The following is a 47,326-nucleotide window of genomic DNA, read 5'->3' on the forward strand; positions in this document are numbered from 1 at the left end:
CCTATTCATTCTCCTCTCTTTTGCCCGACAAAATATTCCTCACTTGACTGGTAAAGCAGTTAATTTATCAGGCTTATTTCGCAATCTTATAAACTATCCTTCATTAATCACCCCCACCCCCCCCCGAAAATTGTCAGTTATCTTTTGCTAAAAAATTTCTTTCGCATTTTCCCTGACAAATTAACGAAATAAGCTCTTGCCAATAAATCACATAGGAACCGTGAGTGCTAGAACACACACCCCGCAACTCCTAGCGAGATTATAACACATAGTTTTCACATTTTCTCGACAAAGCAGACTGACTTTTTTATCTTTAATTCAAATTAATTCATTAATATCATGTGTTTTTTGTAACCTTCAAACATCAGTACAGAATTGAAGATACCAAAGAGAAATCAAACCATTTGATCTCATATAAGACTGTTGTTATGTTAAAAAGGGCGAATCTATTGCGATAGACGAGATATTCCCTTGTAAAAGCAGAATATTCCCAGTTAAATAGCAGGAAATTTGACGACAGAAAGAAGAGAGGATGTTCACTTATAGAGAACATCCTCTCCCAGCCCGCGGGCCGTCTCTTCTCCCCTGATATAGGCCACAATGGCCAGTCCAAAGGCAAAGGCGGTTCCCATAGCCCGGCTGGTGATGATATTTCCGTCACGAACCACCTTGTCGGTCAAATAGTCGCAGTCGCCCATCTTGTCCGCGAAGCCGGGGTTAGAGGTCGCCTTTTTGCCGGACAGAATCCCAGCCTTGGCCAGGACAGAAGGGGCGGCGCAGATGGCCGCAACCAGCTTGCCTGCGGCAGCGAAGTCCTGCACCAGCTTGATCACCCGTTCATCCGCTCCCAGATTGGTCGTGCCGGGCAGACCGCCGGGCAGGATGATCCCATCGTAGTCTTCCCAGGCAGCCCGGCTCATGCAGGTGTCTGCCTGAAAGACAATCCCATGGGAGCCCCTGATTTCAGTCTCCTCTTTGATGGAAATGCTATCGATCCCGATGCCGGCCCTGCGGGCCAGGTCAACTACGGTCAAGCCCTCGATTTCTTCACAGCCATCTGCAAATAAAATTGACAGTTTTTTCATATTCCTATCTCCTCAAGAGGCTTGTTTCAGAGAGGCCAAATACCTAAAAGCAACACAAGCGCTGATATATAAACAAGGAAAAGCCAAGCATAAAACCAATAGAAAGTAAAATTATAAACCGCCTCTGTGAGACAACGCGATCCTTAAATGCTATTATACAGGGGAGATTTCCAAACATCCATATCGTAACATACCCTAGTATAAACAAAAGCCCCTCGCTGGCATTTGCCAGATGCTCTTCTGGCGGATCACAATACTCTATTCCATCTGGGCGATTAATAAGCAGCAGTCCTCCTAAACATATACGTATGAAGAATGCATATCCCAAAGCAAAATTTATCAAAAAGATCAAAATTGATGCCAACAAGCTTTTTATCCTTTTCACCATCAGCCCCGCTTTCATCGTTCCAATGCATTATATTTTTCGAAGATCTGGTACAGGCCATAATTTCGCTCGCCATATTTTCTTGCCTTCTCATTTGTGCCATTATACCTGGCTAAAACCGCTTTGGTTTCAGCAGCTCCGTAATTGTAATAATCCGCACTTAACCCTACCAGGTAAGCGCTGTGCATCAAAACCAATGCGCATTTACTGAGATTATACTCCCCGTCATTATGCAGTTTTTTCCATACCTCATATAGGTCATGCCAATTGTTCTGATCATAGCTTCGTTCATGAATAAGGCCTATGCTTATTGCGTAATTACATGCCTTGATCGCAGTTGCCGCAAAGATCTGACACAGACCTGTGGAAGAATCCGTGCGAACGAATGCCGGCGCCACTGGCCTTGGTATTAGAGCCTTCTGTTCTGCTGACAAATTCTCCCATTGTTCCAGCTGTTCTTTGTAAGCATAATAATTTGTCACCATACTATCGCTTGTAAGATCGTCAAGTCCCTCAAGAGTATGCTCCCACGCAAAAGCGGTTTGAATAAGCGCCTTGCGGATTCTGTATCGATTGCTCAATGCTGTTATCAGCCTATCATAACGGAATACGTCATCCATTGCGTTCTCCCGACTTCCGTTTCATTTTGACGACTGCCGCGCTTGTTTGCTCTCCAAAGGTTCCTGTAATTCCACCGGCAGAATACCCCTTACAATACAAGCCACCCTGTATAATTTTGACAATATTCTGATTGGAATCATTCTGCCCAGTCCCGATATTACCGTATCTACTGAGCGCAGATAGCGTTCCCGTGCCAAAGTTATCCGAGGGAACACTGATCCCTAATTCAATTTGCAGAGCTCGCGTCAGAGCATACATTGTTGTCCAACCGGTGTGGCCCTGAATTTTTTCATTTGACAGATCAATCGAATTATAACCACTCCTTCCGCCATAAGTCTCATTCAACCAGTTTGTGTCTTCAACACCATCTCATCCATATTAGGCTCATAAACTATATATGCATGTTTCTGAATACTCTTATTATATCACCGTTCATTCCATGCAAAGTAATTCTAATTCCTTTAAGAAACAATTTTACCCTTCCAGTGACACGAACTCGTAGTCCCTGTCCTCGATGGCCGCCTTGATGGCCGCCTCGTCAACCGGCTTGGACTCCTCCAGAATTGCCGTCCCCGCCTCGTGGCTGACCTCGGCGCTCTCAACGCCGTCAAGGGCCTCCAGGGCCTTCTTGACTGTGGCCTCGCAGTGCCCGCACATCATTCCCTTGATTCTTACTGTCTGCGTCATCATTCCTTCCTTTCCTTTTTCCTCACTCTTCCTGTCCATCCGGTCCTCTGAGAATCCCTCTCTTACTCGGCTCTCATTTGCCTCCTCAATGACCCTGCGCAGGTCCCTCCCGTCGACGGGTTTTCTCCCCGGCCGGTCAGCCCTCGGCTCGTAGAGCTTAAAGAAGTTGAGGCGAAGGGCATTCCCCACGACAAAGACGCTGGAGAAGGCCATGGCTGCCGCGCCGAACATGGGGTTTAGGGTCCAGCCGAAGGCCGTCACATAACAGCCTGCTGCCAGAGGAATTCCGATTACATTATAAAAGAAAGCCCAGAAGAGGTTCTCATGAATGTTGCGAAGAGTCGCTCTGGACAGGCGAATAGCCGCGGGCACATCAGTCAGCCTGGAGTTCATCAAAACCAGGTCGGCCGCGTCGATAGCCACGTCCGTACCGGCGCCGATGGCAATACCGGAGTCGGCCCTGGTTAAGGCGGGCGCGTCGTTGATCCCGTCACCGACCATGGCCACCTTTCCCAAAGTCTGCAGAGACCGGATCACCTTCTCCTTGCCATCCGGCAGGACACCGGCCACTAGGTCATCCAGGCCGGCCTGCTCTGCAATGGCCCCGGCGGTCACGGCATTATCCCCGGTCAGCATGACGACGCGAACCCCCATAGCCTTTAGCTGTCGAATGGCCTCCGGGGCCTCTTCCTTAATAACGTCCGCCACGGCGATCATCCCGAGATAGGTCTTGTTCCCGGCAAATAGGAGAGGGGTCTTTCCCATGGCCGCCAGGTCTCTGGCCTCTTTTTGGACCCTTTCGGGCAGGTCGACCCGGTCCCTGATATACTTAAGAGAACCTCCGATCACTGTCTCTCCCCCGATCTGCGCCGTCAGGCCATTTCCGGGGAGGACCCGGAACCGGTCCGCCGGCCTGGCGGTCACTCCTCTCTCCTTCCCGTATTCTACAATCGCCCTGGCCAGTGGATGCTCGGACAGGATCTCCAGCGAGAAGGCCATCTCTAAGACTTCCTCCTCCCTATGCCCCTCTGCGGCGATCAGGTCCGTCACCCTTGGCTCTCCCCGGGTGATTGTTCCCGTCTTATCAAGCGCCAGGATCTGCGTCCTGCCGGTCATCTCCAGAGAAGTAGCTGTCTTAAAGAGGATTCCCTCCCTGGCTCCCTTGCCGTTTCCCACCATGATCGCCACGGGGGTCGCCAGTCCCAGGGCGCAGGGGCAGGAGATCACGAGCACGGAAATCGCCCTGGACAGAGCATAGCCAAAGTCTGCTCCCGCTAAGAGCCAGACGATCAGAGTGACAAGGGCGATTCCTGTCACGAGCGGAACGAAGACTCCGGAGACCCTGTCTGCGACCTTGGCAATGGGAGCCTTTGACGCGGAGGCGTCAGAGACCATCCGGATGATCTGGCTCAAGGTCGTGTCCCTTCCCACCCGGGTGGCCCGGGCCTTTAAAACGCCGGATTTATTACTGCTGGCCGCTGAGATCCGGTCCCCTGCCGCCTTATCCACCGGAATCGACTCCCCGGTCAGTGCGGACTCGTCTACAGCAGAAGACCCCTCCAGCACAAGACCGTCCACCGGAATATTCTCGCCGGGGCGAACCAGGAAGATATCCCCAACGGCTACCTGCTCTATGGGAACAAGAATCCGGCTCTCCCGTCCCTCGGCATCCGCTCTGATCAGGGTAGCCTCCCTGGGGGCCAGCTTCATGAGTCCCTTTAGGGCGTCCGTTGTTCTCCCCTTCGAGTAGGACTCCAGGGTCTTACCCACGGTGATCAGGGCCAGGATCATGGCCGCCCCCTCGAAATAGAGATTGTTCATCCAGTCCATGATGGCGGCCCCGTCACCTCTTCTTGTGGCATCCGTCATCATAAAGCAGGCGAAGAGGGACCAGCCGAAGGAAGCCGCGGACCCCAGAGCCACCAGGGTGTCCATATTGCTCCCCCCGTGCAGCACAGCGCCGAAGCCGTTGATGAAGAACTTCCGGTTGATGATCATGACACAGATGGCCAGGAGCATCTGCACCAGGGCCACAGCCAGCTGGTTGCACTCGAAGAAGGGGGGCAGGGGCCAATGCCAGAGCATATGGCCCATAGAGAAATACATAAGAGCCAAAAGAAAACCGATCGAGCTGACCAGGCGACGGATCATGCCCGAGGTCTCATGATCCTCGAGAAGGTCCTCGTCTTCCCTCGCACCGAGCCTTCTGGCCCCATAGCCCGCTCTCTCGACCGCCCCGATGATCTCCGCCTCAGGGGCATCACCCTCAACCGTCATGGAATTGGTCAGGAGATTGACCGCCGCGCTGTCGACCCCTTTCAACTGCTTGACCGCCTTCTCGACACGGGCCTGGCAGGCGGCACAGGACATTCCCGTGACGATATACTTCTCGCTTTTCACACTGGCCTCCTCTCTATGATCTCGATCTTCTGCTTCTCTTGCTCTTTCCCTTGCTCTTGCTTTGCCTTCTTTGCAGTTTGCTGTTCCAACCGCCAGGAAGATTCCGCCGTCTTTCAGGTCCTGATATCAGCGCATGAGTCTTCGGAGCAGGTCTGTCAGGTCCTCGACCGCCCCCTCCTTGTCCGCCTTAATATCGTCCACGACACAAGTCTTCAGGTGGTTCTCCAGAAGAACGCGCTTGAAAGCATTCAGCGCACTGGAGGCCGCCTGGGCCTGAGTCAGAATATCCGGGCAGTAGGCATCGGTCTCCACCATGCGCTTTAAACCCCTGATCTGTCCTTCAATGCGGTTTAAACGGCAGATCAGATCCTTGTATTCTCCCGGATCCCGCTCCTTGCTGCGGCAGCAGTCGCACAGGCCTTCCTCCCTTGCCCTCTCTCTTCTCATAGGTCTCTCCCCTCCGCCAGATCCCGCAGATATCTCCTAAATCCAGCCTGTCCTATCGGCTCTTGCGCGGTGCATAGCACAGGATGCAGGCTCACATACCCCTGTCGGGTATCTCTGTACCCACTATATACCCCCGTCAGGTATCATGCAAGTACTGTCCTCCTGTCCTCCGGAAGCGGCGATTTTTTCCCCGCCAATCAGCCTGCCCTGTGCTAGAATAATTCATGATGCATGTGGGCATCCGACGCCAGATAGCATGTCATCATAGGAGACCTTATGTTCAGACTGATGCGATTCTTCACTCACTACAAGAGGGAAGCCCTTCTGGCCCCCTTATTTAAGTTGCTCGAGGCCCTGATGAACCTCCTGGTTCCCCTGGTGGTCGCCGCCATCATTGACCGGGGCATTGCCGGCTCTGATATGCCTGTCATCATCCGATCCTTCATCTTCCTGGTCGTCCTGGCAATCGCCGGCATGCTCTTCTCCTTCGTGGCTCAGTGGTTCGCCGCCAGGGCCAGCGTGGGCTTTACCGCTGAAATGCGCCAGGACCTCTTCGACCACATCCAGTCCCTCTCCTATACGGAGCTGGACCATCTGGGAGCCGACACCCTCATCACCCGCATGACATCCGATGCCAACCAGGTCCAGTCAGGCATCAATATGGCCCTTCGCCTCCTCCTTAGAAGCCCCTTGATTGTCCTTGGTTCCATCCTCATGGCCTTTACCATTGATGCGAAATCAGCTCTCATTTTCCTTCTGGCCACCATCATCCTCTTTGCGGTCGTCTTCGCCATTATGCTGACCTGCATCCCCCTCTTCACCCGGTCTCAGAGGGCCTTGGACCGCCTGCTTGGAATTACCAGAGAGAACCTGTCCGGCGTGCGTGTCATCCGCGCCTTCTCCAAGGAAGAGGCCGAGGTCCAGGCCTTTGATGAGAAGAATGCTTTCCTGACCAAGACCAACGAGCTGGTCGGCCGCCTGTCCGCCCTCATGAACCCTGTCAGCTTCCTGATCGTCAATATCTCCATCATTCTCCTGATTCAGCTGGGCGCCGTCCGGGTCAATTCCGGCGCCATGGAGCAGGGACAACTGGTTGCTCTCTACAATTATATGGCGGCCATCATTATCGAGTTGATCAAATTTGCCTCCCTGATCGTCTCCATCAACAAGTCCCTGGCCTGTGCCAACCGCATAGCGAATGTCTTCGACATCCGCTCTTCCATGACCTATCCCGTGGCAGGTCCCGAAACAGGGCACCGGGACCTCCCAGAGGCTTCTTCAGATGCAGACACATCCGGCGGACCGGAGACGGCCGGGGAGAGCTTCCCCCCACCGGATGTCGTCCGCTTCCGGAACGTGAGCCTTCGCTACGCTGACAGTGATGAGACTGCTCTGGAAGACATCTCCTTCTCTGCCAAGCGGGGACAAACCATCGGCATCATCGGGTCGACCGGCTGCGGCAAATCCTCTCTGGTCAACCTGATCCCCCGCTTCTACGATGCCGACAGCGGAGAGGTCTATGTCTTCGGCCGGGATGTCAGAGACTATCCAAGAGGCCAATTGATCCGCCGAATCGGTGTCGTCCCCCAGAGAGCCTGCCTCTTTGCGGGCAGCATCCGAGACAATCTCCTCCTTGGCCGGGCGGACGCCTCTGACGAGGACCTATATCAGGCTCTCGCCGCCGCCCAGGCGACCGAGCTTGTGGCTGCCAGAGAAGGGGGGCTTGATTCCCATGTCGACCAGGCCGGCCGCAACTTCTCCGGCGGGCAGAAGCAGCGCCTGACTATTGCAAGAGCCCTGGTCAAGAAGCCGGAGATCCTCATTATGGATGACTCCTCCTCTGCCTTGGATTTCGCCACGGATGCCGCCCTTCGCCGGGCCATCCGAGCGCTTGCCGGCAGTCTTACAATCTTCATCGTCTCCCAGAGAGCTTCCTCCATCCGCTATGCCGACAAGATTCTGGTCCTGGATGACGGCAAGCTGGTCGGTTCGGGCAAGCATGAAGATCTCCTGGCCCAAAACCGGGTCTATCGGGAGATCTACTATTCCCAGTTCCCGGACGAGAGACCGGATGACTCTGACCCCGCAGATGGACCGGCCCCTGCAGCAGCCAAGACCCCGATCGGAAAGGAGGCTCGGAATGCATGACAATCAAAATGCTCAAAAAAAGGCCTCCTTCGGCTCTACCTTCGGCAAAGTCATGAGGGTCATCGGCCACCAGCGCCTGCTCCTTGCCGCAAGCATTTTCTTCGCGGCCACCAGCGTAATCCTCCAGCTCTATATTCCCATCCTCTTCGGCGATGCCATCGACCGCATCCTGGCTGAGAACCGGGTTGATTTCGCCGGAGTCCGCGCCCTCATGGGACAGGTTCTCCTCCTGATTATCATTGCCTGCGCCGCAAGCTTTGTCATGAACATCATCAACAACCGGCTGGCCTATCGAGCGGTCCAGGAAATCCGCGGACGGGCCATTCGAAAGATCCAGAGGCTCCCTCTCTCCTTCCTGGACGCCAACCCCGAGGGCGACCTGGTACAGCGTGTCATCGCCGATGTGGATCAGATCTCGGACGGGCTCATCCTGGGCTTCACCCAGTTCTTCTCCGGCCTCATCATGATCATCATCACCATTGGCTTCATGTTCTCCAAGAGCATCCCCATCTCCCTCATGGTGATCCTCCTGACCCCTCTCTCCTTCTTCCTGGCCCGTTTCATCTCCACGCACACCTATGCTATGTTCAACCGGATGACCCGGGTCCGCGGACAGCAGACGGCCCTGGTCGGAGAGATGATCAGCGAGCAGAAACTGGTGTCCGCCTTCTCCTATGAAGATCGCGCCTCCGACCGCTTCCGTGCGATCAACCGGGACCTGGAGCAGGCGACCGTCCGGGCCATTTTCTACTCCTCTCTGACCAATCCCGGCACCCGCGCAGTCAACGCCTTTATCTATGCCCTGGTCGCCCTGGCCGGTGCTCTGACCATCCTCGGCGGCGGACTCACGGTCGGCGGACTTGCGGTTCTGTTGACCTATGCCAACCAGTACACCAAGCCCTTCAACGACATATCCATGGTCTACACGGAGCTCCAGAATGCCATGGCCTGTGCCGCCCGCGTCTTCTATCTGATCGAGGCCGAGCCGGAGACGGAAGATGCTGCAGCAGAGCTTCCCCCCGCACGCGGCCGGGTGGATATCGAACACGTCTCCTTCTCCTACCTGCCCGACAAGCCTCTGATTGAGGACTTTAACCTGCATGTAGAGCCCGGACAGACCATCGCCATTGTCGGGCCCACCGGCTGCGGCAAGACGACCCTGATCAACCTGCTCATGCGCTTCTATGAAGTCAATTCCGGTTCCATCCGGGTGGACGGGACGGATATCCGCGAGGTCAGCCGGCACTCTCTCAGATCCTCCTACGGCATGGTCCTGCAGGAGTCCTGGCTGAGGCATGCCTCCCTCCGTGAGAACATCGCCATGGGGAAGCCGGATGCGACCGATGAAGAGATTATCGCAGCCTGCAAGAAGGCCCGCTCCTGGGACTTCATCCGTCGTTTTCCCGGGAAACTGGACACCGTCATTGATGATGACGACCTGAGTCAGGGGCAGAGGCAGCTGGTCTGCATCAGCCGTGTCATGCTCTGCATGCCTCCCATGCTGATCCTTGACGAGGCCACATCTTCCATCGATACCCGGACGGAAATCCTGATCCAATCCGCCTTTGACCGGCTCATGGCCGGCAGGACGGCCTTCATTGTGGCCCACCGCCTGTCCACCATACGAAATGCAGACCGGATCCTGGTGATGAAGGATGGTCACATCATAGAAGAGGGCAGGCACGAGGACCTGATCGCCGCGGGAGGCTTCTACACCGAGCTCTATCAGGCCCAGTTTGCCGGACAAGCCATCTAGCTCAGAGATTTATTACAGATATGTCAAATATATTGCCCCTGCCACTCTCTGCGGCTCCCGGCAGGGTAGATCGGAGGACATATGATTCAGCGCAAGGATCTTCTGGATTTGGATTTCTATGAGACCGCCGCCTTCACCGGCAGCTGCGGCAGTATGTACTACCGGATTATCAAAGTCGAAGAAGAGGGCCAAAAGCTGCTGGATGTTTCCAGCTGGCTTGGCCCCTATGCCTATCCCCGGACCGACCCGGATCAAATCACGCACCACAGAAGTCCCTTCTCCGACCGAGGACTGGAGGAGATCGCCGACTGGCTGTCCGAGCAGCGCTCCTCCTATCCCGATCAAATGCCCGGTATTCTCGATGTGGCGCCCTATCAGAACCCGCAATAAACCCCGGATCAGCTCCTTACTTCCGAATCAGGAAGCATAAGGTGATCCGGGGTTTTCCCCATCTATTTAATTATACGAATCATTGGAACGATTTTAAAGTCTATACTTTCCACAAAAAAGATGCTATTGATTAGTTGAGAATATCTGTGTTCAAATGGAGTCATGCTTCTGTGGGGGCATGTTCCCGGAATCATGATTCCACTCTGCCATCGCAAAAGGGGGGCTTGTCCTATGGACCACTGGAAAGAAGTCTTCAAATCCTACAATTACCAGGAATTCAGCCGGATGGAGGATGCGCTCACGGAGCGCAGGATTCCCTATTCCTGCAAGTACGAGGACTGCTCTGCGGTCAGCAGGAAGATCTCCCTTGGCTCCAGGACTTCCTTCGTCCTGCGAGGGCTGCCTGACAAGACACTCTATAAGATCCTGGTGAAAGAATCTGACGTCAACTGCGTCGCATCCATCGATCCCTCCCTGTATTTAATCAGCTAATCCCTCTTTGGATGCGGCAAGAGAGGAGGTCTCTATGACATATTTACAAAAGCACTGCCAGATCATCTCCCTGCTTGTCCTAACCCTTGTTCTCTTCATTATCTTTGCCACAGGTCTGGTCCCCGAGGAGCACCGCATCCTGGTCGCCGCCATCGGCATTGCGGTAACCCTCTTGCTCAATCAGCTGGCCAAGGACCTCTCCTACCGAATCGAGAGCTGATGTTCCCGCATAAGCTTCTCTCCTTTCCAGCGCACCGGTAATACAGCAGGCAGGTTTGACCTTTCTTATCAATGATGTATTCAAAAAAGCTCTGCCGGGCACAGCGCTCACATTGCGCATGCCTGACAGAGCTTTCCTTCTTATCTTCCATTGGCTTATGATTTCACATACGGCCGGCCGCCGAGCTTCCTATCCATGCAGGCCTCTGGTCTGTCGATCCATGTCCTCGACGACAATGTCATAGATCTCTCCCTGACTCCTGCAGTACTCAAGCACCTTCCAGGGCTCGTTGGTGTGAAAATGCAGCTTGACCGGGTCCCCGTCGCCGCCCACGCAGAGGAGCTCATCTCCCACAAAGTGATCGGCAATATAATCCCTCACATCGTCTGCGTCCAGGTCCTCGTCAAAGCCGTCCAGGAGAAGCTGGGTGTCATAGCGAAATTCAATGGATTGTTCTGGCAACATCTGTATCCCTCCTACTTTTATATCGACTCATTTCGTTGCGGCAGACCCGCTCACCGGTCTTCCGATCCGGATTTTACACCCGCCTGTGCCGGGGGCTCGACCCCGGTGATCTGCTCAATCACGCGCAGGGTAACCAGCATGAGAAGCACCGCGAGGGGCAGACAAATGAATACATTCCTCACAAAGCCGCTGATTACATAGGAGACGAAGGAGACCGCCGCCACAGTAATCGCATAGGGCAACTGGGTTGAGACATGGTTGACATGGTGACACTGGGCTCCCGCGGAGGACATGATGGTCGTATCCGAGATCGGGGAACAGTGATCCCCGGCCACAGCTCCTGCCAGGCAGGAGGCAATGGAGATCACCATCATCTGCCCGCTGGGGAAGACGCCGACGACAATGGGGATCAGGATCGAGAAGGTTCCCCAGGAGGTTCCGGTCGCGAAGGCCAGAGCCGCCGCCACCAGGAAGATCACCGCCGGGAGCAGGGACTGGAGAGAAGCCGCATTGCCCGCCACCATGGTGGATACGAACTGGTCTGCGCCCAGAAGATTCGTCATGCCGGAGAGGGTCCAGGCGAAGGTCAGAATCAGGATGGGGGAGATCATCGCCTTGAAGCCCTCGACGAAGCAGTTCATAAACTCCGTAAATCCGATCACATCCCGGTACATATAGAAGAAGAAGGTGAATACCAGGGCGGCAAAACCGCCCATGACAAGACCCTTGGACGCGGACGCATTGGCGAAGGCATCTATGAAATTCTCTCCCGAGAAGAAACCGCCGGTGTAGATCATTCCCACGATACAGGTCGCAATCAGGACCATAACCGGCAGGACCAGGTCAACCACCCTCCCTCTGGGGCTGACGAAATTCCCGTTGTCATCCTTATAATCCCTCTCCGGTGTCGTATAGAGGTCTCCCCGCAGCAGGGCATTCATCTCATGCTCCCGCATGGGGCCGAAGTCAAGCCGGCGGATCGAGAGATAGAGCATGGTGATGATGGTCAAGAGGGCATAGTAGTTAAAGGGGATTGTATTTAGGAAGGTCACAAAGCCGTTGATCCCGCTGCTGTCGGGCACGGAGGAAGTCACAGCCGCCGCCCAGGATGAAATCGGAGCGATGATGCAGATGGGTGCCGCCGTGGCGTCGATCAGGTAGGCCAGCTTTGCCCTTGATACCCTGTGAGAATCCGTGACCGGCCGCATCACAGAGCCGACGGTCAGGCAGTTGAAATAGTCATCGACGAAGATGAGGACCCCCAGGGCCGTGGTGGCCAGCTGGGCGCCGACCCGGGTCTTGATCCGGCCTGCGGCCCACTTGCCAAAGGCGGCAGACCCACCGGCCCGGTTCATCATAGCCACCAGAGATCCCAGCATGACCAGGAAGACCAGGATTCCCATGTTGCTGCTGTCGGACAGCTTGCTGATCATTCCTCCCTTCTCGTTGAAGAAGAGGGTATTCACCATAAACTCCATGTTGAAGTTGGAGTAGAGCAGGGCACCTGTGAGAATGCCGAGCATCAGGGAGGAATAGACCTCCTTGGTGATCAGGGCCAGAGCAATCGCAATGACCGGGGGCAGGAGGGACAGGGGGCTGGCATAGACCGGGCTGACATATCCCTCCAGCGCCGCCATATCCACCGGGTGCATGAAGCTGGCTGCAATGAGCACCACAAGCAGCACGAGAAAGACGGTTACTGGAATTTTCTTATTCATACGACTCCTTTTCATCTCCATCGGTCCGATTCACCAAGATCCGACACTCTAAAATCAGACACTCCAAGTTCCGACACTCCAAGGTCCGACACTCCAAGTTCCGACACTCCAAGGTCCGACACTCCAAGGTCCGGGTCTTGGTCCCTCCCTCAAGCAGACTTAGAGGGGCATCAATTCTCTCCCCGTGTAGGCTGCGATGGCCGCGTCTGTCCCGCCATCAAAGGCATATAGGTCGATGCCTGCCTTTCGCAACAGGGCCATAGACCGGGGGGTGAAGCTCCGGGCGATCACCCGCTTGATCCGCATGGTGATCAGCTGGTCAACCAGCCGGTCTGCGGGTATGTCAAGCGTAGAGAGCATCTGCCCGTGTGAGTACTCAGCCCTCTTCACATAGTAGATATTGAAGTACGACGCCTGCTCGAAACGGGGAATGGGCTTTCCTGCATCATAGGCGACAGCGACATAATTCAGTCCCATGGAAAATCCTCCTAATCCTGCATGCCCGATAAACTCAAAGAGCATTTTAGCACATTTTCGCCGGATGCGCCCCGTCATCTGTCAATCCCTTCTCGATCAAAGCCCATCGGTCCATCAAAGCCCATCAAAGCCCATCGGATTCGAATCTGGCCCGGCAGAGAGACAGAGGGATTTGCTGTGGCATCTGTCCTCCGCTTCGAGTAAGATGGTCTTAATCGAAAGGAGGAGACATGAAGATCATCCTTATCCGGCATGCGGAGCCCTGCTACGAGACGGACTCCCTGACCGACAAGGGGAAGAAAGAGGCTGCCCTGCTGGCTCAGCGCACGAGGCACTGGCACATCAGCCAGGCCTACTGCTCTCCCCTCGGCAGAGCCCAGGACACAGCCCTTCCCAGCTTAGAGGCACAGGGTATTCGATTGGAATGCCGCTACCCGAGCCCGGCTGAAGACATCTTAAAGGAGCCTGATCCCAAGACCTGCCTCGTCTATCCCTGGCTGAGAGAGTTTTCCGTCCCCATAGACCCTGACCGGCATCCGGCAGGCCAGCGAATTCCCTGGGATTATACTCCACGCTACCTGAGTGACCATCCCGAGCTCTATAGTCCCAGGGCTTGGTTCTCCTCTCCGATCTATTGCGGCGATGATGACCATGCGTCTAACTTGGACTGTATTCCCACGGAGCACACGTCCCAGGTCCGGGCCATTTACGGGCAGTACTTCAAGCGTGACCCGGGGAAGACCTATATCCAGCAAGAATACGAGTGGGTTACCGGCCGCTTTGACCGGGTCCTGTCCCAGTGGGGCTATCAGCGGGACGGCCTCTGCTATCGGACCTCCGGCCACTCCCTTCCCTCAAACGCATACATCCGGTACGATGCCCACACCATCGACCACATGAAGCAGGAAGAGGCCGCCCTGGCTTCCTCCGGGGAAGAAGAGCCGGTCCTGGTCTTCTTCTGCCATTTCGGGGTATCCTGCATTCTCATCTCCCACCTGATCAACAGCACTCCCGCAGCCATACAGCACGGCTTCTTTCTCCCGCCCTCATCCGTGACCGTCTTCTCCTCCGAGGAGCGCGTTCCCGGCCAGGCCCTCTTCCGCTGCCAGACGGCCGGTGACACCTCCCACCTAAGAATCGCCGGTGAGCCATGCTCCTTCTATGGAAGCTTTGCCATCCCCTTTCAGGGCTGATTGATCAGATCTCCTTGACGGATTCCCCCTCATGCAGAAGGGCCCGATAGACGTGGTGTTCCGCCTTGCGATCAGTCGGATCCGTATGCTTCATATGCTCTAAGATCATCCGGGATGCGGCATTTCCCATCTCCTCCATGGGCTGTTCGAAAACCGTCAACCTGGGTGTTAAAATGCTCGGAATGATCATGTTGTCAAATCCGATGATCGACAAGTCATTGGGATAACGGAAACCGGCGTCATTCATTGCCATAACAGCCCCGATATTCATGTCGTGATTGCAGGTAAAGACCGCCGTCGGCCGATCGGGAAGCGAGAGGAGCTGATTCATCGCTTCATAGGCCGCATCTACTGTCCCATCCGTTCCTATCTCAAGGACTTCATCTCTCGGGATATTCTTCTCTGCCAGGGCCTTGTGATAGCCCTTCAGGCGCTGCCTTCCGGTACACTGTTTTCCGATATAGATAATGCCGATCCTCCGATGCCCGCGCCCGGTCAGGTGGGAAGTCGCCTCGTAGCCCGCCCTGACATTGTCGATGGTGACACTGGAAATTCCCGTCCACCGGACGTCCAGTGTGATGATAGGAACCTTGCTTGAGACCAGGTCTCTGATATCGGGGATCTTCTTTCCGGTCGGAATCAGGACCAGCCCGTCGACATTCTTGCGATTTAAGAACTCAATATTGTCCCTCTCCAGCTCCCTGTCATCCATAGAGTCACAGACCATCAGCGAATAGCCGGCCTGCTTGAGCTCTGACTCTATATAGCGAATCAAAGTTCCGTGGAAGGGACTGACCGTGCTCGGAACAACCATGCCGACGGACCTGGTCTGCGAGGTGACCAGACTCCGGGCCATGTCATTGACATGATAGTGGAGTTCCTTGATCGCCCTGCTGATCTTCTCCCGGTTCTCCGGGAGCACATTGCCCCCGTTGATATACTTGGAAATCGTAGCCAGGGAAAGACCGGTTTTCTCTCGGATATCCTTGATTGTCGCTGACATAGGTCAATCACTTTCTGCTGCTGCATGGAAAACGCGCGTCTTAGCTCTTTCTCCTGAGATCTTTGCTCGCGTGCGAAGCGGCGTATTCTGCAAGACGCTCAGCAGCTGCCGCGTCATAGCAGGCGTACTCATCTCTTACGGCATCGGTAAAGAGGGCCATCTCTTTGTCTAAGCCCAGGCGCCGCATCAGCCCAATCGACATATCATAGGCGTCTGCGCAGCTGCGCAGCTTTCGGTCGTTCTCATTGGCAGAGATAATCCCAAAGACTTTTCTCCCGTATCCCTTGCTGGATGTCGTCGCAAAATAGCGTCTGGCCGCGTTGCGGTACTCCCAGTAGATGGCCCCTTCTCCCACATCCGGATAGGTCTCCCTCGTCTTCCCCTCCATGGCATCAAGCGCTTCTATGGTCTCCCGGCGGCTTCTCTTGGCGAAGAAACGGGCGCTCTTTGAGATGATCACAAGATTGATCATATTCCAGAGGAAGCGGTCCGGCTTCTGCCCCTTGGCCTTTTGGTCTTCGTGCCTCCTCTGATAGAGTTCTCCGGCCGCCCTGGCCCAATCCTCTTCCCGCTTTGTCTGCACCTGCAGGCCATCCAGGATATGCTCTCTTTGATCCGGATCTGTCTTCGAATAATAGGTCTCAAAGATCTGTGGACACTCGTAGTTCATCAATTTATCCTCATATTCTACAGGATCTGCTTCTTTCCTGCTCTGATATAAGCGCCATCACTGACGCCTATATCAGAGCAGGAGACTCCTGGGAGTCTCCTGCAATCATGTTATCAGAAACAATCATCAGTCGTAAAGGTTGGGAGCAATACTTGAATCTTCCATATTCTTGGAATCATACCAGTAACCGGCCGTTGCGACATCCTTCAGATCGGTCTTGCCATTGGCAGCTGCGGTCAGAGCATATACTGCATAGTAGCCCATCATCAGAGGAGACTGGGTAACTGCGCCGAGCATGGTTCCGCTCTTGACTGCGGCCTTGATGGTAGAACCTGCATCGAAACCGATACCGATGATATCGCCCTTCTCAGCGTTTGAGCCAAGAACGTTCAGGTTGGTGTTGGCTGCCAGAAGACCCTCAGCAGAAACCTGGTTGGAACCGAATACGCCGATGGTATCCTTCTTAGACAGGATTGCCTGTGCCTCATTGGAGCAGAGCTCAACCGTGGTCTGCGCGGGAACGCGAACCTCGATGACAACATTGGTGTCACCCTTGTCAGCGCCCTTGGCATTGTTTACATAGAACTCGTTACCGGTAACGGATACGGTCTTGCCATCCTTGTGAATCAGTTCGATCATGCGATCAACAAATCCGAGTCCGCGCTCCTGGATATTGGCTGCCGTTGCGTCCTGGTTGATCTCACCGATTCTGACGGGCTTATCAGCCTTGGCGATCTGGCTCTTCAATACCTCATACATGTGGTCTGCTGCAACAGAGCCTGCCTGCCGGTTGTCGGTCGCAATGGTGCAGGCAACAGATCCCTTGGGAGCATCTGCAACACCGGTATCAAAGCAAACCAAGGGGATCTTGGCTGCAGCCGCCTTCTTGAAGGAATCAAGAACAGACTTGGAGTCGCAGGCTGCGATACCGATTCCGGCCGGCTTTGCGGCGATCTTAGACTCAAGCATGTTGACCTGGTCTGCGATGTCGGACTCGGAGTTGGGGCCCTGGGCCTCAATCTTAACGCCAAGCTCTGCCGCAGCCTTCTTCATGCCTGTCTGCGCTGCCCCCCAGTATGTGGACTGGAAGGACTTAACAATCAGGGGGAATTCATAGGCCTTGTCCGCCTTGAGACCCTTGAACTGCTCGGGAAGCTCATTGGATCCACCCGCGCTGTTAGAGGCAGAAGACTCGTTCTTCTGGTCTGACGTCTTGGCGTCGTCCTTCTTGGCTCCGCCTGCGCCGCAGCCATAGAGCGATGTTACGCAGAGCGCCATTGCTAACATTGTTGCAACTAGTTTCCTTTTCATTCTTTAACCCTCCTTTGTATTTTGAAAGAATGAATATCACATACCCGTGACAGGAACTTTCCTGTTCGGGCTTGTAACCTTACTCATCAGCCTCAACTCTTGCCTTCTTGTTGCGCTTGATGTCAATTAAAACCGCGATGATTAAGACCGCGCCGGTAATAATCTGCTGCCAGTTGGACTGGAGTCCGATATAGGGAAGTCCGGTCTTAAGGAGCATGATCACCATGACGCCGATGAAGGTGCCGATGATGGATCCGTAGCCTCCGGTTGCGCAGACGCCTCCGACGAAGACACCTCCGATTGCGTCCATCTCAAGTCCGGCCCCCGTTCCGGGCTGCACCGTCGGGGTCACCGCCGCATAGGCAATCGCGGCCAGGCCGGTGAAGAGACCGCAGATCACATAAGACATCACGTGATAGAACTTCACATTGACGCCGGACAGGGCTGTCGCCTCCTTATTGGACCCGATGGCAATGGTATAGCGTCCCATCCTGGTGTGATTTAAGATAAACTCCATGAGGAGAACCAATACGATCATAAGCACGATACCGATGGGAATGCGAAGGGCGCTTCGTCCGGTCCCGAAGGTCAGCTTGAAAATCGAGTGGAACCAGCCTCCCGGCTGATTGACCGTCGGCCAGGGAGTCGCCTTGCACATGGACCCGATGCCTCGGGTAATCATACAAGTCGACAGGGTGGCGATGAAGGGGGCTAAGTTCATCACCCCGACCAGGACGCCGTTGAGTAAGCCCATCAGGATTCCCATGACAATGCAGAGGAGCATGGCCAGAGAAACCGGCAGATTATAATTGCGAATCAAGGATCCTGCCACCAGAGCATAGCAGACCATACCGGTTCCGATGGAGAGGTCAACCCCCGCCGTGATCAGGGGGAAGGTGACGCCGATGGCCATCAGGATATCGTAGTAGGAGAAATCCATCATACTCACGAAGGAGGAGTACTGACGAAATCCGGGGCTGAAAATCATGTAGATCAGAACCAGGGCCATGGCGACGAGAAATGCCAGGAACCTCTGATCACTTAAGAGTTTTTTCTTCTGTAAATCTTTCATGCCGCCCCCCTCAATCGATGATATCTCTGGTTGCAAGGTTCATGATCTTCTCCTGCGTCGCTTCCTCAATCGGAACTTCTCCGGTAATCTTACCCTCGCACATAACTACAATTCGATCGCTCATGCGGAGAATCTCCGTCATCTCCGAGGAGATCATGATGATTGATTTGCCGGATTCCGCCAAAAGGGACATCAGCTTATAGATCTCATTTTTGGCGCCGACGTCAATGCCTCGCGTCGGCTCGTCAAAGATCAGGATCTCACTGTCCTTGTCAAGCCACTTCTGAATAACGACCTTCTGCTGATTTCCGCCGGACAGGTTGCAGACCAGCTGGTCCGGTCCCGGCGTCTTGGTCGCCAGCTGCTTGATGTACTTCGTGGTGTCCTTGATCTCCAGGGACTTATTCAGCAGGAGATGGCGAACATACTTCTCCAGGCAGGCCAGGGTTGTATTCTCAGCCACCGTCTTCTGTGTCACCACACCATAGCGTTTTCTGTCCTCGGACAGGTAGCCCATGCCGACCTTGACCGCATCCTGCGGAGAGTTGATGGTCACTTCATGCAGCTGATCGGAGGCATCCGCCACTGAGATCTTGCCGCTCGTCTTGGGATCAGCGCCGAAGATCGCGCGCGCGGTCTCGGTCCTGCCCGCTCCCATCAGACCGGAGAAACCGAGGATCTCTCCCTTCTTAAGCTCGAAGCTGATATTCTGGACCATCTTGCCCGCATTAAGGCCCTCGACTTTGAGAACCACGGGGGCATCCGCCGCAACAGCGCTCTTGCTCTTGGGCTCCTCATAGATCACACGGCCGACCATCATGTTGATGATGTCTTCCTTGGTGGAGTCCTTGGTGATCAACGTCCCGATATACTTTCCGTCCCGCATGACAGAGACCCGGTCCGTGATTACCTTGATCTCATCCATGCGGTGAGAGATATAGACAATTCCCAGGTCCTGTTCCCGCAGGTCCCGGATGATCGCGAAGAGGTCATCGATCTCCTTCTCTGTGAGGGCGGCCGATGGCTCATCGAAGACAATCAGCTTGGCCTCATGGGAAATCGCCTTGGCGATCTCGCACATCTGCTGTTTCCCGACGGTCAGACTGCTCATCTTGGCCCTGGGGTCAATGTCAATGTGCATCCGGTCAAAGATCTTCCTGGACTCCTCAATCATCTTCTTGTCGTCAATTCGGATTCCCTTCCTGGGTTCCCTCCCGATGAAGATATTCTGGGCGACCGTCAGGTCTCCGACCATATTCAGCTCCTGATGAACGATGATGACACCGGCATCCTGCGCCTCGCGGGCATTCTTGAATTCTACTTCCTTACCCTCGAAGTGGATGCTCCCGGAATCCATCTTGTATATCCCGGTCAAGACCTTCATCAGAGTGGATTTTCCGGCTCCGTTTTCTCCCATGAGGGCGTGGACTTCACCGCGTTTTACTTCGAAATCGACATGATCCAGGCAGTGAACGCCGGGAAAACTCTTGTCGATTCCCTTCATTGTCAGAATTACTTCTCCCATATTCCCCCCAGTCAATTCTTCTTGCGTCTGGCTGTAACATCAAGGTAAACAGCGACAATAACAATGATACCGGTGATGATCAGCTGAACATCCTTGCCCAATCCCAGGGCCAAAAGCCCCTCCTGCAGCATGGAGATGATGGAGACGCCGATGACAGTTCCAAGGATGGATGCGAGTCCGCCGACCATGGAAGTTCCTCCCATGACGCAGCCTGCAATGGCTTCATTGTTGTACTGGTCTCCGTAGCCGGGCTGTACTGTCGTATAGCAGGCAACGAAATAGATAGAAGCAATCCCGACCAGGAGTCCGCAGATCGCGTAGGCCAGCATCTCCCAGCGCTTGATATCAACACCCGAGAGCCGAACCGCCTCCCGGTTGCTTCCCAGGCACAGGATATACCTGCCCGGTCTGGTGTTATACAGGAGCACGCCGCAGAGGGCGGCTACCAGGAGAAAGACTGCCATGCCGACCGGGAATCCATGATAGGAAACCAGGTTCCGAAACCAGCCATTGACCGGATCCGTACCAAGCGGCCAGCTCTGTGACTGGGTCTTGGTGAATACCGCCGCGATTCCCTTGGCGATATTCATGGACGCCATGGATACGATGAAGGGCGGAACGGACTGATAAGCAACCAGCCAGCCGTTGAAACAGCCGAAGAGCAGGCCGATCAGAATCGCCAGAATGATGCAGATGACAAGAGGCAGCCCGTATGAGTTCAGGCAGTAGCCGGCCATCAGTGCGCAGCAGAACATAACAGGCCCGATCGAGAAATCGATTCCCCCGGTCGCAATAACGAATGTAACTCCCAGAGAAAGAAAGCCAAGGAAATACACGTAGTTCAGAGTATTTAACAGGTGTTCCTTGCCCGCTGCGGCGAAACCGCTGATTCCCAGACAGCAGGCCAGGTACATCAATACCAGAACGCAAATGAGAATAATCCTGTTTAATCCGATTTTTTTGACAACCGGATTCCCCTTAATTTTTTCCAAAACAAATACCTCCCGTACTCCCGAATCAGACGATTCCCTTCTGTAACATGACGTTGGCGTATACCGCAGACTCGCTCGTCGCAATCAGACAATAGGCGCGCTTCTTGGTCTCCTCATAGAAGGCAAAGCGCTCGATCTGTCCGATGGCATCCGCTCCCCGCTCGTCATGTCTTGCGACGATCTCCCTGTACTCATCCCAGATGGGCGTCTCAATTCGTCCCTGATCCCGGGGCATCAGTTCCATGAGATTGACGGGATGCTCGACATAGGGATCCAGGGGGAAGACCTCAAGGATCGCATCTAAGATCTCGCTGACCCCATGTCCGTCCATTCGGATTACAACGGCCTTATCTCCTTTGACACTGGGAATGGGAAAATTCCCATCCCCAATTACAAGGACATCGCTGTGTCCCATCTCACAGAGGGTTTTCAAGAGCTCCGGCGGAAGAATTTTGGGAATTCCTTTCAGCATGTCGTCCCCCTTACCTGTACTTCTTGTAGAGCGGTCCGAAGGCGCTGCAGGCCCTGAAGTCCGCTCCCTCCTTATCCTCTGTGCCAAATGCATTCCAGACCGCGGGGCGATAGATCTTCTCGGAGGGAATGTTGTGCATAGCAACCGGAATGCGAAGCATGGATGCCATGGTGATCAGATCTGCGCCCACGTGGCCATATACCGTTGAACCATGGTTGGCTCCCCAGTTTCTCATCACATCATAGGCCGTGCAGAAGGCAGAGCCGGGAATGTGATCCACACGGGGGGCGAACCAGGTGCAGGGCCAAGTGTAATCCGTCCTCTTCCAGAGGATCTCGTTGACTTCATCGGGAAGGCCTACCGTCCAGCCCTCTGCGATCTGCAGGAAGGGACCAAGTCCCTTGACCAGATTCAGGCGAAGCATGGTGACAGGCATCTCTGTCTTTGTCAAGAAGCGGGAAGAGTATCCGCCGCCTCTGAAATAGCCGTTGTCGGCCGGGTTCCAGGTCGTCGCCTCCAGGATCTTCTTCTGATCCTCGTCGGTGAGTTCCCACCACTTCTTGATCTCGGGCTTGCCGTCCTCGCCGGTGCATACGCCTGAGAAATCCAGGGCGGAGGCGCCGGAGTTGATCAGATGCAAGAAGCCGTCAGCGTCCTTGGCGTGTCCCTCAATGTCATAACCGGTCACTCTCTTGACGGAATCGCCGCTCCAGTAAGTCCGGACATCGGAGAACATGGCAGCCCGTCCGGTCAACTGTTTCTGAAAGAGCATGCAGAGCCCGTTTAAGATGTCATTCTCGGTTGCCAGAATATAGGGTTCTCTCTTCCCGTCGTAATCAAAAGAGGTTGAGAGAAAAGCCTCGGGGTAGTCGCAGTTGGGCCAGTGGTCCGTCCACTGCCTCTGTCCCTGGAAGCCGCCGCAGATGGCGTTGTGTCCCAGAGCCTCCTCGGGGAACTTGTCCTCAAGCTTCTCATTGCCCCGCATCAGATCCTTGATGATCAGGTACATCTTAACTGTAAATTCCCACTGCTCATCCTTGGTCTTGCGGTCCTTCTGAATCCAGTCCGGATTCTTATCAAAGCCCTCCTTGCAGTTGGCCTTGGTCCAGGCCAGAGCCCGCTCAAATTCCTCGTGATCGTAGATTCCCTCTTCCATCCGACGGATAACCTCGACCTCGTCAACAGACTCAACTCGCATTCCCAGATAACTCTCAAGGAAGTCCTGATCCATGATAGAGCCGCCGATTCCCATGGTGACAGACCCGATCTGCAGGTAGGAGAGACCTCTCAGGGATGCGGCTGCGACAGAGGCCCTGCCGAAGCGGAGGAGCATCTCCTCGACATCAGCGGGAATATTCTCATCATCCGCGTCCTGCACGTCTCTTCCGTAAATACCGAAGGCCGGGATTCCCTTCTGGGCATGGGTCGCCAGAACGGAAGCCAGATAGACTGCTCCGGGGCGCTCTGTTGCGTTCAGGCCCCAGACGCCCTTGATCGTGTTGGGATCCATATCCATGGTCTCAGACCCATAGCACCAGCAGGGGGTCACAGTCAGGGTGATGTCCACCCCTTCTCTCTTGAACTGCTCTGCACAGAGGGCACTCTCTCTCACGCGGCCGATCGTACAGTTGGAAATCACCACCTTGACCTTGCTGCCATCTGCATAGAAGAGCTTGTCCTCAAAAAGCTTCTTGGCCCTTTGCGCCATGGACATGGTCTGCTCTTCCAGTGCTCCTCTGACGTCAAGCGGTCCCTTGCGGCCGTCAATTACCGGTCTGATTCCGATTACCGGATGTCCGCCGACAAGCTTTCTCTGATCTGCCATTGTTCTTTCCTCCTTCTCTTTCTCTGAAATGATTTATACGAATATAAGTCCCTTCCCCTTCTCTCAGGACAGGGTACGCGCTATTTCCCTGTGTCTTACTCGCAGGGAAAAGTCTTGACCGAAAAAGACTCTCTCACACAAGTTCTCGCCTGTGCCAAGTCCGCAAACTCTCCCGCCCCGATCATCTGGGCCAGAGCGTTGCCGACGGAAGTGGCCTCAGAGGGCCCCGCATTCACCGTAAGACCGGATTCCTCCACGGTGAGCCGGTTTAAGAAGACGTTCTGTCCTCCGCCGCCCAAGATATTGATGCTGTCGAACTTCTGTCCCGTCAATTCCATCAGTTCCCTGGCCGTGTCCGCATAACATCTGGCCAGAGACCGGCAGATCACAGCAGACAGCTGACCGGGGCTCTTCGGAACCGGCATTCCCTTCTTGGCGCAGGCCTCCTGAATGGCAGCGATCATAGAATCCGGCGCAAGGAAGCAGGCATCATTGACATCGACCAGAGAGGGGAACTCACTCTCCTCCTGTCCCAGTTCAGCCAGCTCCGCGAAGGAATACTTATCATCCAGTTCATGCCGCAGGGACTGGATCATCCAGAGTCCCATGATATTCTTGACCAGGGTGATCTTGCCTCCGTAACCTCCCTCATTGGTAAATCCGCTGGCATGGGCCTCTTCTGTTGTCACAGGCCTGTCGCTCTCAATCCCCATGAGGGACCATGTCCCACTGCTGATATAGAGGCCCTTGCCGCTGGGATCCGGCATCGACATCACGGCAGAGGCCGTGTCGTGCGAGGCACAGGCGACGAAGGAACATTTATAGCCGACTTCCGCGGCAATTTCCGGTCGAAGCTGTCCCAATACGCTTCCGGCCGGCAGCAGGTCCAGGAAGATCTCCCGGGGCAGTCCAAGCCGCGAAATTAGATCCCTGTCCCAATCCCTCTTATCGGCATTCACCAATCCACTTGTTGTACACTCTGTATATTCGTTTGCTTTCTTGCCGGTCAGATAAAAGCCAAAGTAGTCCGGCATCATCAGAAAAGTCTTCGCCCTGGCCAGAAGTTCCGGCCGCTGGACACGGTCTGCCAAGAGCTGATAGACCGTATTATAAGCTTGCTCCTTGATTCCCGTGATCTGATAGAGTTCACGGTCGCTCAGCTTCTCATTCAGGAGGACGTCCATCCCCTCGGTCCTCTTGTCGCGATAACCGTAGACGTCTCCCAATATCCGATCCTCTTCATCTAAGAGGACGTAATCAACCCCCCAGGTATCGACAGCGACAGAGACAGGGGCCTTGCCCAGGTCTCCCGCCTTTTTCATGCCGGAGACAATCTCTCTCTCCAGATGCGCGACATCCCAGACCCGGTGTCCGTCCTTCTTCTTCATTCCGTTCTCGAAACGATAGATCTCAGACATCCGGATGGTCCCATTCTCCTTGGAAAAGAGAATATGTCGGCCGCTGGAAGCGCCGATATCCACTGCCAAATAGTATTTTTTTGTCATTTCCCCTCCTCTTCGACACCCCTATCGAAAAGTGAATGATCCAATCTGCGTAAAACGTTTCGCCATCTTCCGCAAAGCGTTTCACCCATAAACCGATTATACTCTTATTTCCTCCATGCGCAAGCTATTTTTGAAAATATTTTTTGCCTGCGCTCTGAAATGGACTGAATTTCCCAAGGACTGCCCGGTCCGGATCAAAGAAGTTCCTATCCTGGAGCAATCAGAGAAGATAGGTTGGAATCTGGCAGATCAGATGGGATTCCACCCCGGATCCTCCGACCACCATTCCCTTTCTCGGACTCAAAGCCTTCTTTCCCGCCTTCTTCTCCGCTGCCTTCGCCTTAGTTCCGGCGCTCTTCTCTCCCACCTTTGCCTTAGTTCCGGCGCTCTTCTCCGCTGCCTTTGCCTTAGCTCCGGCGCTCTTCTCTCCCGCCTTCGCCTTAGCTCCGGCGCTCTTCTCCGCCGGCTTCCCGCTCTTCTTCTCCTCTGTCAGAAGTTTGGCTGCCGTCTTCGCGGTCAGGGCATCAACTTCTTTGCTGTGTTTTGCACTCTCCATGGACCTCTCCTTCTCCTCTTCGGGACTCATCCTGCTTTACTCCCCCTCATTCCTCTTTGGGACTTATCCTGCTGTATCCCCCGGCCCTCTTTGGGACTCATCCTGCTTTTCTCCCCCTCATTCCTCTTTGGGACTTATCCTGCTGTATCCCCCGGCCCTCTTTGGGGCTTATCCTGCTGTATCCCCGGCCCTCTTCGAGATTCATCCTGTCATGTCTTCTCTCAATCCTCCCGGGGATAGACACACTCAACATGATTTCTCCTGAAGAATGAGAGCCAGGACTCTGACGGCTTCCGGTCGGTGACAATCATGTCAATGTCTCCGCTGTCACATATCTTGGCGAAGGCCACCCGCTCTAACTTAGAGGCGTCGACCGTCAGGATCTTCTTCTGGGCAGACTTCATCAGGACCTGCTTGGTCTGCGTCAGCTGATCGTCGCTGTCCGTCAGTCCCCGTTCCATATCGACCCCCTTGCAGGAGAAGAAGGCCTTCTCCACATTGAAGGAGGACAGGCCGGCGATTGCCCTTGATCCGACCAGGGCCAGATCGCCCGGCTTTAACCTGCCGCCGGAGGAGATGACATCCCAGCCGGAGACATTGGACAGCTCGATCATAATCTCAATGGAGTTGGTGATCACCGTCAGATGATTCTTCTCCTTGATTTCTTTCGCGATAAAGACGGCTGTGGAGCTGGCATCCAGGATGATGTGATCTCCCTCTTCGATCATCCCTGCGACCAGGGCCGCAATTTTCTGCTTGGCCTGAACATTCTTCCTCGTTCGAACATTGAAGGGCATGTCGATAGTCGTGTTCTCATTAAAGACCGCCCCGCCGTAACTCTTCGTGCAGACTCCATCCTGCTCCAGCTTGTCCAGGTCTCTTCGAATCGTCTCCTCCGAGACGTCAAATTGCCTGGCGAGCGCACTGACCACAACCTTTTTTCTCTCCTGCAATTCCTCCAGGATGAGGTTTCTTCTCTCAAGCGCAAGCATAGGCACACTCCTTATCTGCTGTATGATCCGCCCGGCAATCCGTCAGAGGATCAACTCTCCAGGTTTAGCCGTCAGAGGATCGACTTGCAGATCTGCCGGTCCGGATTCGCGATTACGGACGCATCCAGGAACATGCCGCTCTCAGAAACCGACTCCCTGGCCCTGGCGATGGCCGCCTCAACGGCTGCGACTTCTCCGGTCAGAACGAAGAAGGACTTGCCGCACATGCCCTTGGCGATGCGAACTTCGATCAGATCTACAATGGCCGTCTTGGCCGCCAGGTCTGCCGCGACAATAATCGATGCGACATCATAGGTCTCCAGAATTCCGATCGCGCGGACATCTGCGATCTCGGAGGTTCCGTAGAGGGCAGGAAAAATGCTATCGTGCGGGTTCCCGAGGACGAAGCTATCGATATAGTGCTCGCTTCCCGAGGCAATCGCCGCCTTCACAGCGGCGTCAACGGCGCTCAGGTCGCCCGCAATCAGGGCAATGTATTTGCCCGGGCAGACCGTCTGAGCCTCGAGCAGATCCACCTTTGCCGTCTTGACCATGATATCCGCCGCCCGAATCCCGCTCGGCGTCGTCTTAAATTCCACTAAACCAATTGCCCTGGACATAGCACCTGTCTCCTAATTTTCTCACTGTCAATGGCAGAACCTGCGGATCAGACCGCTGTGACCTCAATGAATTTGTCCGCGACAAGAGAGACCCTCCCGTCAATGGAAGCATGGACGGGAAGAGAGAGTCCCTCTGCGGGCCGGCCGATGACCTGGCCTTCTCGAACCGGGTCTCCCTCCTTGACGCAGGCAATTGCCGGCGCTCCGATGTGCTGACTCAGAGGCTCTCTGACCTTTCCCGGCACATAGTTCTCTTCGCTGTAGGGCGCCGGAACATGATAGGCGTTCAAGTTGAGCCGCGCTTCAAGCCGGGCCTCCGGAACTTTTCGGTAGTCTCTGGCCTCATCGACCGGGGAGACGGCCGGGTTGGCCGGCGGCTTGACGCCCGCCTGACGGAGACCGCTCTTATAGGCTCCGATCAGGGTGCGCGGCGACAGGCTCTGAGGGCAGGCGTACAGCTCACAGACTCCGCAGGAGGAGCAGAAGAAGGTGTCTAAAAAGACCTCCGGATCACTGAAATCCCGGTTGGCCGCACTGCGCATGAACTTATGCGGTTCAATCGGATGGCCCAGCGCGTGCCTGGGACACAAGTCCGTACAGGCCCTGCACTGGCAGCAGATGGAGGCCGCCCGCTTCAAGTCGATGCTGATCTTGGTCCGCATTCGCTCGACCAGACCGTGGTCCCGGGGCAGAAGCAAAATGGCATTGGTCGTCCGGGTGATGGGATCCGTCCCTCTCCCCTCTCTTCCCATCATGGGGCCACCCACAATGATGGCGTACTCCTCAATCATGGCGCCGCCTGCGGCGGCGATTGCATCTGAGAGGGAGGTGCCCAGGGGAAGAAAGATGGTCTTCGGCTCTCTTACTTCTCCCGCAAGCGTGACCAGCTTCCTCGTCACAGGCGCCTTCTTGCCAAGTGCGCGGCTGACATTGTACATGGTCTCAACATTGAATACGATGACGCCCTGCTCGATGGGCAGACCCCCGGGGCGAATAACCCGGCCGATCGCCTCATAGACTAAGACCACTTCATCTCCCATGGGATAGGCCCCCGGAAGGAGGTGCATCTTAAGATGTGGGAAGCGGTCTGATCCAAGGCAATCCTCCACCGCCCCTGCGGCGGCTTCATACTCCCTCTTGACGCAGACAATCGCCTGATCGGCTCCGACTGCGCAGGCCAGCGCCTCAAAGGCAGATAAAATCTCCTCTGTATGCTCTGTCAGGAGCTGTCGGTGCAGGGATAGAATGGGCTCACACTCCGCACAGTTGAGCAGGATCGTGTCCGCCCTGTCATCCAGCTTGGCATAGGTTGGGAAACCGGCGCCGCCGGCGCCCGCAATCCCTGCCTCCCGCAATTGTTCCTTCAGTATCTTAAGATCCATGCTCTCTTACCGCTCTTTGGCGCCCGCTTGTCCCGGGCCGGTCTCCTGTCCCTTTCGTAACCGCTGACTCTCCTGCTAGAGTCCCAGATCCGACGGATCGTCAATAATGCCGACAACCGCGGCGTCAATCGGGGCCATATCCATGCCGCTTCCGATCCGGGCTGCGCTCCCCGTAGCAACCAGGACATACTCCCCGATCCCTGCTCCGATCGGGTCAATCGCCACCAGCCGCTCTCCCACGCCCCGCATATTCTCACAGGGTTCAATGATCATGAACTTGTTTCCCACCAGCTTGCCGCTCTTTCTCGTGGAAATGACGCTTCCGACTACTTTTCCGGCGATCATTGACATCCCCCTTTCAAGAGACGGACGCAGTCCCCCTGGTGGAGTCCTGCTCCATTGGCCTCGTCCGTATCAATATGCATTTCCAGGGTGAAGCTCTTGTCCACGCGGACCTTGACATGGTCGAAAATCGTACCCCTGTCATTGTCGGCGCGAACCTGCACATAGTCTCCGTCTTTCACCCCGGCATTCCGGGCGTCTTCGGGCGACATGTGAATGTGCCTGGCCGCCACAATGCAGCCCTCTCTCAGAAAGAGGGCTCCGGCGGGACCGACCAGGGCAATCGGCGCACTGCCCGCGATATCCCCGGACTCCCGGAGGGGGGCAGAGACCCCCAGGCGAATCGCATCGGTCGCCGAGATCTCCACCTGAGACTGCTTGCGAACCGGCCCCAGGATCCGGACATTTTCAATTGCCCTGAGCTTAAGCCCCACCAGGGTCACCATCTCGTTGGAGGCAAATTGCCCTCCCATGAGTTCCTTCTTCTTCGTGAGTTGATAGCCCGGTCCGAAGAGGATCTCAACATCCTTCTGCGTCAAGTGCACATGACGGGCGGAGACCCCCACCGGAATCAGATAGCCCGCCGGATCGCTCTTGCATCCGCGCTCGACCGCTTCCTGCGCCCGGCCGCTTCCTGCGCCCGCCCCAAGAAGCTGCGGGAAATCCCTGCATATGGTATCAAGGACCATCTCTGTCACTCTCGCAACACTTGCTTCTTCCATAAACTGATCTTCTCCAAATCACAGCGAGGCGGCCAAAAGCCGCCCCGAGCCCATCTGCCGCTTTATGCCTTGATTCTGGGAAGAATCTGCTCCACATCGCTATGAGGACGGGGAATGACATGGGTCGCGATCAGCTCGCCCAGTCTCCCGGCCGCCGTAGAGCCCGCCTCAACGGCTGACTTGACAGCGCCGACATCGCCTCTGACCATCACGGTCACAAGGCCTGACCCGATCTTCTCCGTTCCGACCAATACTACATTGGCCGCCTTGCACATGGCATCCGCTGCCTCAATGGAGGCCACCAGGCCTCTGGTCTCTACCATTCCCAATGCTTCCTGTGTCATTTTTCTTCTCCCGGCATCTGCGCCATTTTACAGGTCCCGCAGGGGACCCGATTCTCTGAAATGTTCCTGCTGTTTTTGGTCAAGCCTTGACCTTGGGAAGGATCCCCTCCACATCATTGTGAGGACGGGGAATGACATGGGTCGCGATCAGCTCACCCAGTCTTCCGGCTGCCGTAGAGCCAGCCTCAACCGCTGACTTGACAGCACCTACATCGCCTCTGACCATTACGGTTACAAGGCCTGATCCGATCTTCTCGGTTCCGACCAGGCTGACATTGGCCGCCTTACACATGGCGTCCGCAGCCTCAATGGAGGCCACCAGGCCTCTGGTCTCTACCATTCCCAATGCTTCCTGTGTCATATTCTCTCCTCCTCTGAATGAGATTCTCTCTGCAGGGATCAGCCGTCTACACCTCCTGTAGATAACGGTCCTGACCCGCATCTGCTCCGGCCTCTGCGGTGTTCTTTTCTGCCTCTGCAAGCTTCTTGTTCCAACGGGATGCCGACAGGTCCACAAGCTTCTGAATCTCCTCGTGCGGATTGGCAATCACTCCGCAGGAGACCGGTTTCTTGATGGCCTTGGCAGAGGCTGTCTCGATCGCCTGTGTGACGTCCTCGACACTGCCTGCGATAATCATCGTGACCAGCCTGCCTCCCAGCTTTCTCTCCCAGGAAGCCAGACTCACATTGGCCGTCTTGCACATAATGTCGAGGGCATCCACTGCCGCGACGACACCCGTGATCTCTAAAAATCCATATGACGTCATCTTCCCGCTCCCTGTCCTGCCTCCACAGATTCCCCCGGGGAACATCTGCAGAAGCCTGTCATTTCCTCGTCTTACTTGATTGCAGGCAGGATCTTCTCAACATCCTCGTGAGGGCTCGGGATCACGTGCTGGGCAACCAGTTCTCCCAAACGGCCTGCTGCCACAGCGCCGGCCTCAACCGCTGCCTTAACGGCTCCAACATCGCCTCTGACCATCACGGTCACAAGGCCTGATCCGATCTTCTCTGTTCCGATCAGCTTCACCTCTGCCGCCTTGGTCATAGCATCTGACGCCTCAATCGCTGCGGTCAGACCTCTGGTCTCAATCATTCCAAGTGCTTTCTTCTCCATCATATTCTCCTTTCTCATGGAATATTCTCTACTCACTAACTCTTGTCAAAAGCACAGAGCTTCAACATCTTCTGGGCATCTTCCGTCGGCCGGGGAATGATGTGATGCTGCACATAGCCGGTCATCTCCTCTGCCTTGGCCATTGCCGCCTCCATTGCCTCTGTCACATCCGCGACGTCGCCGCGGAACTTGATCATCACCAGGAGAGGGACCGGCAGAGCATCGGGATTCTTCGGCTTGTTTTTGTCAAAGGGCTCCAACCGAACATTTGCGGCCTTGCACCCGGCGTCCGCCGCCATAAATGCCGTCGTAAGCCCAAACACTTCTAACATTCCGACTGCTTCTGTCATCGCTTGATCCTCTGTCTGATCCCCTTAGCTGTTCACTACACAGATCTTGAGTCCTGTCATCTCCAGGTTCTTCTTCAGGGCCTCGTTGATCCGGGCCAGGGGGTACTTATCCGTAATCAATTCCCCGATCGGAAGGCCGATGGCCTTGGCCCTCTTTAAGAAGTCAAAGGTCGTCCCGTAGTCACGCAGGGTATAGACCCAGGATCCCACAATGGTCAGTTCCTTGGAGCATATATCCAGGTGGGGGTTGATTGTGGCGTCTCCTCCGTTGATAAAGAAGCCCAGCTCGCAGAGTCCTCCGCCGTTGCGGATGAACTTGTAGATGTTGGCATGGGCTTTGGGATTGCCGGTGCACTGGAATCCGAAGTCCGCCGGATGCCCGTCGAACTGAGCCTTCAGGCCTTCCGTCAGCGCCTCGATTCCCTGATAGTCCGCGAAATTAACGCTCCTTTCGGCTCCCATTCTCCGGGCAAATTCCAACCGCCCCGGATTGCCGTCCACCGCCACGATATTCTCAATCCCCATGGTCCGAAGGACGGCGATGCAGAGCAGGCCGATCGGGCCGCAGCCCTGAACCACCACTCTCGAGTTGAAGCGGAGGATTCCGGTCGACTTCGCCCTCTCCACAGCATGTACAAGAACTGCCGCGGGCTCAATCAGCATTCTGGAGTCCAGATCCAGGTCGCTGACGTTGAAGATGGTTGAGCCCTCCCGGATGAAGATGTAGTCGGAAAACCAGCCGTTCAGGTGGATCTGATCATCCGGCAGAAGTCCGTAGACATCGGCGCCTCCGACATTCTGCTTGTTCAGATCGTACATGGTGATATCGGGATTATCCTTGAAGATCATGCAGGTCACGACCTTGTCTCCGATATGGAGATCTTTGCCCGCGCTGTCCTTCTTCACCTTCTTGCCCATGGCGACGATCTCTCCGGTTCCCTCGTGGCCCAGGGCAACGGGAATGAGTCCGAAGGGATCTCTCTTGAACTCGTGGGCATCTGTTCCGCAGACGCCGCATCCCTCCACCTTCACCAGGATATCTCCGTCTCCCAGAGGAGGAATCGGGTACTCCTTGATGTCGAAATGTTCCAGGGCCGTCAGGACAGCCACATGAGCTGTCTTGGGGATCTCTCCTCCCCTGGACTTGGGACCCGCCATGGCGGATCCGTCCTGCAGGCTCTCCAAGACCTGCCTCACAATGGTCTCTATATTGTTTTGATCCATGATTCCCCTTTCCAAGCCTCCGTCTGTATCAGCGAATGCAGAGGCTGTCTGTCATCACGCAGTGGCGGGACTTGACGAAGCTTCTGGCGCTGGTCAATCCCTCACCGGTGCGGCTTGCAATCGTGAAGGTGCAGTAGCTCTCTCCCCCGAAGCCAAGCGCCGCATAGGAGGGACCGTTCTTTACCGTAATGGTCGTATCCAACCGTCTGGCGTACTCGGTGATCCGGTCCACATTCTTGGAGTGGATGTGGGCAGAGTGCTTGTTGCCGTGCTCCAGCCAGGCCGCAGTCTCAACACCCTCGGCAAAGTCCTTTACTCTGACGATTCCCAGGATCGGCATCATGAGCTCCGTAGTGATCAGGGGATGCTCCTTGGGTCCGAAGAAGCTGATGCAGCGGATGTTGGAATCCGCCTCGACGCCGATCATAGAGAGGAGCTTTCTTGCGCTGCGTCCAACCGCCTTGCGGTTTAACCTTCCCTTCTCGTCCATCACGGTCTTGGCCAACCGGTCCAGCTCCTCTTCGGAGGCCAGATAGCAGCCCTGCTCCGTGACCATGTAGTGGAGGAGCTCATCCGCAATGGAATCCACGGCAACGATCTCCTTCTCCGCAATGCAGGGAAGGTTATTGTCGAAGGTACAGCCGTTTACGATGTCCTCGGCTGCCTTGCGGATTTCCGCTGTCTCATCGACCAGGGCGGGCGGATTGCCTGCTCCGGCTCCGATGGCCCTTTTCCCTGAGGACAGAACCGCTGTGACGACGCCCGGTCCCCCGGTTGCCACGAGGAGCTTGATATCGGGCGACTTCATCATAAATTCTCCGGTCGCAAGGGTCGGCGCATCGACCGTGCAGGCGATGTTGTCCGGGCCTCCGGCCGCAAGACTGGCCTCATTGACCATATCGATGGTGAAGAGTGTTGTCTTGATGGCCTGCGGGTGCGGGTTGAACACCACCGTATTTCCGCCGGCCAGCATTCCGATTGTGTTGCAGAGGACGGTCTCACTGGGATTGGTACAGGGGGTAATAGCCCCGATCACCCCGAAGGGTCCCATCTCAATCAGGGTCAGGCCCCGGTCTCCCGAGAAGGCCCTCGTTGCGATATCCTCTGTCCCGGGTACCTTATCGGCGACGAGAAGGTGTTTTAAGATCTTGTCTCCCACATTGCCCATTCCGGTCTCGTCCACTGCCATGCGGGCCAGAACTTCCGCCTTTTCCCGGGTCTTCTGCCGGATTGCGGCAATGATCTTCTCACGCTGATCCATGGAGAGTCGTCTGACCGTCTCCTCCGCCTCCCTGGCTGCGGCGATGGCCTCCTCCATGCTCGAGAATACGCCGTGCATGCCTGAGGCGGGCTCAGAGATCTGCATTCTCGCGATCACCTCTCGCACGACGTTTTGAACAAGTTGTTCATCTGCCATGTCATCTGCTCCTTATTTCCCAAGCTGCTCCAGCACCTTCTTCGTGATCTCCGCGATTACCTCGGGCGCCGGATCCTTGGGGGTTGACGTCACACTGCCGGTTGTAGCTCCTCCCGCGGGCATACCCGGGATCTCCTGGTGCATACCGCAGTTATGGCAATTGTGTCCGTTCTTGTTCTGGCAGAGATTGGCCGGATGTTTTCCGGGAAGCCCCATCTGTCTGCGAATCTCATAGAGGCGCTCCACCGTCTTCTGGTCAAACTCCTTAGGGCCGCCGAGCATTTTAGACTGATAGAGGAGCTGAGCGTAGAACTCCACTGACTCCATCTTCAGATACGCGGACAGGAGGTCTGTGGACCAGGTCAGGGCCCCGTGGCTCTCCAGCAGAACCGCGTCATAATAAGGCAAATACTTCTCGATATTATCCGGGATCTCCATGGTCGACGGAGTTCCGTATTCAGCGATCGGCACGCAGCCTAAAGCAATGACCGCCTCGGGCATAATGGGCTGGGTCAGAGGAATGCCTGCAATCGCGAAGCTGGTCGCATAGACGGGGTGGGCATGAACGACAGAGCCCACGTCCGGTCTCTTGGCATAGACCCGCATGTGCATCTTGATCTCCGAAGAGGGCTTGAATCCCGGATTGGCCTGGATCACATTGCCCTTCTCATCCACCTTGCAGATGTAGTCGGGAGTCATAAAGCCCTTGGATACACCGGTTGGCGTGCACAGAAATTCATGGTCATTCAGCTTGACTGAGATGTTTCCGTCATTTGCAGCCACCATGTTTCTGTTGTAGATCCGCTTTCCGATCTCGCAGATCTGTTTCTTCAGTTCGTACTCATTGACCATCTGAAAATATCCTCCTTTTTGAACGGTGTGGGTTAATGTGTGGCTTTTTGTGGTTTTCATCCTATATGTTATAAATTTATCCGGTTAAAGTCAACATATCTCCCGTTTTTTGTAGTTTTTGTTTGTTTTTCTCTTTTGTTTTTGTGCAGTATGCTCGGTCGAATCAGGTCTTGGTCACGGGGCAGACCGAGAAACCCAGCATCCGGCTGCAGTAATCCATCACTGCCGCAATGGAGGACTCTACCTGGGATACGGTCCCTGTCACAATGAGGGAACCCTGCTCCAGATCCACCAGCCCCAGAAGAACGCCTGAGGACTTGACTGCCAGGTCTGCAATAATCACTGCCGTCTCCGCCGGAGAAATCGTCATCACGCCTATGGCAGACCCGCTCTTCTCCTCCGGAACCGCAATCCCCAGCTTTTCAAAGAGGATGGGGTCCGGATTAGCCAGAATGTGGGCCAGGGAGATCTGTTTTCCGGGAACAAGCTCCTGGATGATTCTCTGCTTATTGTCAATTTCGCTCATAGGTCACTCCTCTATCCGCCAATCCGGCATTCCAGGCGGGTGTTCTCCCGCACCAGCCTGGCCAGAGTCTGCATCTTCTCTCCGTCCGGAAGCGGAGTATCCTTCATCCGATACTCCCGGCCCAGGCCGTCATACTTGTCCTGGCCCAGTCTGTGATAGGGGAGGAGGTGGATGGTCTTCACCCCGGGTAGCTGATCGGCAAACGAGGCAATCGCGAGGATCTCCTCCGGCCTGTCATTGAAGCCGGGCACGGTTGGGACGCGAACGGAAAGTCTGGTCATTCCGGAGGAGGCGATCCTCCTGGCATTTTCCAGGATCTTCTCATTAGATACCCCGGTGTAGGCCTTGTGCTTGGCCGGGTCCATGTGCTTGATATCCATCAGATACTGGTCCAGATAGGGAAGGATCGCCTCAATCTTGTCATAGTCGGCATAGGCCGTACTCTCTAAGGCAGTGCCGATTCCCATCTCCTTGGCGGCGCGGAACATATCTCTTGTAAATTCCGGCTGGCAGAGGCTCTCTCCGCCCGACAGAGTCAGACCGCCCCCGCCGGAAGTCCGATAGTAGATTCGGTCCTTGGCCACCGTCTCCATGGTCTCTTCAACGGTGACATCCCTTCCGATCACCTTCTCCTTGCCGGCCACGATCATGGTCTCGATCTCCCGGCTCTGTGACTCCGGATTGCAGCACCATCTGCAGCGAAGAAAACAGCCCTTCAGGAAGACGATCGTTCGTATCCCCTGTCCGTCGTGGATGGAGTAGCGCTGGATATCGAAGATCCTCCCCTTGGTCTTTAAGTAGTCCTTGCTCATAGGGGACTTGCCTGTTCTGTTCTCGAGATGATATCGTCCTGCAGCGACCGGGAGAGAGTCGTAAAGAGCGCACTGTAGCCCGCTACTCTGACTACCAGATGCTGATATTTCTCGGGATGGGCCTGTGCATCGAGCAGGGTATTCTTGTCAACGACATTGAACTGCATGTGCATGCCCTTCTGGTCGAAGAAGCCGCGCACCAGGGCGATGAAGTTGTCAAGTCCCATATTTCCGCTCAGGGCGGAGGGATGGAATTTCATGTTATAGAGGGTCCCGTTGGATGCGATTCCGTGGTCCAGCTTGGCGACGGAATTGGCTGCCGCTGTGGGACCGCTGACATCCGTTCCCACATAGGGAGAGACGCCATCTGCCACCGGCGCGTGGGCCAGTCTTCCGTCCGGCGTCGCTCCGGTCTGCGCCCCCAGAGGCACATTGGCCGATACCGGGTAGAGGCCGGCCTGGTACTGGCCTCCGCGCGGGTTGCGGTAAGTCTCGACCGGCTTGGTATAGGTATAAGCGGCAATACGGGCGAATTCATCGACCTCATCCTCGTCATTGCCGAACTTGGGCTGACTCAGGATAGCCTGCCAGAGATCTTCATAGAGTTTCTTGACATCGGCGGGCAGTTCCAAGGAGCTAATCGTCGCGATTATCTTGGTCAGCTCGTCGCTGCTGATCTCTCTGCCCTGGGACTTTAACCGGGAGACCGTCTCCATAGCCAGTTCAAAGATACTCTCTGCATCCAGTCCCTGGCCGAAGTTCATCTTCATTGCATTCTTAAAGTCTGCCAGGCTATAGCGCTTCTCCTCGAAGACCAGCTTCTTGATGGCATACAGGGCATTGCCGACATTGGCGATCCCGAATCCCTGGGGGCCGGTGAAATTGTAGTGGGCGCCTCCCTCTTCCACGCACCTGCCCCGCTTGATGCAGTCATCTACCAGGCAGGATTCGAAGGAATTGGGCGTCAGAAGGCTGTGAGCCACGTCAATTGCATTGTCGGAGTTGACCAGGAGGGAAATGTTGTAGTCCATCTGTGCCTGATAGGCAGCGAAAAACTCCTCATAGGTCTGCATCTGCTCGACCTTGCCGGTGTGGATGCTGATCTGTTCTCCCCGGTCCTGTCCATCGGAGAAGACCAGTTCCAGGGGCCTGCACATATTGAAGAAGGCGGCGTCATGCCAGCCGTCCGTCCTGCCCGGCACCTGGGGCTCTACGCAACCGATGATCGAGTAGTTTCTCGCCTCTTCAAGCGGAATCCCCCGGTTCATCAGAGCGGGAATGATCACCTCGTCATTGTAGTAAGCGGGAAGTCCGATTCCGGTTCTGGTCAGATCCGCGGCCCTGCGCAGAAGTTCATGGGGTGACCCGTTCCACACCCGGATCGAGAGGGATGGCATGGGAAGGAACACATGCTTGGCCGCCGTGATGCACATGAAGGAGAGGTCTCTGGTCGCGTCTCTTCCCTCCGCATCCTGGCCTCCCACAATCAGATTCTGGAAGAGAGAATAGCCCGCAAAGCCCTTGGCGCTGGCCTCATCCCGACACTTATTGAGGTCGTTTAACTTGACGAAGACACAGTCTAAGAGCTCCTGCGCCTCTTCTCTTGTGATCTTTCCCGCCGCCAGATCCCTCTGGAAGAAGGGATCCATATACTGGTCGAAACGGCCGGGCGAGATCGAGTGTCCGCTGGACTCAATCTGCAGGACCTGCTGGATGAACCAGAAGCTCTGCAGGGCCTGGGCATAGGATGCCGCCGGCTTCTCGGGAACCTGCCGGCAGCGGTCTGCAATGGCGGCAAGCTCCGCCCGGCGCTTGGGATCGGTCTCCTTGTCCGCGCTCCTCTGCGCCAGATCGGCATAGCGGTGCGCGTAGTCAATCACTGCCTTGCAGTCGATGATCACCGCCTCAAGGAAGATCGACTTCCTCGCGTAGTCCGCATCACCCTGGGCAAGCCCGGCCAGCTCTTCTGCCGCCTGACGGATAATTCCCCCTAGTCCCTGATTTAAAACCTTCTCATACTGAACGGTCAGGTGGCCGACGCCATTGTAGAAGTAATTTCCGGTCGTAAAGATATTGTGCTCAATCGCCTTCTTGGCCTCATCCGACATGTAGGAGGCGGCCAACTCGCTGGAAGTCTTCCCCTTCCAGTAGCGATCTGCCTGGCGAATCTCCTCCGCTGTCTTGGGGGCAATATAAAAGGGATCCGCTTCCCTGTGCGCCACGGTGTCGAATTCCGCCTCCAGCCACTCGAACGAGAACTCCGGATACGTCTGACAACCGCGCGGAGCGATGGTCGTACTTCCGACGATCAGTTCCTCATCGCGGATGACAATGGGGAGGTGCTTTAGGATATGATGAAGTGCCTTGGCGCGGCGCAGAACAATCGGCTGACCCTCTGTGGCCTGATAAGACTCTGTGATGAGCTTCGCTCTGGCGGACTCAATCTCAGGCATCTTGGCGTAGAGATGGGCGACAAGTCTTCCGATCCGGTCCGACTTCGGGACCTCATCGACATAAAATTTTGCCATAGATAATCCTTTTCATCTTGAAAGAAACTGCAACCAACAATTCACCACAAAAAGCAGGCACGCATATTCATTCAAGATGATTATAAGGCCATTCCGGAACAATATTCAAGAATCAACATATTATTATTTTATTTTTATGTGGTTTTTACAAATTTTTATGAGTATTTTTGTTGATTTTAATGAGTGAAGATGTGGTTTCTCTACATTATGATAGACATATCTGTATATTTCAATCGTATGTCTGTATGTCTATCACTTGACCCCCTTGCCGCAGGGCCTATGCTCTGCCCGGCGGTCGGAGAAACGGAGAATTTCGTCATGATCAGAGCAGATCTGCACACGCACACCATCGCAAGCGGGCACGGTAGCCGGGCGACCATCGACCGGATGGCCAAGACCGCTTCTGAGCTGGGGCTCTCTGTCTTGGGCATCAGCGACCACGGACCGGCCACGCCGGGGGCTGCCGGCCCCTCCTATTTCCGCAATCTCTGTCTCGCCCCCGCAAGACGCTTCGGCGTCCGCCTGCTCTATGGCGTTGAGACCAACATCTTGGACGGCGGCGAACTGGACCTTCCCTCATCCATCCTCTCGCACCTGGACTATGTCATCGCCTCCATGCACTGCCCTCCCAGATCCCGGATCTATGAGGGCATCGGTGACATAGAGGCCTTCCGCAAGGCAAACACCGACGACTACATCAGGGCCATGGCCCATCCCCAGGTCCGCATCATCGGCCATCCGGATAACAGCCAGTTCCCCTACTGTGTCCACAGACTCACGGACGCGGCGGCCGGCTACGGGGTTGCCCTGGAGGTCAACGAGGCCTCTCTTGGCCCCGACGGCTACCACCGGGTTCGGGGACTTGACACGGAAGACAACTATCGGATTCTGATCCGGCTCTGTAAGAAAAAGAGAATCCCCCTCTTGCTCTCAAGTGATTCACACGGTCCCGGACGGATCGGCCGGGTCGACCGTGCCCTTCAACTCCTCTGTGAAGAGGACTTCCCAGGAGACCTGCTTGTAAATGAGAATCCGGCCCTGCTCAGTCTTCCAGTGCAGACCGGGCATTCCTTGTGACCCGCTCTTCAAGGGCAAGATACCGGGCCTGTTCCTCTTCCGTAAATCCGGCCATAATGGCCTTCCGGTAGTCCCCCAGCGCAGCGGCCAGTTCCTGGGTCAGATTGGACGCCTTCTCTGTAATATTTAAGTTCAGGCCTCCCTGCTTCTCTTCATCGGACAGGGCCTGGTCCCAGGACCCGATCAGCTGCCTTCCCAGGTCCGCGACCTGCTTCATCCCCTCGGAGATCTTCTCCAGGAGGCGGCCCTCCGTATCTACATATCCCTCCTGGAGGAGCTTCTGCAGGGCTGCCGCCGCCTGGAGCGAGCCCAGGCCGGCATAGGCCGCCAACTGCCGTCGGCTGGTATTTCGATTGACCGCCTTGATGGTCAGAAACATCCGTAAATCAGCGTTGGTCAGGTCGTAGTGCTGCCCGATCGGCTCCAAATACTTATCCAGAACCAGGCGCTGATAGTAGGCGCCGGTCAGGAGCGTGTCGGATGCCGTCGGGTTCATGTCCGCGCTTCTTCTCTCCTTTCCCAGCCTCTTGGTCCCCGGGAGGAAGGAGACTGCCCCGGCATCCCTTGCGAAGGCCCCGAGGAATCCATAGATCTGGATGCGGCGGGCATCATAGTCCTCCGAGTCATAGATTTTGGCGAAGAAGTCATTGTAATAGCGAAAGACGCTCATCTTCATATCGACAATCTTGGAAATAGACATTCCCTGAGAGACCAGAGACCCCTCCGTCTTCACGTAATAGTAGGTGGGTACCTGGAGCGCATAGATACGCTTGCAGTGCAGAAGATACTCCATGTTGAAGAGAAAGTCCTCACACCAGTTGACCCGGGGGTCCATGCGGATCCGGTAGTCCTCTAAGATCCGGCGGGAATACAGCTTGTTCCAGATGACTCCGTAATAGAAATCCGCCGGGTTCTCCATCATGTGTCCGGCGAAGGTCTGCAGGTCCATCACTTCGTCTTCTTCAATATCCCCCTTGGGAGAGACATGCTCACCCACAACCCGGTAGAAATCCGTCACCACCAGGTCCGCTTCCTTCTGCTCCATGGCCCGCACCATGAGCTTGGTCGCCTCCGGTGTGATCCAGTCATCCGCATCCAGAAACTGGATATAGTCTCCCCGGGCCAGGTCAAGAGCGCGATTTCTGGTGTCAGACACACCGGAGTTGGCCTTATGGACCAGGCGGATCCGGGCGTCTGCCCCGGCATATTCATCCAGGATGGCCGGACTGTCATCCGTAGACCCATCATCCATAAGCAGGAGCTCGAAGTCCGTATACTCCTGCTTTAATATGGAATCGAGGCAGCGCCTTAAGGCTCCGGCGGCATTATAGACAGGGACGATGATACTGACTCTTGGGCTGTGAGACATCATTGCGCACCTCCTTGCATGGGTCGCAGGCTCCCCCGCGATACAAAAGGGGACTGTGAAATGTCAATCTTTCACAATCCCCTGCATATTTCATCGGACTCAGTCCAGTTTGATCTTGCCCAGCAAGTCCGCCAGAGAAGTCCCGGTGGACTCACGATCCGCATACTTGGCCACCTGCTCATCCTGAGCCTTTCTGGCCGCCGCCTCCTTGGACGGCCGCTCGAGAAGTTCAACCGCCTTCATCGACAGGCTAACCTTGCCGTCCTTGATCCCGGTGATCTTGACCCGGACCTTCTGACCCTCTTTGAGGGCATCCTCAACTTTCTCAATCTTCTTGAGAGAAATCTGGGAAATATGAACCAATCCGTCCAGCCCCTCGGCGATATTGACGAAGGCTCCGAAATCCTTGATCCGGGCTACCGTTCCCTCGACAATCGATCCGACCTTAAGGGCATCCAGCCTGGCCTGATGCTCCCGTTTCCTCTTCTCGTCCTCGACGGCTCTGGCCGAGAGCACCAGGCGATGCTTGGCCGGCTCGATGCTGTCGATCTTGACTTGTATCTCTCTTCCGACAAAGTCTCCCAGATTCTCCACATAGCTTCTCGCCAGCTGACTGGCGGGAATAAAAGCCCTGAGGCCCTTCACATAGGCGACAACTCCGGCCTTGACCTGTTCGCGGACGCGGACGGTCAGTGTCTCATTGGCCTCCTTGGCCGCCGCAAGTTCCTCCCACGCACTTGTGTGCCTGGCCGCATTGACCGAGAGGACGATGTTGCCCTTGCCGTCATCCAGGGACATGATCTTGGCCGTCAGACGCTTGCCGTTTCTAAGATGCTTCCTGGGGTCATATCCCTCTTCCTCGCTCAGGTCCGAGAAAGCGATGATTCCGATCTTGCCGGCATTTAAGTCAACCGACACCTGCTGATCGCTCACTCCGAGAACCTCACAGTTGACAATATCACCGACTTCGTACTTGCTTGACATAATCTTCTCCTTATTGCTGCCCCGTTCATCTGCGGCCGGAGGCCGGTCTCTCCCGCCCCGGGAGCTTTCTGCTCCCGGTCCTCCCGGAACCACATATCTACTATTCTACTGATTTTTCGGATAGCCGCAAGACTTCTACCAGATGTCCCCCGGCTCCGAGGAGGTCCTGTCTCTGGCAGACCGACAGCTGATAGGCCACAAAACAGTCAAATTCCTCCTCGGAGAGGGCCTTAAGCTCTCGGCGCATATAGCCGGCAGGCCCATCCGGGGAGAAGATCCGGTCGCGAACCAGCTGAGGCGGCCCCTGTCTCTTCCGCAGACCTTCCTCTTCCTTGAGCCAGTTCTCTCTGCTGATCCGGTTGGCCTCCCGGTCAAATCCGGCAATGTCCTCCGGCCGCACATAATCATAGAGGTCCGTCGGCGAGGGACAGACCGCAAAGGATGCATCCAGGCTCCCTGAGGACCTGTGGTCTCTGCCGAAGCTTCCCACTTGGTCCCGGGCTTCTTCCTGCCGCCCTTCTTCCGTCCTCTCCGGGGCCTCTTGTCCTGCCTTGTCAGGCAGCATCTCCAGGATGTGCCTCTGCTTGAATCCATAGGTCAGAACCGAGTACTCATTCATCAGATAGGCCACAAGAAGCCGCCCCCGGGGAGCCAGGAGCCGGGCCGCCTCCGCCAGGGCCCGGGCCTTGTCCCCATCGCGCGTCAGGTGATACATAGGGCCCAGCAGGAGTATCAGGTCGAAGGACCCTCTGCTGGCTTTCCCCAGCCCCGCCCCGGACAGGTCTCTGGCATCTCCCTGCCGCACATCAAGCCCCGGCCATTTCTTTCGCATGATGCCCAGGTGATAGCGGACTAAGTCCACGGCAATGACCTCATGCCCCTCTGCCGACAGGGGCCCTGCGTAGCGGCCTGTCCCGGCCCCGACATCGAGAATCCGAAGGGGGCCTTCTCCCGCCCCCGCATCGGTCATGGCCCGGTCGATGAAATGCCGGGTCAACCGGTATTCTACCTGCCCATGCCTGGAGTCAAGCCGCTTATCCTCAGGGAATTTATTATAGTAGGCGATCAGTTTCTGCTCATTAGGATCCATAGCCCTCCCTCTCCAGGAGGCCGGATGAGGTCAGGGCTCTTCGCAGGGCATTGCCCAAAATCATAGACGAGACTATCTTTAGGGCATCGAAGACCAGGAAAGGGAGGACGCAGGCTGACAGAGCTGCCACCAGTCCCGTCTTCATGACCTGCATAAAATAAATCGTCCCCAGAGCGTAGCAGCCGGCCAGGCCCAGAATCATGCCGGTCAGCTGCAGGCCATATTTGACCGGTCCCTTCCGCTGATCCGAGAGGTCCACGAAGAAGCCGCAGATTCCCGCCAGCAGGAGAAATCCGACCAAAAATCCACCGGTGGGCCCGAAGAACTTCCCGGGGCCTCCTGCGAAGCCCGAAAATACCGGAAGGCCAAGAAGACCCAGGAGGAGATAGACCAGGACAGACAGAGTTCCCCACTTGCCGCCCAGAACATAGGCCGCCAGATAGACCGCCAGCACACCCAGGGAGACCGGGACGCTCCCTATTGGAATCGACAGGGGTCCCAGGACACAGCAGACTGCTGCCATCAAAGCCACAAAGGCCAACCGTTTCACTTTCATTTCGGAATACCTCTCTTCATTGCGCCACGAAGGGCGATCACTCCCGCGCGCCTGACTGCGCGGGTCCTCTCACACAGCCATCCGCTGATACGCAGAAAACCTCGTCTATTCTATCACACCTCCGGGATTCGGGCATATTCCCCTGCCGATGGAATCGGCGAATGCTCCTTGCGCCTTGGCCTATATCCCTTCTCCCGCGTCAAAGTTCGGAATAAAGGACGCTTCCGCCACGTCCCCCTCCTGCGTAAAGGCATTCTCGATCCCAAGGAAGAGGGCATAGTCAACCAGCTTCTCATACTCTTGATCGGTCAGCCTGCGTCCCAGTTCCGGGAAAGAGGCCGCTCCCGGCATCGGTGTATATTGATTCATAATGGATAGGAAGATCCTGTCCCCATAGGTGTGATAGAGATAGTCAAGAACCCGCATGGAGTCCTCGGTCGCTCCGGGCAGGAGCAGGTGGCGGACCAGGGTTCCCCTTCGCATAAGCAGTTCCCCCGGCTCGTCGCAATGCCGGTTGTACTCAGCCGCAGTCAGATCCCTTTTTCGGTCATCCTGAGAGGACACATTTCCGGCCGATGGGCTCTCCTTCCGATAGAAACGGGGTTCTCCTGTCTGCCGGACCATCTCCGCAAGGGCGCGGGAGGCCACGGAGAAATAGTCCCGGGCCCTGGAATATCTGGCAGAAAGGCGGCTTGAGACGTATTTGAAATCCGGCAGGTAGACGTCCACCAGTCCCTCTAATTGTCTTAAGGCGCTCACCTTCTCATAGCAAGAGCTGTTATAGACAATCGGGATGATCAGCCCCTGCCTCTTGGCCTCTCTGAGGGGCCGGACCAGCTGGGGGACGAAGTGGCCGGCCGTGACGAGGTTGATATTATTGGCCCCCTTCTCCTGCAGTTCCAGAAAGATCTCCGCCAGGCGATCCCTGCTGATTGCTTTACCCACCCGTCCCCCGGCGATAGAGGCGTTCTGGCAGAAGACGCAGCGGAGGCTGCATCCGCTGAAGAAGACTGTTCCGCTCCCGCTGCTTCCCGAAATACAGGGCTCCTCCCAGTAGTGGAGGGCCGCCCTTGCAATGACAAGCCGGTCGGACTGGCCGCAGAAGCCAAGTTCCCCTTCCCCGCGCAAGGCCCCGCAATTCCTGGGGCAGAGCCTGCAGCCTGAACCCCCCTCCTCTCCTTCGATCTTCTCCATCGAAAACTCCTTCTTGACTCGAAAACGTTGCTTGTCCTAATCGTTCTCTTTCACCCGCAAATTGTCTATAATGCCAGCAGGGGAAGGTCCCCGCCTGACCCATGTCCTAGAATAAAAGCCTCAAGGAGGATTTCATGAAATATCGCTCCCTCTCGAATCGCTTGATTCTGTCCATCTTCGCCTGCATTGCGCTTTCAATGCTCTTGGGCTCCTTCTTCGACCTGTCCATCTCCGACCTTCTGCTTCACCAGGAGAGTTTCGCGGGGCTCATGGCCGCAGGCTATGGGTCTATGCCCAACTACCTGCTCGGCGTCATCTGCGGCTATCTGCTCATTCGCCGGGCCAGTCCCGGCGGTCCCCTGATCCCATACTACGGACGCGTGGTATTCGGAGGCCTGGTCCTGGTCGGCTGTGCCTTCTACGGAGGCTATGACACGGGCCGCTATATAAGCGCCATGCCCCGCGGCCTTGCCATCGGCATCGGCTTCGGCTTCTCCATCCTTGCCTGCTTCTTCACCGAGTGGGCCCTGAGAGACGCCCCGGACACGGTTGTTGCCCGTCTGCTCAAGATCCTGATTCTCATCGCCCTGGGACCGACGATCATTACCCACATCGTCAAAATCCCCTGGGCCCGCCCCCGCATGCGGCTCTTAGTCTCCAATCTGGGGAGTATGGTCTCCTTCCGCCCCTGGTATCAACCGGGTCTTGCCGACAAGGCGACCCTGATTGCATCGGGAATCCCAAAAGAAGAGCTCAAGTCCTTCCCCTCCGGGCACACAACCGCAGCCGCGACGGCTCTGAGCCTCTATTACATCGCTTCCGCAAGCCCCGGGCTTCGGTCCCGCCGCTTTTCCTTCTTCCTGGGCGGCTTGATCTGGGCCCTTCTCGTGGCCTTAAGCCGGATTATCGTCGGGGCGCATTTCCTGACGGATGTCACGGCCGGCTTTGCCATCAGCTACACGGTTTTTATTGTCGCCGGCAGATTATTTAAGGCAGATCAGCTCCTGATGAACTGACCTGCCTTGTGAGATTTTTTCAGACTTTTTCAGACTCTCTCATCTCCGAAGAAGAAGAGAGCCAGCGTCCCGGGGCCGGTGTGTGCTCCGATGGTGGGCCCGATCGGGTTGATCATGACTTCCCCGTCCATCTTGGGGAAAGTCTCTTTGACCAGGGACGCGACTTCTCTCGCATCGTCCGGACAATCCGACTGGGAGATAAAGACCTTGCCCCTGTAATCTGTCCCGCCCACAGCATGCTCTCGCATCCGGTCGACGATCTCACGAATCACCTTACGCTTGCCCCGGATCTTATCCCTGGGAATCAAGTGACCGGCCGCATCCATGTTCAGCAGGGGACAGATGCCCAGCATCCCGCCCAGGAAGCCTGCGGTCTTGGAGATCCGTCCTCCTCTGACATAGAAGGTCAGGTCTGTCGAGAAGAACCAGTGATGAACCAGGAGCTTCTTCTCTTCCGCCAGCCGAGCCAGGTCCTCGTAGCAGGTCCCGGCATCCCTCTGATCCGCCAGATAGGACACAAGGAAGCCAAGGCCGGATGAAGCCCCCCGGGAGTCCACGAGTCGGATCTCCCGGTCGGGGTAGGACTTCTTGAGTTCACAGACCGCAAGCCGCGCCGCGTTAAAGGATCCGGAGAGGCCGGAAGAGAGCTCTATATGGAGAATATCCTTCCCCTCCTCCAGGAAGGGGCGAAAGAAATCCATGTACTCCTCAATATTAACCTGTGAGGTCCTGACCTCCTCCCCCGCCAACATGCGGGCGTAAAAGGCGCTGACATCCATGGCCTCCCAGAGGTCATCCATATGCTCTTCTCCCCCCAGATTGTAGTGGAAACAGACATAGGGGATCTTGCGGTCATCCAAATAGGACTTGGGCAAGTCTACCGTCGAGCTGCAGGTCAGTACAAATTCACGCATGAGGCCTCCGTTCTTCTTCAATCGATTTCGGTTCTTGTCTGTTTCTGTGCCCGGCCCCACCCGGGGCGGACTTCCTCCTTTGCATCCGGACGAAGCCGTCTGCTTGTCCCAGACTTGTTCAACCTCAGAAATCGTATCATAGGATCAGCGTATTTCATAGACCGATATGATAGGCAAAGCAGGGATTTCCCCTTATACTCCCATCTTTGACAGTTAATTAAGAGTGAGAAGCCCACAAGTCGCGTAGTTACGCCATTTGTGGGCTTCTGTTCTGTTTCCAAATTCTAGCTATACTTCTACTTTCTTGTTGCCGTTAAAATCTTTTTCATATTTCTCTGAGACACAATCTCATAATCCGTTCTGAAGCCAAATACATCGTGCAGTTTATCCGTAAGATCAGTGCGGGTATACTCCGGGATATACCCATCAGAGAGCATTTTGTCAAGTACCTTTTCTTATTTATTGACGCAACCATTTGACATG

The 47,326-nt window shown here is 55.7% G+C and carries 48 protein-coding genes; 8 read left to right on the forward strand and 40 right to left on the reverse strand.

Annotation, left to right across the window (positions count from 1 at the left end):
• Positions 1–536 precede the first annotated feature (536 nt).
• The 5 genes from ACO5R6_RS04625 to ACO5R6_RS04645 all read right to left on the reverse strand — a co-directional run bounded on the left by ACO5R6_RS04625 (position 537) and on the right by ACO5R6_RS04645 (position 5,625).
• Positions 537–1,085, reverse strand: coding sequence for a DJ-1 family glyoxalase III (locus ACO5R6_RS04625; RefSeq protein WP_485626017.1), 549 nt, complete (start codon positions 1,083–1,085; stop codon positions 537–539).
• A 399-nt stretch (positions 1,086–1,484) separates the two neighbouring features.
• Complete coding sequence (locus ACO5R6_RS04630; RefSeq protein WP_485626018.1) at positions 1,485–2,090, reverse strand: hypothetical protein; 606 nt, start codon at positions 2,088–2,090, stop codon at positions 1,485–1,487.
• Entirely contained in the window at positions 2,083–2,349 is a 267-nt protein-coding gene (locus tag ACO5R6_RS04635) for a peptidoglycan-binding domain-containing protein (protein ID WP_485626062.1), read from the reverse strand. The genes ACO5R6_RS04630 and ACO5R6_RS04635 overlap by 8 nt, the downstream gene beginning before the upstream one ends.
• Positions 2,350–2,565: 216 nt before the next feature.
• Positions 2,566–5,148 (reverse strand): heavy metal translocating P-type ATPase, encoded by a 2,583-nt coding sequence (locus ACO5R6_RS04640; protein ID WP_485626063.1) that lies wholly within the window; start codon positions 5,146–5,148, stop codon positions 2,566–2,568.
• Positions 5,149–5,304: 156 nt separating this feature from the next.
• Entirely contained in the window at positions 5,305–5,625 is a 321-nt protein-coding gene (locus tag ACO5R6_RS04645) for a metal-sensing transcriptional repressor (RefSeq protein ID WP_485626019.1), read from the reverse strand.
• Between the two features lie 276 nt (positions 5,626–5,901).
• Between ACO5R6_RS04645 and ACO5R6_RS04650 the strand changes: the two genes are divergently transcribed.
• The 5 genes from ACO5R6_RS04650 (at position 5,902) to ACO5R6_RS04670 (ending at position 10,631) form a co-directional block, all read left to right on the forward strand.
• Positions 5,902–7,773, forward strand: coding sequence for an ABC transporter ATP-binding protein (locus ACO5R6_RS04650; RefSeq protein WP_485626020.1), 1,872 nt, complete (start codon positions 5,902–5,904; stop codon positions 7,771–7,773).
• A complete protein-coding gene (locus ACO5R6_RS04655; protein WP_485626021.1) occupies positions 7,766–9,529 on the forward strand; it encodes an ABC transporter ATP-binding protein in 1,764 nt (587 codons plus the stop codon). The genes ACO5R6_RS04650 and ACO5R6_RS04655 overlap by 8 nt, the downstream gene beginning before the upstream one ends.
• An 81-nt stretch (positions 9,530–9,610) precedes the next feature.
• The gene (locus tag ACO5R6_RS04660) at positions 9,611–9,919 is read left to right on the forward strand and encodes a hypothetical protein (protein WP_485626022.1); all 309 of its coding nucleotides are present in this window, start codon (positions 9,611–9,613) and stop codon (positions 9,917–9,919) included.
• Positions 9,920–10,150: 231 nt separating this feature from the next.
• Positions 10,151–10,411, forward strand: coding sequence for a hypothetical protein (locus tag ACO5R6_RS04665; RefSeq protein WP_485626023.1), 261 nt, complete (start codon positions 10,151–10,153; stop codon positions 10,409–10,411).
• Positions 10,412–10,445: 34 nt separating this feature from the next.
• Complete coding sequence (locus ACO5R6_RS04670) at positions 10,446–10,631, forward strand: hypothetical protein (protein WP_485626024.1); 186 nt, start codon at positions 10,446–10,448, stop codon at positions 10,629–10,631.
• 189 nt (positions 10,632–10,820) lie between these two features.
• Here the strand turns inward: ACO5R6_RS04670 and ACO5R6_RS04675 are convergent, their stop codons facing one another.
• The 3 genes from ACO5R6_RS04675 to ACO5R6_RS04685 form a co-directional block, all read right to left on the reverse strand.
• Positions 10,821–11,096 carry a hypothetical protein gene (locus ACO5R6_RS04675; protein ID WP_485626025.1) on the reverse strand — a complete coding sequence of 92 codons (276 nt, stop codon included), beginning with the start codon at positions 11,094–11,096 and terminating at the stop codon, positions 10,821–10,823.
• A gap of 50 nt (positions 11,097–11,146) precedes the next feature.
• The gene (locus tag ACO5R6_RS04680; RefSeq protein WP_485626026.1) at positions 11,147–12,814 is read right to left on the reverse strand and encodes a Na+/H+ antiporter NhaC family protein; all 1,668 of its coding nucleotides are present in this window, start codon (positions 12,812–12,814) and stop codon (positions 11,147–11,149) included.
• 159 nt (positions 12,815–12,973) lie between these two features.
• A complete protein-coding gene (locus tag ACO5R6_RS04685) occupies positions 12,974–13,291 on the reverse strand; it encodes a NifB/NifX family molybdenum-iron cluster-binding protein (RefSeq protein ID WP_485626027.1) in 318 nt (105 codons plus the stop codon).
• Positions 13,292–13,521: 230 nt separating this feature from the next.
• Here ACO5R6_RS04685 and ACO5R6_RS04690 point away from each other — a divergent pair, with 230 nt between their 5' ends.
• A complete protein-coding gene (locus ACO5R6_RS04690; protein WP_485626028.1) occupies positions 13,522–14,484 on the forward strand; it encodes a histidine phosphatase family protein in 963 nt (320 codons plus the stop codon).
• A gap of 4 nt (positions 14,485–14,488) precedes the next feature.
• On the opposite strand, the gene ACO5R6_RS04695 is transcribed toward ACO5R6_RS04690, so the two are convergent.
• The 26 genes from ACO5R6_RS04695 to ACO5R6_RS04820 form a co-directional block, all read right to left on the reverse strand.
• Entirely contained in the window at positions 14,489–15,487 is a 999-nt protein-coding gene (locus tag ACO5R6_RS04695) for a LacI family DNA-binding transcriptional regulator (RefSeq protein WP_485626029.1), read from the reverse strand.
• 40 nt (positions 15,488–15,527) lie between these two features.
• Positions 15,528–16,157, reverse strand: coding sequence for a DUF6553 family protein (locus tag ACO5R6_RS04700; RefSeq protein WP_485626030.1), 630 nt, complete (start codon positions 16,155–16,157; stop codon positions 15,528–15,530).
• 126 nt (positions 16,158–16,283) lie between these two features.
• Positions 16,284–17,468 (reverse strand): substrate-binding domain-containing protein, encoded by a 1,185-nt coding sequence (locus ACO5R6_RS04705; protein ID WP_485626031.1) that lies wholly within the window; start codon positions 17,466–17,468, stop codon positions 16,284–16,286.
• 79 nt (positions 17,469–17,547) lie between these two features.
• Positions 17,548–18,540: an ABC transporter permease gene (locus ACO5R6_RS04710; RefSeq protein WP_485626032.1), complete on the reverse strand. Its 993-nt coding sequence runs from the start codon at positions 18,538–18,540 to the stop codon at positions 17,548–17,550.
• A 10-nt stretch (positions 18,541–18,550) separates the two neighbouring features.
• Complete coding sequence (locus ACO5R6_RS04715; protein WP_485626033.1) at positions 18,551–20,065, reverse strand: sugar ABC transporter ATP-binding protein; 1,515 nt, start codon at positions 20,063–20,065, stop codon at positions 18,551–18,553.
• 11 nt (positions 20,066–20,076) lie between these two features.
• Complete coding sequence (locus ACO5R6_RS04720; RefSeq protein WP_485626034.1) at positions 20,077–21,057, reverse strand: ABC transporter permease; 981 nt, start codon at positions 21,055–21,057, stop codon at positions 20,077–20,079.
• 25 nt (positions 21,058–21,082) lie between these two features.
• Entirely contained in the window at positions 21,083–21,529 is a 447-nt protein-coding gene (locus tag ACO5R6_RS04725) for an RbsD/FucU family protein (protein ID WP_485626035.1), read from the reverse strand.
• Between the two features lie 10 nt (positions 21,530–21,539).
• Positions 21,540–23,354, reverse strand: coding sequence for an L-fucose isomerase (locus ACO5R6_RS04730; protein WP_485626036.1), 1,815 nt, complete (start codon positions 23,352–23,354; stop codon positions 21,540–21,542).
• A 95-nt stretch (positions 23,355–23,449) separates the two neighbouring features.
• Positions 23,450–24,859 carry a rhamnulokinase gene (locus ACO5R6_RS04735; RefSeq protein WP_485626037.1) on the reverse strand — a complete coding sequence of 470 codons (1,410 nt, stop codon included), beginning with the start codon at positions 24,857–24,859 and terminating at the stop codon, positions 23,450–23,452.
• A gap of 220 nt (positions 24,860–25,079) precedes the next feature.
• Positions 25,080–25,415, reverse strand: a complete 336-nt coding sequence (locus ACO5R6_RS04740; protein ID WP_485626038.1) for a hypothetical protein — start codon at positions 25,413–25,415, stop codon at positions 25,080–25,082.
• Positions 25,416–25,636: 221 nt separating this feature from the next.
• The gene (locus tag ACO5R6_RS04745) at positions 25,637–26,407 is read right to left on the reverse strand and encodes a DeoR/GlpR family DNA-binding transcription regulator (protein WP_485626039.1); all 771 of its coding nucleotides are present in this window, start codon (positions 26,405–26,407) and stop codon (positions 25,637–25,639) included.
• Between the two features lie 71 nt (positions 26,408–26,478).
• Complete coding sequence (locus tag ACO5R6_RS04750; RefSeq protein ID WP_485626040.1) at positions 26,479–27,027, reverse strand: BMC domain-containing protein; 549 nt, start codon at positions 27,025–27,027, stop codon at positions 26,479–26,481.
• A 47-nt stretch (positions 27,028–27,074) separates the two neighbouring features.
• Complete coding sequence (locus tag ACO5R6_RS04755) at positions 27,075–28,409, reverse strand: 4Fe-4S dicluster domain-containing protein (RefSeq protein WP_485626041.1); 1,335 nt, start codon at positions 28,407–28,409, stop codon at positions 27,075–27,077.
• A 75-nt stretch (positions 28,410–28,484) separates the two neighbouring features.
• Positions 28,485–28,754, reverse strand: a complete 270-nt coding sequence (locus tag ACO5R6_RS04760; RefSeq protein WP_485626042.1) for a EutN/CcmL family microcompartment protein — start codon at positions 28,752–28,754, stop codon at positions 28,485–28,487.
• Positions 28,751–29,473, reverse strand: coding sequence for a phosphate propanoyltransferase (locus ACO5R6_RS04765; RefSeq protein WP_485626043.1), 723 nt, complete (start codon positions 29,471–29,473; stop codon positions 28,751–28,753). The genes ACO5R6_RS04760 and ACO5R6_RS04765 overlap by 4 nt, the downstream gene beginning before the upstream one ends.
• A 62-nt stretch (positions 29,474–29,535) precedes the next feature.
• A complete protein-coding gene (locus ACO5R6_RS04770) occupies positions 29,536–29,817 on the reverse strand; it encodes a BMC domain-containing protein (protein ID WP_485626044.1) in 282 nt (93 codons plus the stop codon).
• 79 nt (positions 29,818–29,896) lie between these two features.
• Positions 29,897–30,178: a BMC domain-containing protein gene (locus ACO5R6_RS04775; RefSeq protein ID WP_485626045.1), complete on the reverse strand. Its 282-nt coding sequence runs from the start codon at positions 30,176–30,178 to the stop codon at positions 29,897–29,899.
• A gap of 46 nt (positions 30,179–30,224) precedes the next feature.
• Positions 30,225–30,584: a BMC domain-containing protein gene (locus ACO5R6_RS04780; protein WP_485626046.1), complete on the reverse strand. Its 360-nt coding sequence runs from the start codon at positions 30,582–30,584 to the stop codon at positions 30,225–30,227.
• Positions 30,585–30,655: 71 nt separating this feature from the next.
• Positions 30,656–30,934 carry a BMC domain-containing protein gene (locus tag ACO5R6_RS04785; RefSeq protein ID WP_006905680.1) on the reverse strand — a complete coding sequence of 93 codons (279 nt, stop codon included), beginning with the start codon at positions 30,932–30,934 and terminating at the stop codon, positions 30,656–30,658.
• Between the two features lie 35 nt (positions 30,935–30,969).
• Positions 30,970–31,284, reverse strand: a complete 315-nt coding sequence (locus ACO5R6_RS04790) for a BMC domain-containing protein (RefSeq protein ID WP_485626047.1) — start codon at positions 31,282–31,284, stop codon at positions 30,970–30,972.
• 24 nt (positions 31,285–31,308) lie between these two features.
• Positions 31,309–32,508 (reverse strand): zinc-binding dehydrogenase, encoded by a 1,200-nt coding sequence (locus tag ACO5R6_RS04795; RefSeq protein ID WP_485626048.1) that lies wholly within the window; start codon positions 32,506–32,508, stop codon positions 31,309–31,311.
• 28 nt (positions 32,509–32,536) lie between these two features.
• Positions 32,537–33,925 carry an aldehyde dehydrogenase family protein gene (locus ACO5R6_RS04800; protein ID WP_485626049.1) on the reverse strand — a complete coding sequence of 463 codons (1,389 nt, stop codon included), beginning with the start codon at positions 33,923–33,925 and terminating at the stop codon, positions 32,537–32,539.
• A gap of 12 nt (positions 33,926–33,937) precedes the next feature.
• Positions 33,938–34,777: a class II aldolase/adducin family protein gene (locus tag ACO5R6_RS04805; protein ID WP_485626050.1), complete on the reverse strand. Its 840-nt coding sequence runs from the start codon at positions 34,775–34,777 to the stop codon at positions 33,938–33,940.
• A 163-nt stretch (positions 34,778–34,940) separates the two neighbouring features.
• Complete coding sequence (locus ACO5R6_RS04810) at positions 34,941–35,303, reverse strand: BMC domain-containing protein (RefSeq protein ID WP_485626051.1); 363 nt, start codon at positions 35,301–35,303, stop codon at positions 34,941–34,943.
• Between the two features lie 11 nt (positions 35,304–35,314).
• Complete coding sequence (locus ACO5R6_RS04815; protein WP_485626052.1) at positions 35,315–36,115, reverse strand: glycyl-radical enzyme activating protein; 801 nt, start codon at positions 36,113–36,115, stop codon at positions 35,315–35,317.
• Positions 36,112–38,643: a glycyl radical protein gene (locus ACO5R6_RS04820; protein ID WP_485626053.1), complete on the reverse strand. Its 2,532-nt coding sequence runs from the start codon at positions 38,641–38,643 to the stop codon at positions 36,112–36,114. The genes ACO5R6_RS04815 and ACO5R6_RS04820 overlap by 4 nt, the downstream gene beginning before the upstream one ends.
• 318 nt (positions 38,644–38,961) lie before the next feature.
• Here ACO5R6_RS04820 and ACO5R6_RS04825 point away from each other — a divergent pair, with 318 nt between their 5' ends.
• Positions 38,962–39,720 (forward strand): PHP domain-containing protein, encoded by a 759-nt coding sequence (locus ACO5R6_RS04825; RefSeq protein WP_485626054.1) that lies wholly within the window; start codon positions 38,962–38,964, stop codon positions 39,718–39,720.
• Here the strand turns inward: ACO5R6_RS04825 and ACO5R6_RS04830 are convergent.
• The 5 genes from ACO5R6_RS04830 to ACO5R6_RS04850 all read right to left on the reverse strand — a co-directional run bounded on the left by ACO5R6_RS04830 (position 39,686) and on the right by ACO5R6_RS04850 (position 44,913).
• On the reverse strand, positions 39,686–41,092 hold the full coding sequence (locus ACO5R6_RS04830; RefSeq protein WP_485626055.1) for a glycosyltransferase family 2 protein: 1,407 nt from the start codon (positions 41,090–41,092) through the stop codon (positions 39,686–39,688). The two genes, ACO5R6_RS04825 and ACO5R6_RS04830, sit on opposite strands and share 35 nt — an antisense overlap.
• Positions 41,093–41,188: 96 nt before the next feature.
• Positions 41,189–42,073, reverse strand: coding sequence for a S1 RNA-binding domain-containing protein (locus tag ACO5R6_RS04835; RefSeq protein WP_485626056.1), 885 nt, complete (start codon positions 42,071–42,073; stop codon positions 41,189–41,191).
• A gap of 100 nt (positions 42,074–42,173) precedes the next feature.
• Entirely contained in the window at positions 42,174–43,163 is a 990-nt protein-coding gene (locus ACO5R6_RS04840) for a class I SAM-dependent methyltransferase (RefSeq protein WP_485626057.1), read from the reverse strand.
• Positions 43,153–43,719, reverse strand: a complete 567-nt coding sequence (locus ACO5R6_RS04845; RefSeq protein WP_485626058.1) for a biotin transporter BioY — start codon at positions 43,717–43,719, stop codon at positions 43,153–43,155. Before ACO5R6_RS04845 ends, ACO5R6_RS04840 begins: the two co-directional genes overlap by 11 nt.
• Positions 43,720–43,899: 180 nt before the next feature.
• On the reverse strand, positions 43,900–44,913 hold the full coding sequence (locus tag ACO5R6_RS04850; protein ID WP_485626059.1) for a radical SAM protein: 1,014 nt from the start codon (positions 44,911–44,913) through the stop codon (positions 43,900–43,902).
• Positions 44,914–45,047: 134 nt separating this feature from the next.
• Between ACO5R6_RS04850 and ACO5R6_RS04855 the strand changes: the two genes are divergently transcribed.
• A complete protein-coding gene (locus ACO5R6_RS04855; RefSeq protein ID WP_485626060.1) occupies positions 45,048–45,929 on the forward strand; it encodes a phosphatase PAP2 family protein in 882 nt (293 codons plus the stop codon).
• 29 nt (positions 45,930–45,958) lie between these two features.
• On the opposite strand, the gene ACO5R6_RS04860 is transcribed toward ACO5R6_RS04855, so the two are convergent.
• The gene (locus ACO5R6_RS04860; protein WP_485626061.1) at positions 45,959–46,843 is read right to left on the reverse strand and encodes a DegV family protein; all 885 of its coding nucleotides are present in this window, start codon (positions 46,841–46,843) and stop codon (positions 45,959–45,961) included.
• Between the last annotated feature and the right edge of the window lie 483 nt (positions 46,844–47,326).

This window comes from Shuttleworthella sp. (assembly GCF_057251025.1).

Coding starts and splice junctions, on each gene's coding strand:
- ACO5R6_RS04625 (WP_485626017.1), bottom strand. CDS start 1,085: ATGAAAAAACTGTCAATTTTATTTGCAGATGGCTGTGAAGAAATCGAG.
- ACO5R6_RS04630 (WP_485626018.1), bottom strand. CDS start 2,090: ATGGATGACGTATTCCGTTATGATAGGCTGATAACAGCATTGAGCAAT.
- ACO5R6_RS04635 (WP_485626062.1), bottom strand. CDS start 2,349: ATGTATGCTCTGACGCGAGCTCTGCAAATTGAATTAGGGATCAGTGTT.
- ACO5R6_RS04640 (WP_485626063.1), bottom strand. CDS start 5,148: ATGTCCTGTGCCGCCTGCCAGGCCCGTGTCGAGAAGGCGGTCAAGCAG.
- ACO5R6_RS04645 (WP_485626019.1), bottom strand. CDS start 5,625: ATGAGAAGAGAGAGGGCAAGGGAGGAAGGCCTGTGCGACTGCTGCCGC.
- ACO5R6_RS04650 (WP_485626020.1), top strand. CDS start 5,902: ATGTTCAGACTGATGCGATTCTTCACTCACTACAAGAGGGAAGCCCTT.
- ACO5R6_RS04655 (WP_485626021.1), top strand. CDS start 7,766: ATGCATGACAATCAAAATGCTCAAAAAAAGGCCTCCTTCGGCTCTACC.
- ACO5R6_RS04660 (WP_485626022.1), top strand. CDS start 9,611: ATGATTCAGCGCAAGGATCTTCTGGATTTGGATTTCTATGAGACCGCC.
- ACO5R6_RS04665 (WP_485626023.1), top strand. CDS start 10,151: ATGGACCACTGGAAAGAAGTCTTCAAATCCTACAATTACCAGGAATTC.
- ACO5R6_RS04670 (WP_485626024.1), top strand. CDS start 10,446: ATGACATATTTACAAAAGCACTGCCAGATCATCTCCCTGCTTGTCCTA.
- ACO5R6_RS04675 (WP_485626025.1), bottom strand. CDS start 11,096: ATGTTGCCAGAACAATCCATTGAATTTCGCTATGACACCCAGCTTCTC.
- ACO5R6_RS04680 (WP_485626026.1), bottom strand. CDS start 12,814: ATGAATAAGAAAATTCCAGTAACCGTCTTTCTCGTGCTGCTTGTGGTG.
- ACO5R6_RS04685 (WP_485626027.1), bottom strand. CDS start 13,291: ATGGGACTGAATTATGTCGCTGTCGCCTATGATGCAGGAAAGCCCATT.
- ACO5R6_RS04690 (WP_485626028.1), top strand. CDS start 13,522: ATGAAGATCATCCTTATCCGGCATGCGGAGCCCTGCTACGAGACGGAC.
- ACO5R6_RS04695 (WP_485626029.1), bottom strand. CDS start 15,487: ATGTCAGCGACAATCAAGGATATCCGAGAGAAAACCGGTCTTTCCCTG.
- ACO5R6_RS04700 (WP_485626030.1), bottom strand. CDS start 16,157: ATGAACTACGAGTGTCCACAGATCTTTGAGACCTATTATTCGAAGACA.
- ACO5R6_RS04705 (WP_485626031.1), bottom strand. CDS start 17,468: ATGAAAAGGAAACTAGTTGCAACAATGTTAGCAATGGCGCTCTGCGTA.
- ACO5R6_RS04710 (WP_485626032.1), bottom strand. CDS start 18,540: ATGAAAGATTTACAGAAGAAAAAACTCTTAAGTGATCAGAGGTTCCTG.
- ACO5R6_RS04715 (WP_485626033.1), bottom strand. CDS start 20,065: ATGGGAGAAGTAATTCTGACAATGAAGGGAATCGACAAGAGTTTTCCC.
- ACO5R6_RS04725 (WP_485626035.1), bottom strand. CDS start 21,529: ATGCTGAAAGGAATTCCCAAAATTCTTCCGCCGGAGCTCTTGAAAACC.
- ACO5R6_RS04730 (WP_485626036.1), bottom strand. CDS start 23,354: ATGGCAGATCAGAGAAAGCTTGTCGGCGGACATCCGGTAATCGGAATC.
- ACO5R6_RS04735 (WP_485626037.1), bottom strand. CDS start 24,859: ATGACAAAAAAATACTATTTGGCAGTGGATATCGGCGCTTCCAGCGGC.
- ACO5R6_RS04740 (WP_485626038.1), bottom strand. CDS start 25,415: ATGGAGAGTGCAAAACACAGCAAAGAAGTTGATGCCCTGACCGCGAAG.
- ACO5R6_RS04745 (WP_485626039.1), bottom strand. CDS start 26,407: ATGCTTGCGCTTGAGAGAAGAAACCTCATCCTGGAGGAATTGCAGGAG.
- ACO5R6_RS04750 (WP_485626040.1), bottom strand. CDS start 27,027: ATGTCCAGGGCAATTGGTTTAGTGGAATTTAAGACGACGCCGAGCGGG.
- ACO5R6_RS04755 (WP_485626041.1), bottom strand. CDS start 28,409: ATGGATCTTAAGATACTGAAGGAACAATTGCGGGAGGCAGGGATTGCG.
- ACO5R6_RS04760 (WP_485626042.1), bottom strand. CDS start 28,754: ATGATCGCCGGAAAAGTAGTCGGAAGCGTCATTTCCACGAGAAAGAGC.
- ACO5R6_RS04765 (WP_485626043.1), bottom strand. CDS start 29,473: ATGGAAGAAGCAAGTGTTGCGAGAGTGACAGAGATGGTCCTTGATACC.
- ACO5R6_RS04770 (WP_485626044.1), bottom strand. CDS start 29,817: ATGACACAGGAAGCATTGGGAATGGTAGAGACCAGAGGCCTGGTGGCC.
- ACO5R6_RS04775 (WP_485626045.1), bottom strand. CDS start 30,178: ATGACACAGGAAGCATTGGGAATGGTAGAGACCAGAGGCCTGGTGGCC.
- ACO5R6_RS04780 (WP_485626046.1), bottom strand. CDS start 30,584: ATGACGTCATATGGATTTTTAGAGATCACGGGTGTCGTCGCGGCAGTG.
- ACO5R6_RS04785 (WP_006905680.1), bottom strand. CDS start 30,934: ATGGAGAAGAAAGCACTTGGAATGATTGAGACCAGAGGTCTGACCGCA.
- ACO5R6_RS04790 (WP_485626047.1), bottom strand. CDS start 31,284: ATGACAGAAGCAGTCGGAATGTTAGAAGTGTTTGGGCTTACGACGGCA.
- ACO5R6_RS04795 (WP_485626048.1), bottom strand. CDS start 32,508: ATGGATCAAAACAATATAGAGACCATTGTGAGGCAGGTCTTGGAGAGC.
- ACO5R6_RS04800 (WP_485626049.1), bottom strand. CDS start 33,925: ATGGCAGATGAACAACTTGTTCAAAACGTCGTGCGAGAGGTGATCGCG.
- ACO5R6_RS04805 (WP_485626050.1), bottom strand. CDS start 34,777: ATGGTCAATGAGTACGAACTGAAGAAACAGATCTGCGAGATCGGAAAG.
- ACO5R6_RS04810 (WP_485626051.1), bottom strand. CDS start 35,303: ATGAGCGAAATTGACAATAAGCAGAGAATCATCCAGGAGCTTGTTCCC.
- ACO5R6_RS04815 (WP_485626052.1), bottom strand. CDS start 36,115: ATGAGCAAGGACTACTTAAAGACCAAGGGGAGGATCTTCGATATCCAG.
- ACO5R6_RS04820 (WP_485626053.1), bottom strand. CDS start 38,643: ATGGCAAAATTTTATGTCGATGAGGTCCCGAAGTCGGACCGGATCGGA.
- ACO5R6_RS04825 (WP_485626054.1), top strand. CDS start 38,962: ATGATCAGAGCAGATCTGCACACGCACACCATCGCAAGCGGGCACGGT.
- ACO5R6_RS04830 (WP_485626055.1), bottom strand. CDS start 41,092: ATGATGTCTCACAGCCCAAGAGTCAGTATCATCGTCCCTGTCTATAAT.
- ACO5R6_RS04835 (WP_485626056.1), bottom strand. CDS start 42,073: ATGTCAAGCAAGTACGAAGTCGGTGATATTGTCAACTGTGAGGTTCTC.
- ACO5R6_RS04840 (WP_485626057.1), bottom strand. CDS start 43,163: ATGGATCCTAATGAGCAGAAACTGATCGCCTACTATAATAAATTCCCT.
- ACO5R6_RS04845 (WP_485626058.1), bottom strand. CDS start 43,719: ATGAAAGTGAAACGGTTGGCCTTTGTGGCTTTGATGGCAGCAGTCTGC.
- ACO5R6_RS04850 (WP_485626059.1), bottom strand. CDS start 44,913: ATGGAGAAGATCGAAGGAGAGGAGGGGGGTTCAGGCTGCAGGCTCTGC.
- ACO5R6_RS04855 (WP_485626060.1), top strand. CDS start 45,048: ATGAAATATCGCTCCCTCTCGAATCGCTTGATTCTGTCCATCTTCGCC.
- ACO5R6_RS04860 (WP_485626061.1), bottom strand. CDS start 46,843: ATGCGTGAATTTGTACTGACCTGCAGCTCGACGGTAGACTTGCCCAAG.